The organism is Cellulomonas sp. NS3, from assembly GCF_024757985.1.
Classification (GTDB): domain Bacteria; phylum Actinomycetota; class Actinomycetes; order Actinomycetales; family Cellulomonadaceae; genus Cellulomonas_A.
Genome location: NZ_CP103289.1, coordinates 3,021,084 through 3,078,754 on the forward strand (window position 1 = coordinate 3,021,084; position 57,671 = coordinate 3,078,754).

Genomic DNA, 57,671 nt, shown 5'->3' on the forward strand with positions numbered 1-57,671 from the left:
ATGATCGTGAAGAAGATCTGCGCGTGGCTCGCGCCGTCGATCTTCGCGGCCTCGTCGAGCTCGCGCGGGATCGTGTTGAAGAACCCGTACATGAGGAACGCGTTCACGCCGAGCGCGCCGCCGAGGTACACCGCGATGAGCGCGAGCCGGCTGTTGAGGCCCAGCGCGGGGAACACGTCGCCGAGCGTGAGCAGCAGCAGGAAGATCGCGACGAAGGCCAGCATCTGCGGGAACATCTGGACCAGCAGGAGCGCCGTGAGCGACGCACGCCGGCCCTGGAACCGGAAACGGGAGAACGCGTACGCCGCCGCTGCTCCCATGAGCACGGTCCCGAGTGCCGTGGCCGTGCACACGACGAGCGAGTTGACGGCCCACAGCGGGAAGTCCGTGCGCGCCAGCTCGGCGTAGTTGGCGCCGCTGACGTCGCTGAAGAGCTTGTTCGAGCCCGTGAGCGTGCCGCCGGCGTTGAGCGACGCGGACACCACGTACAGCAGCGGGGTCACGCACACGACGACCATCACGACGCCGACGACGTGGCGCCAGCCGACCTCGCGCCACCACCGGACGCCCGTCACGGGCGCGTGCAGTTCGACGGACGCGCGGGCCATCACAGCTCCTCGAGGGTCTTGGTGCGCCGGAACGCGGCGTAGGAGATCGCGCCGACGATGACGAAGATCAGGATCGACACCGCGCTCGCGAGGCCGTACTGCTTGACCCCGCTCTCGAAGGCCACGGCGTAGACCATCGAGATGAGGATGTCGGTGTGCCCGACGAGGACCGGTGAGCTCTCGAAGTTCGGCCCGCCGCCCGTGAGCATGTAGATCAGCGTGAAGTTGTTGAAGTTGAACGCGAAGCTCGAGATCAGCAGCGGGGCGACCGAGATCATCAGCAGCGGCAGCGTCATCGAGCGGAACACCCGGAACGCGCCGGCGCCGTCCATGCGCGCCGACTCGATCACGTCGGACGGGATGGCCTGCAGCGCGCCCGTGCAGACGAGGAACATGTACGGGAAGCCGAGCCAGAGGTTGACCAGCAGGATCGAGAGCTTCGCGAGCCACGGGTCGGTGAGCCAGGGGACGTCGGCGCCGCCCAGCAGCACCTCGTTGATGAACCCGAACCGCGGGTTGAGCATCCCGCGCCACACGAGCGCCGCGAGGAAGCCCGGGAACGCGTACGGCAGGATCAGCAGCGAGCGGTAGAACCGGCGACCGCGCACCCGCGGGTCGTTGAACACGATCGCGAGGAACAGCCCGAGCCCGAAGGTCGTGACGACCGAGAGGATCGCGAACGCGAACGTCCACGCGAGGATCGTGAAGAACGGCCCGGACAGGCGCGAGTCGCTGAACATCGCGGTGTAGTTCTCGAACCCGACGCCCACCCGCCAGCCGGGGGTCAGGCGTGAGCCGTCCTCCGCGGTGAACGTGCCGTAGCGCGACGGGGTGTACACGGTCCCGGTCTCGAGGTCCGTGAACGTGTCGGCCGCCTCGTCGTACGCGACGCTCGGCGTGTACACGTACCCCGTCGAGCCGTCCTGCGTGCGCAGGCTGCCCTCCGACGCGTCGTCGGACACCGGCACGCGCAGCTCGGTGATCTCGCCCTGCCGCTGCGCGATCTGCGCGAGCCCCAGGACCTCGAAGCCCTCGACGTCCGTGATGCGGTCGCCGTCGGCCTGCGCGCCGTCGACGGTCTCGAGCGGCTGCTCGGGGGTCCCGACGCGGACGTCACCGTCCTCGTCGACGATCCCGAGCCCCAGCTCCTCGCCGCGCGAGAGCACCGTGACGGGGTAGGTCGGCGAGCCCTCGACGCGGCGCTCGGTCTGCACCTGGATGGCGCTGATCGCGTCGGCCTTGGTCGAGTTGTGGCCGTCGCCGTAGTTCGTGAACGACACGTACCCCGTGTAGGCCATGACGAAGAGCTGGTAGACGAGCAGGAACAGCAGGCCCGGCACCAGGTACTTGCCGGGCAGCATCCGCCGCGAGAAGTAGACCCAGTTCACCGCGACGAGCGCGAGGACCAGGAACACGACGATGCCCCACGACTGGACGGCGGCCGCGGCGAGGATGCCGTAGAGCCCGAGCGCGTCGACGAGGGCGACCAGCACGAGCTTGACGACGAAGCCCGGCTTGATGTCACGGGCGTGCGAGGTGACCGACCTGCGGCGGGGCTCGGGAGCCGGGGTCCGGGGTTCGGGCCCGGCCGTCGCGGGCTCCGTCTGCTGGGTGCTCATGCGTCCTCCATCGCGCGATCCTGCGCGCCCCGTCACCGCGGGCGGCCGGGTGCGGGGGTGGTCCTGGGCCGAGGGGGTCCCGGCGTGCGCCGCCGGAACCCCCTCGGGTGTGCTGACCTCGGGTCTGTGCGCCCGCGAGGTCAGCCGTCGATCGCGCCCTGGATGTTGGTGACCATCGCGGTCCACGCGCCGGCCGGGTCGGTCGCCTGGCCGCCGATGAGCTGGACCTCGGTCGTGCCCCAGAAGCTCCAGACCGAGCCCATCTCGGGCAGCGACGGCATCGGGGCGCCGGTCGCGCCGGCCTCGTTGAAGCCCGCGAGGACCTCGTCGTCGATCTTGTCGGCCGAGGCGGTCAGCGCCGGGACGCGGCCGCCGGTCGCGTACAGCTCGTCCTGGATCTCCTCGGTCGTGAGGTAGTTCGTGACGAAGTCGTTCGCGAGGACCGAGTTCTCGGTCTTGGCGCTGATGAACGCGCCCTGGACGCCGACGAACGGCTTGGCCTCCTCGCCGCCCGCGCTGGGGACGGGGAGCACGGTGATGTCCATGCCGGCCTCGACGAACGCCTCGGCGTACCAGGGGCCCGTCACGATGTACGGGGTCTGGCCGTCGAGGAACGCCTGCTTGGCCTTGTCGCCGTCGACCGCCGGGTCGAGGACCTTCTCGGCGCCGAGCTTGGCGAGGTACGCGGCGAACGCGGTGCCGGCCTCGCCGCCGAGCGCGAGCTCGGGGGTGTAGGAGCCGTCGGCCGCCTGCGCGAAGACGGGGGCGCCGAACGACGTCTGCAGCGGGTACAGGTGGTACGCGTCGCCCTGGTCGCCCTGCTGGATGACGACGGGGAACGGCGTGCCGGCCGTCCTGCCCTGCGCGACGAGCTCGTCGAACGTCGCGGGCGTCTCGGTGAGGAGCGCGTCGTTGCGCACGAGCGCGATGTTCTCGATCGCGTACGGCACGCCGTACTGCTTGCCGTCGTAGGCGAACGCGGTGATCGCGGACTCGGCGAAGTCGCCGGCCTTGTCGCCGAGCTCGACGGGGGCGACGACGCCGTTGTTGACGAACTCGCCGGTCCAGTCGTGCGCGCCGATGACGACGTCGGGGCCCTCGCCGGTGGGGACCTGGGTCACGAAGTCGGTGCGGATGTCGCCCGAGGCCTTCTGCACGAGGTCGAGCTGGACGCCCGTCTCCTCCTGGTAGGACTCGGCGACCGGCTTGAACGAGTCGATGCGGGTCTCGTCGACCCAGACCGTGAGGGTTCCGGTGAGCTCGGGGGCCGCCGAGCTCGCGTCGCCGGTGGGCTCGTCCGACGAGCCGCTGCAGGCCGAGAGCGTGAGCGTCACGCCGAGGGCCGCCGCAACGAGGGGGATGCTCCGTCGCATCTTCGTGTCTCCAAGGATCTGTGGGGCTGCCTCCGTCGGGGGTGTCCCGCCGACGCCGGCCTGGTGTGACGGACGCTAACCCGCTTGTCTTCGTTCTTGCAACTCGTTACGGTAACTTTCAGGCAACGCTTTCACACCACCGTTCCTCCAGGGCCCCAGCACCGGACTGTGCCCACGTGCCCCACATCCGGACGAGGAGGTCCCGTGTCCCTTACGCTGCCCCACGTGCGCACGCGACTGATGGACCTGGCCGAGCAGGCAGGCGTCAGCACCGCCACGGTCTCGCGCGTGCTCAACGGCAAGCAGGGGGTCTCCGCCCAGACCCGCCAGGCGGTGCTCGCGGCGCTCGACGTGCTCGGCTACGAGCGCCCCGAGAAGCTGCGCACGCGCTCCGCGGGGCTCGTCGGGCTCGTCGTCCCCGAGCTGTCCAACCCCGTGTTCCCCGCCTTCGCCCAGGTCATCGAGTCGATGCTCTCCGAGCGGGGCTACACCCCCCTGCTGTGCACGCAGTCCCCGGGCGGCACGACCGAGGACCAGTACGTCGAGATGCTCCTCGAGCACGAGGTCGACGGGATCCTCTTCGTCTCCGGCCTGCACGCCGACACGACGGCCAGCAAGGAGCGGTACCACCGCCTGCGCAGCCGCGGCGTTCCGATCGTGCTCGTCAACGGCCACGCCGAGGGCGTCGACGCGCCCTCGATCTCCAACGACGACCCGTCGTCGATGGAGCTGTCCGTGCGCCACCTCGTCTCGCTCGGGCACCGGCGCATCGGGCTCGCCATCGGCCCCGACCGGTTCGTCCCCGCACAGCGCAAGGTCGTCTCGTTCGCCGAGCAGCTCCGCCGCCAGCTCGGCGAGGAGGACGCCGCCGCGCACGTCGTGACGACCCTGTTCACGGTCGAGGGCGGGCAGGCCGCGGCCGGCGAGCTCATCGAGTCGGGCCACACCGCGATCATCTGCGGGTCCGACCTCATGGCCCTCGGCGCGATCCGGGCCGCCCGCCAGCGCGGCCTCGACGTCCCGACGGACCTCTCCGTCGTCGGCTACGACGACTCCCCGCTGATCGCGTTCACCGACCCGCCGCTCACGACCGTGCGCCAGCCCGTGCAGGCCATGGGGCACGCGGCGGTCAGCGCGCTGGTCGCCGAGATCAGCGGCACCAAGGCCCCCCGCAGCGAGCTCCTGTTCCACCCGGAGCTCATCGTGCGGGCATCGACGGGCGCAGCGCCCGCCGTACGCTGATCCTCAGCAGCACGACCCTGCGCCGCCGGTAGCGACCGGCGCCGGCGCGTCCCCACGGACGCGACCTCGCGCACCTGCACCGGGCGCAGCAGCCCATCCCCAGCCAGAGACGAGGCACAGCCCTGTGACGACCACAGACCCGCGCACCCGCACGCTCGACACGACCCTCGTGCACACCGAGGGCTCCCCCACCGAGGAGTGGTGGCGCCACGCCGTCATCTACCAGGTGTACCCGCGCTCGTTCGCGGACGGCTCCGGCGACGGCATCGGCGACCTGCCCGGCATCACCTCGCGGCTCGAGCACCTGGCGACCCTCGGGGTCGACGCCGTCTGGCTCTCGCCGTTCTACCGCTCCCCGCAGGCCGACGCGGGCTACGACGTGGCCGACTACCGCGACGTCGACCCGCTGTTCGGCACGCTCGCCGACTTCGACGTGCTGCTCGAGCGCGCGCACGGCCTCGGCATGCGGGTGATCGTCGACCTCGTGCCGAACCACACCTCGGACGAGCACGTCTGGTTCCAGGCCGCCCTGGCCGCCGGCCCGGGCAGCGCCGAGCGCGAGCGCTACCTGTTCCGCGAGGGCCGGGGGGTCGACGGCGACGAGCCGCCGAACAACTGGCAGTCGATCTTCGGCGGCCCCGCGTGGACCCGCACGACCGACGCCGACGGCACGCCCGCCCAGTGGTACCTGCACATGTTCGACACCCGCCAGCCGGACCTGAACTGGGAGCACCCCGAGGTCCGCAGCGAGTTCGAGGACGTCCTGCGGTTCTGGCTCGACCGGGGCGTCGACGGCTTCCGCATCGACGTCGCGCACGGCATGGTCAAGGCCCCGGGGCTGCCCGACTGGGACGGCGAGGTCACGATGGTCGACGGCGCGAGCCCGGCCGACGACGGCTCGACGGGCGCCGGCAACCAGGGCCCGATGTTCGACCAGGAGGGGGTCCACGACATCTACCGCGCGTGGCACCGCATCCTCGCCGAGTACGACGGTGACCGTGCGCTCGTCGCCGAGGCGTGGGTCGAGCCGCTGACCCGCCTCGCGCGCTACGTCCGCCCCGACGAGATGCACCAGGCGTTCAACTTCTCTTTCCTCACGACCCCGTGGGACGCCGCCGCGCTGCGCTCCGTGGTCACGGCCTCGCTCGTCGCGAGCGACGGCGTCGGCGCGCCCACGACCTGGGTGCTCTCCAACCACGACGTCGTGCGCCACGCGTCGCGGCTCGGCCTGAGCACGCCCGGCGCGCGCCCCAACGGGATCGGCGTCGGCGACGAGCAGCCCGACGAGGAGCTCGGCCTGCGCCGCGCCCGCGCCGCGTCGCTGCTCATGCTCGGGCTCCCCGGCTCGGCGTACCTGTACCAGGGCGAGGAGCTCGGGCTGCCCGAGCACACGTCGCTCGACGACGACCTGCGCCAGGACCCGGCCTGGTGGCGCTCGGGCCACACCGAGCGCGGCCGTGACGGCTGCCGCGTGCCGCTCCCCTGGTCGGCCGGCGAGCCCGGGCTCGGCTTCTCGCCGACCGGCGCGACCTGGCTCCCCCAGCCGGAGTCGTGGACGCGCTTCGCGCTCGACGCGCAGCAGGGCGTCGAGGGCTCGACGTACGAGACCTACCGGGCCGCGCTGCGCGTCCGCCGCGAGCAGGGCCTCGGCTCGGGCTCGCTCGCGTGGGTCGACGCCCCCGACGTGCTCGGCGGCGAGGTGCTCGCGTTCCTCAACCGCGACGTGCTCGTGCTGACGGTCTTCGGCGGCGCGCCGGTCGCGCTGCCCGAGGGCGCCGAGGTGCTGCTCGCGAGCGGGGAGCTCGCGGCCGAGGACGGGCGTGTCGTCGTCCCGGCCGACACGACCGTGTGGGCCCGCCTGGCCTGACCGCTCCTGCGCGACGACGGCGCCGGCCCCGAGGTTCGCCCGGGACCGGCGCCGTTCTCGTGCGCGGGCTCAGCCCTGCGCGCGCGCCCCGACGTGCAGCGCCACCGCGCTCCCGGCGGGCACGCGTACGACGGCCTCGCCCTCCTCGACCCGCACCGGTTCTCCCGTGCACCGCGGCGCGTCCGCGCCCGCCGCGACCGTCGGGCCCGCGAGCACGTCGCAGTACGCGCCGTCCGGCAGCGTCGTCGGCACGCGCGCCTCGAGGGTCGCGTCGCCGCCGTTGACGACGACGGTCCCCCGCTCACCGCGGCTGAGCGCGATCGCGTCGCCGTCCTCCCACCGTGCCCCGACCGGGTCGTCCCCGACCGCGGAGCGCCAACCGACCATGCCCTCGACCGCGCGCCACCGGTGCTGGCACACCCACTCGCCGTCCGCGTACGCCCGGTCGCCACCCGCGTCGTCGGGGCACGCGGCGTCGAGCACCGCACCGCCGGGGTCCTGCTCCGGCCCGGCGTCGCGGTCGCTGAACGCGTAGCCCGAGTACACGACCGGGCGTCCGTACCCCGTCGCGAGCATGAGCACGTTCGCGAGCACGTGCTCGGCGCCGTCCGCGTAGCCCAGCGTGCTGCCGCCCCGCTCGGTGTCGTGGTTCTCGACGAAGATCCACGCCTTCTCGGACGGCAGGTACGACGACCCCGAGCCGAGCTCGGTGACCAGGCGCAGCGAGCCGCCGCGGATCATCCCGGTGACCTCACGGCCCCAGGCGAACTCGAGCACGTCCCCGGACCCGGAGTACTGCTCGGGCACCACGGGCTCGCCACCGCCGCGGATCACCTCGGAGACGATGCGCGTGCCCTCGGGCAGCCGCTCGACGAGCGCGGCGACGTCCTCGGCCGGCACGTGCTTCGCGGCGTCGATGCGGAAGCCGTCGACGCCGAGGCTCAGCACGTCCTCGAGGTAGGCGACGAGGCGGTCCTGCACCGCGGGGCGCCCGGTGGCGAGGTCCGCGAGGTTCACGAGCTCGCAGTGCTGGACCTCGTAGGCGTCGCGGTAGTCGGCGATGTCGTCGGCGGGCGGGACGCCGCAGTGGTGGAAGTCCCCGGCGGCGTCGGACCAGGTGCCCGGGTAGTCGTAGTGGGAGTACGCCGACCCGGCCCAGCCGGTCCCGGGCTCGTCCTGACCGGTCATGTGGTTGACGACCGCGTCGACCACGACGTCGACGCCCGCCTCGTGGCAGGTCTCGACCATCGCGGCCAGCTCCGCGCGCGTGCCGAGCCGCGACTCGAGCAGGTAGGACACGGGCTGGTAGGCGGTCCACCACGCGTCGCCGCGGACGTGCTCCTGCGGCGGCGACGTGAGCACCCAGCCGTAGCCGGCGGGTCCGAGGCGGTCGGTGCACTCGCGCGCGATCGCGTCCCAGGTCCACTGGAAGAGCTGCACGCCGACGTCGCGTGCGCCGGCGGGCTCGAGGGCGTCGTCCTCCGCAGGCGTGCACGCGGCGGCCCCGGCGGCGAGCCCGAGGGCGAGGAGCACGGCGGCCGCGCGTCGGCGCCGCCCTCGGGTGGGTCGGGTGCTGCGCTGCACGGGGCTCCTGCCGTCGTCGGAACGGCTGCAAGCGTACAGAAACTTGCAACCGGCGACGGCGGCGCGGCGCGGCTGCCGCCGGCTCAGCCGCCCGAGACGCTCAGCTCGGCCTCGTGCAGAGCGCGCCGGAAGTCGTCGCTCAGCTCGCGCGACGCGAGCCAGCCCTCGGGCAGCGTCGGGCGCTTCGGGGAACCCGCGCGCCCCCGCTGCCCCTCGGCCGCCTCCCCGGGGTACGGCTGGTCGAGGTCGAGCGCCCCGAGCCGGTCGTCGAGCTCCGCGAGCGTCGACACCAGGCCGAGCTTCGCGCGCAGCTCACCGCCCACGACGTACCCCTTGAGGTACCAGGCCATGTGCTTGCGCATCTCGCGCAGCGCCTTCGACTCGTCCCCGAAGTGCTCGATCATGAGCTCCGCGTGCCTGCGCACGACCGCGGCGACCTCGCCGAGCCCCGGCCGGCGACGCTCGCCCGACCCGGCGAACGCCGCCGCGAGGTCTGCGAACAGCCACGGCCGGCCCTGGCAGCCGCGCCCGACGACGACGCCGTCGCACCCCGTCTGCGCGACCATCGCGAGCGCGTCCTCGGCCGACCAGATGTCGCCGTTGCCGAGCACCGGGATGTCCGTCACCGTCTCCTTGAGCCGCGCGATCGACTCCCAGTCGGCGGTGCCCGAGTAGTAGTCGGCCGCGGTCCGGGCGTGCAGCGCGACCGCCGCGACACCGACCTCCTGCGCGACGAGGCCCGCCTCCAGGTACGTCAGGTGGTCGTCGTCGATGCCCTTGCGCATCTTGACGGTCACGGGTACGCCGTACGGGCTCGCGGCGTCGACCGCGGCGCTGATGATCGAGCGGAACAGGTCCCGCTTCCAGGGCAGCACCGCTCCCCCGCCGCGCCGGGTGACCTTGGGCACCGGGCAGCCGAAGTTGAGGTCGACGTGGTCCGCGCGGTCCTCGGACGCGATGAGGCGCACCGCCGCCCCGACGGTCGCGGGGTCGACGCCGTAGACCTGGACCGAGCGCGGCTTCTCGTCGGGCTCGTGCGAGATGATCCGCATCGACTCCTCGCCCCGCTCGACGAGCGCGCGCGACGTGACCATCTCGGCGACGTAGAGCCCGGCGCCGGACTCGCGGCACAGCCGCCGGAACGCCGCGTTCGTCACGCCCGCCATCGGGGCGAGCACGACGGGGGTGTCGATCGTCAGGGGCCCGATGCGCAGCGGTGGGAGGACGCGCGTGCCCGCTCCGGGCGCGGCGGCGGCCGGGGCTCCGCCCGGCGTCGGGGCGGGCACGGTGGGGGTCACGATCGCAGGCGTCACCCCTCGATTGTCCCCCACGCGGCGCGGGTCCCCCGGGGCCGTCGTGCTGCAGCCCGGAGGAGCCCTGCGCCGGGCCGCCGGGCGGAGGCGCCACGGCGCACCGACGTGACGCAGCCGCGCACGTCCGCACGTCGCGGGAGCACCCGGGTGACGTCCGGACTCAACCTTCGGGGTGGGTCGTGCGTCTTCTACGGTGTGACCACCATGACGAGCGGCACCCTCGCCTTCCCCGGTGACCCCCCGGACCTGCCCCCCGAGGAGGTCGTCCTCGTCGAGCGCGTCGCCCGCCGCGGTGCCGCACAGCGCGCGCAGACCCGCGAGGTCGACGCCGCGGGCCGCGACGCGGAGTTCGCCGCGTTCATGTCCGAGCACGGCGACGACCTGCTGCGCACCGCGTGGCTGCTGTGCGGCGACGCGCACCGGGCCGAGGAGCTCACGCAGCAGGCGCTCGTGCGCACGTACGCCGCCTGGGCCCGCGTCCGCACCGGCGACCCGCTCGCCTACACCCGCCGTGTGCTCGCGAACCTCCGCGTCGACTCGTGGCGGCGGCGACGTCGCGAGGTGCTCACCGCGCCCGAGGACCTGCCCGACGGCAGCGCGTCCCGCAGCGGCTCGACCCCGGCGGCCGGCCGCGACCACCAGGTCGCCGCCGCCGACCGCGACCTGCTCGTGCGCGCCCTGGCGACCCTGTCCCCGCGCCAGCGCCGCATCGTCGTCCTGCGCCACCTCGTCGGGATGCCCGAGGCCGAGGTCGCCGCCGACCTCGGCGTGAGCGTCGGCACCGTGAAGTCCACGGCGTCCCGCGCGCTCGCCTCGCTGCGCGGTGTGCTCGCCGCCGACCCCTCCGCCCCCATCGCTCGTGCGAGGAGCCCCCGATGACCCGCACCCCGCCCCCGACCCGGCTCCTCGACCCCCGCGAGGACGAGGTCGTGGCCCGCCTGCACCGCTACGCGACCGCGGGCGCACCGCCCATGCAGCTCGCGGCGGACGACGTGATCCGCGCGGCGCACCGCCGCACGGCCACCCGGCGCGTGCGCGGCGCGGCCGTCAGCACGCTCACCGTCGTCGCCCTCGCGCTGGGCGGGACGTACGTCGCGGGCCTCGAGCACACCGCCGACGACACCCCCGCGGTCCCGGGCGACCTCCGCGTCGTGACGGTCGCCCAGGGGGTGACGGCCGCGTCGTTCCCGGCACGCGTGCGCGGCGAGGCCGACGCCGTCGACCTCGGGCTCGGCTTCCCCGACGTGCCCGTCGGCGCCGCCCTCACGCTGAGCGAGGACGCCGGGACGCTGTTCGTCGACCTCCCGCTCGACGCCGGGGCGAACCTGGCCGGCGCGAGCGTGCACACCGTGCGCCTCGACCCCTGGACCGACGAGGACTCCACCACCGGCACGACGTTCCGGATGGTCGCGAGCACCGACGGCCGCGAGATGCTGGTCCTCGGCACGGTGCCGCAGTGGGTCGAGGACCCGGTCGTCGAGCTCGTCGGCGAGCAGCAGCCCGGATTCGTGCCCGTGGCCGGCGGCACCGCGGTCGACCGGGTCGAGGTCCCGACGTTCGACGCGCCGGGCGACGGCACCGGCCGGGTGTACGCGGTGCGGCTCGCGTCGGAGTCCGCCGCGTCGCAGTCCTGGCTGCGCATCGACGACCTGCGGCTCGTGCCGGTCGTGACGGGGGCGGGCGGCACCCGGGTGCTCGGTGGGGAGTGCCGCGGCGCCGAGCCGCGGTGCGTGCTCGACACCGTCCAGGGGCTCGTCGAGGACGTGGAGGCCGCGACCGTCGAGGTCGCGTCCGGGATCGTCGCGACCTCGCGGCTCGGGGTCGACCTCGACCGCGACGAGCGCACCGCTGCGCTGCCGGCGCTCGACCTCGGACTCGACCTGCCCGACCCGGCGGCGCCCGGCCGGCTCGCGGTCGTGCGGGACCCGAACGCGCCGCCGCCGGCCACGACGAACGTCCCGGCGTCGATCGGCGTGGACGGCGCCCGCCCGCTGCCCGACACCGCCTGGCGGACCGCGCTCGGCGGCGCGCGCGAGAACGCGCTGGTGGACGTCGTCAGCACCGTCACGGCATACGCCGCACAGGGTGACGCGTGGGTCCTGACCGGGACCGTGCCGGGGTCGGTGGCTCCGGACGCGCTCGCGCGGATCGAGCTCGCCGCCCCCGTCGTGCGCGCGGACGGGACCCGGGGGACCACGATCGACGTGCCGACGTTCGACCCGATGTCGGGCGACGGCAGGCGCGCCTACGTCGTCGTCGTGGGACCCGACGCCGGCCTGCCCGACCCGACGAGCGGCCGGTCCCCGCTCGCGCCGGCGCCGACCACGTTCGTCGAGCGCGCGCGCTGACGTCACCCTGCGCGCCCCGCGCCGGACCGGGCGCCGTCGGGCACGGTGCTGCACAATCGCACCGTGCCCGACTCCCCAGACGCCCCGGCGCCCGCCCGGGAGCCCGCCACGGCCCCGCCCGCCGTGGACCACCGCTCCGACCAGCCGCCGGTCCGGCGCACCGCCGCGACCCGCACCCGGCTGCTGCTCGTCGCCGTGCTCGTGCCGCTCGGCCTCGCGGCGCTGCTCGGCATGGTGCTCACGTGGCCCGGCGAGCCGCAGCCGACCAACGGCGAGCTCGTCGACGTCGAGGTGGAGTACCCGACGGCCCGCGTCACGGGCACGTCGGTCGAGTCGTGCGAGGGGACGAGCGAGGACCGGCTCGCCGACGGGTCCGTGCCGGCGCAGGTCGAGTGCCTGCGGGTGTTCGCGACCGTCACGAGCGGCTCCGAGAAGGGTCGCGACATCGAGCTCTGGGCGACCGCGACGCTCCAGCCGGAGGACGTCCGCGAGGGCGCCGGGCTCGTCGTCCAGCGCTACCCGGCCACCGAGACGGACGGCGAGCTGTGGGCGTGGCACGACTTCGAGCGCACCGTGCCGCTCGGGACGCTCGCCCTCGTGTTCGCGGTCGTCACCGTGCTCGTCGCCGGCATGCGCGGCCTGCGCGCACTGATCGGGCTCGTCCTCGCGTTCGCCGTGATCGGCACCTACATCCTGCCGGGCCTGGTCGCGGGCGAGGACCCGCTGCTCATCGGGCTGTGCGGCTCGACCGTCATCATGATCGCGGTCCTGTACCTCGCGCACGGGTTCTCCGAGCGCACCTCGACCGCGCTGCTCGGCACGCTCGCGGGGCTCGGGCTGACGGCGGCGCTCGGCGTGCTCGGCGCCCGCGCGGCGCACCTCTCGGGCGTGACGTCCGAGGACTCGTACCGCCTCGCCGGGCTGCTCGGCGACCAGGGGGCGACCGCGCTGCGCGGCCTGTTCCTGTGCGGGGTCGTGCTCGCCGGCCTCGGCGTGCTCAACGACGTGACGATCACGCAGGCGTCGGCGGTGTGGGAGCTGCGCGCGACCTCCCCCGACGCCGACCGCGGCGAGCTGTTCAGCCACGCGATGCGCATCGGCCGCGACCACATCGCCTCCACCGTCTACACGATCGCGTTCGCGTACACCGGCGCCGCCCTGCCCGTGCTCCTGCTGCTCGAGATCTACCACCTCCCGCTCGGTCAGACGCTCACCAGCGGGGCGTTCGCCGAGGAGATCGTGCGCACGCTCGTCGGGTCCATCGCGCTCGTGCTGGCGATCCCGCTCACGACCGCGCTGGCCGTGCTCGTCGTCACGGCGTCCCCGCCGCCCCGGCACGCCCTGGACGGTCACCGGGGTCACTCGCACGTGCACGCGCACTGACGTCGCCCTCCGGCGCGTCGTCGCCGTCCGGCCGCGCTCCGGTGCGGTCCGGTCCGAGGCCGGTCGCCGTGCGCGACGGACCACCGACGACGAGCGCCGCCACGGCCGTCGTCGCCGGGATCGCCAGGACCAGCCCGATCGAGCCGACGAGCGTGCGCACCACCTCCTCGGCGATCTCCCCGCTCGTCAGCGTGCCGAGGAGCGCCCGGTCGGACAGGCTCACGAGGAGCACGAGCGGCAGCGCCGCGCCGACGTACGCGAACGCCACGGTGTAGACCGTCGAGGCGATGTGGTCGCGCCCGATCCGCATCCCGCGCGCGTACAGCTCGCGCCGGCTCGCGTGCGGTGCGCTCGCGCGCAGCTCCCACACCGCGGACGCCTGCGTGATCGTCACGTCGTTGAGCACACCGAGACCCGCGACGACGATCCCGCACAGCAGGACGCCGCGCAGGCTCACGTCGGGCGCGTACTGCTGCAGGTCCAGCGCGTTCTCGTCGACGAGCCCGGTCAGGTGCGCGCTGTCGCTCGCCCACCCCGCGAGCAGAGCCGTCGCGGCGAGCCCGCCGAACGTCCCGAGCAGGGCGGCCGTGGTCCGGGCGGTCACCCCGTGCGCGAGGTACAGCAGCACGAACATGAGCGCGGACGCCGTGACGAGCGCGACCGCGACGGGTGGGCGCCCCTCGAGCAGCGCGGGCAGCGTGAACCACGCGATCCCGCCGAACGACACGACGAGCCCGACGAGCGCCGCGAGACCGCGCCAGCGCGCGACCACGAGCACGAGCACGGCGAACACGGCCGCGAGCAGCCCGATCGGGGCGTCGCGCACGAAGTCGACGAAGACGTACGGGCTGCCCTCGTCCGCCGCGGCCTCGATGCGCAGGACCGTCAGCGTGTCGCCCGGCTCGACCTCGGGCACGTACTCGGGCGGGACGAGCACGGGCGTGCTGCTGCCGTCGGCGAGCTCGCCCACGACCTGCGTCTCGGCGGCCGCCTCCGGCGCACGGTCCACCGAGGTCACGAGCACGCGCTCGAACGACGTGCCGGGGGCGGTCGTGCGCAGCACGGGCAGCGCGTCACGGTCCGGCCACAGCGCCCAGGCACCGAGCACCGTCACGAGCAGCGCGGGGACGACGAGCGCCGCGAGCACCAGACGCACGCGCCGGCTCGCCCGCGGCTCCGGGCCGCCGTGCACGTGGCCGCTCACCGTGCCCCGGCCGTCCGGCAGGTCGGCGCGGGGCACGGCGCGCGCAGCGGGCCCGTCGCCGGGCTCGCGGCCGGCGCCGGCCCCGGGCCCAGCGACGTCACGTCCGGTCAGGCGCCGACGAGCCGCGTCGCGAGGTACGCGGTGACCTGGTCGAGCGCGACGCGCTGCTGCGACATGTCGTCGCGGTGACGGATCGTGACGGCCTGGTCGTCGAGCGTGTCGAAGTCGACCGTGATGCAGAACGGCGTGCCGATCTCGTCCTGGCGGCGGTAGCGGCGGCCGATCGCGCCCGCGTCGTCGAACTCGACGTTCCACGACCGGCGCAGCTCGGCGGCGAGGTCGCGGGCCTTGGGCGAGAGCTGCTCGTTGCGGCTGAGCGGCAGCACCGCGGCCTTGACGGGCGCGAGCCGCGGGTCGAGCCGGAGCACCGTGCGCTTGTCGACGCCGCCCTTGGTGTTGGGCGCCTCGTCCTCGACGTAGGACTCGACGAGGAACGCCATGAGCGAGCGCGTGAGGCCCGCGGCCGGCTCGATGACGTACGGCACGAAGCGCTCGTTCTTGGCCTGGTCGAAGTACGACAGGTCCTGGCCCGAGTGCTCGCTGTGCGTCGACAGGTCGAAGTCGGTGCGGTTCGCGATGCCCTCGAGCTCGCCCCACTCGGAGCCCTGGAAGCCGAAGCGGTACTCGATGTCGACGGTGCGCTTCGAGTAGTGCGACAGCTTCTCCTTCGGGTGCTCGTAGTGGCGCAGGTTCTCGCGGCTGATGCCGAGGTCGGTGTACCAGTCGGTGCGCGTGTCGATCCAGTACTGGTGCCACGTCTCGTCGGTGCCGGGCTCGACGAAGAACTCCATCTCCATCTGCTCGAACTCGCGCGTGCGGAAGATGAAGTTGCCGGGCGTGATCTCGTTGCGGAACGACTTGCCGATCTGGCCGATGCCGAACGGCGGCTTCTTGCGGCTCGTCGTCACGACGTTCGCGAAGTTCACGAAGATGCCCTGCGCGGTCTCGGGGCGCAGGTAGTGCAGCCCGGACTCGTCCTCGATCGGGCCGACGTACGTCTTGAGCATCATGTTGAAGTCGCGGGGCTCGGTCCACCGGCCGCGCGTGCCGCAGTTGGGGCACGCGATGTCGGCGAGGCCGTTCTCGGGCGCGCGGCCCTTCTTCTCCTCGAACTCCTCGAGCATGTGGTCCTCGCGGAACCGCTTGTGGCAGCTCAGGCACTCGGTGAGCGGGTCGGTGAAGACGCCGACGTGGCCCGAGGCGACCCAGACCTGGCGCGGCAGGATGACCGACGAGTCGAGCCCGACGATGTCCTCGCGCGCGGTGACCATGGTCCGCCACCACTGCTTCTTGATGTTCTCCTTCAGCTCGACCCCGAGCGGGCCGTAGTCCCAGGCCGAGCGCGTGCCTCCGTAGATCTCACCGCTCGGGAACACGAAGCCCCGGCGCTTGGCGAGGGAGACGACGTTGTCGAGACGGGACGGTGCAGCCACTGCGATCACTCCAGGGGACGAGGGCCCGCGACTGGGTGGCGCGGGGATGACAGCACAGGCTACCGGGGTGGCACCGACCTGCACGGGGCGGCCGCGCCCGGGTGCGGCGTTTTGACAACGGTTTTCATGCTCGTGAGAATCGTCCTCATGCATCTTCCTCGGATCCCGGCGCGCCCGGAGCACGGACGTCGGATCCGCGGTGCCTGCGCGGGCGTCGTGCTCGCCGCTGCCGGCGCGCTCGCCCTGGGCGGGTGCGCGACCACGCCGGCCGACGACGGACGCCTGTCCGTGCTCGCCTCGTTCTACCCGCTGCAGGCCGTCGCCGCGGGCGTGGGCGGCGACCGCGTGAGCGTCGACTCGCTGACCCCGCCGGGTGCGGAGCCGCACGACCTCGAGCTCTCCCCCGCGCAGGTCGCCCGGCTCGGGGCGGCCGACCTCGTGGTGTACCTGGCGGACTTCCAGGCCGCGGTGGACGACGCCGTCCAGGCGAGCCCGCCCGAGCGCGCGCTCGACGCGGCCGGCGTCGTCGACCTCCTCGACGCCGAGCCGGAGGGCGACGCGGCGCACGAGGGCGAGACGCACGAGGGCGAGGCACACGAGGGCGAGACCGCCGAGGAGCACGCCGAGCACGGGGAGCACGACCCGCACTTCTGGCTCGACCCCAGCCGCATGCCGGCGCTCGTCGAGGCGGTCGCCGACGAGCTCAGCGAGCTCGACCCCGAGGGCGCCGACGAGTACGCCGCGAACGCCGCCGCGCTGAGCGCGCGCTTCACCGAGCTCGACGCGGCCTACGAGACGGGGCTGGCCACGTGCAGCAGCCGCGTGCTCGTCACCTCCCACGCCGCGTTCGGCTACCTCGCGGACCGGTACGACCTCGAGCAGGTCGCGGTCGCGGGCATCGACCCCGAGGGCGAGCCGTCGCCCGCCCGCCTCGCGGAGATCGGCGAGGTCATCCGCAGCGAGGGCGTAACCACGGTGTTCTTCGAGACCCTCGTGAGCCCGAAGGTCGCGGAGGCGCTCGCCGCCGACGTCGGCGCCACGACGGCCGTGCTCGACCCGCTCGAGGGCCTCGCCGACGACTCGCAGGACTACTTCAGCATCGCCGAGGCCAACCTCGACGCGCTGAAGGTGGCATTGTCCTGCTCGTGAGCACCCCCGTGATCGACGCCCGCGGCGTCGACGTGACCCTCGGCGGGCACCAGATCCTGCGCGGCATCGACCTGGGGGTGCACCCCGGGGAGGTGGTGGCCCTGCTGGGCGCGAACGGCTCCGGGAAGTCGACCCTCGTGCGTGCGCTGCTCGGCATCGTCCCCGTGAGCGCCGGCGAGGTCCGGCTGTTCGGCGAGCCGCCGGGCTCCCGTGGTGCTCACGACCGCGTCGGCTACGTCCCGCAGCGGCTGCCCGCGAGCGCCGGCGTGCCCGCGAGCGCCGTCGAGGTCGTCCTGTCCGGGATGCTGCACGGCCGCCGGCTGCGTCCCCCGCGCGGCGCGCACGCCCGGGCCCTCGCGGCTCTCGACGGGGTCGGCCTGGCCGACCGGGCGCGACGTCCGGTGCACGAGCTCTCGGGCGGGCAGCAGCAGCGCGTCCTCATCGCCCGCGCGCTCGTGCGCGACCCGGACCTGCTGGTGCTCGACGAGCCGACCTCCGGCATCGACGTGCCGACGCAGCAGACGTTCGTCGACACGGTCGAGCGCCTGCGCGGCGGTGGCGCGACGGTCGTGGTGATCCTGCACGAGCTCGGGGCGTTCGCCCCGCTCATCGGGCGTGCGGTCGTGCTGCGGCACGGGCGCGTGGTGCACGACGGCGCGCCGCCCCGGCCCCGCGACGAGCACGCCGGCGCGCACCACGACCACCTGCACGCCCACCCGGACCCCGAGCCGCCCGTCACCGGTCCGTCGCTCTCCGTGGAGGTGACCCCGTGAGCCTGTGGGACCAGCTCGTCGCGATGGTGTCCTCCCCGCTCATGCTGCGGGCGCTGCTGGCGGCGGTCGTCGTCGGCGCCGCTGCGCCGGTGGTCGGCACGTTCCTCGTCCAGCGTCGGCTCGCGCTCATGGGCGACGGCATCGGGCACGTCGCCCTGACCGGTGTCGCGCTCGGCTGGCTCGTCGGCAACGCGGCGTCGGTCGTGCCGCAGGACTCGCTCGCGCTGCCGGGTGCGGTCGTCACGGCCATCGCCGGGTCCATCGCGATCGAGCTCGTGCGCGAGCGCGGCCGCACGAGCGGCGACCTCGCGCTCGCGCTCATGTTCTACGGGGGCATCGCGGGCGGCGTGCTGCTGATCAAGGTCGCGGGCGGCACCAACGCCAACCTCATCAGCTACCTGTTCGGGTCGATCTCGACCGTCTCGAACGCCGACCTCGTGTGGACCGTGGGCCTCGCGGTCGTGGTGCTCGTGATCGGGCTCGGCCTGCGCGCCGCGCTGTTCTCGGTGAGCCACGACGAGGAGTTCGCGCGCGCGAGCGGGCTCCCGGTGCGCGTGCTCAACATCCTCGTCGCGACGATCGCGGCGCTGACCGTGACCGTCGCGATGCGCGTCGTCGGGCTGCTGCTCGTGAGCGCGCTGATGATCGTCCCCGTCGCGATCGCGCAGCTGTTCGCGCGGTCGTTCGGCCGCACGATGGCCCTGGCGTCGGCGACGGGGGTCGCCGTGAGCGTCGTCGGGCTCTCCTTCACGTACTGGCAGGACTACCCGCCGGGCGCGACGATCGTGGTCCTCGCCGTCCTGGTGTACGCGGCCGCGGCGGTCACCCGGCCGCTGCTGCGCCGCAGCGCCCCGGTGCACGACCCGCACCCGGACGTGCTCGACGACCTCGAGCTCGACGGCGCGGAGAACGGCGCCGGGCGCGCGCCGGAGTCGTGCTGACGGGTCGTCGGTAAGGCTCGCCTCACCTCGCCGATAGACTCGGCTGGTGCTCGAGCAGACCGACGTCGCGGAGGCCTACGGCCTCGGCGGCAAGCCCTTCTGGCTCGTCGTCGTGCTGCTCGTCGTCATCGTGGCCGCCCGGTCGCACGGCACGTACTGGCTCGCGCGCGGCGTAGCGCACGGCGCGAGCGGGCTGGGTGCCCGGCGCGCGTCGCACCGACCGTCGCGCCTCGCCGCGGCCCGCGAGCGGCTGCTGAGCTGGAGCGCCGGCCCGTCCGGTCGCCGCGCGACCGAGGCGCTGCGTCGCGTGGGTCCGTTCGCCGTGACCCTCGCCTACCTCACGGTGGGCGCGCAGACCGCCGTCTTCGCCGCCGCGGGGCTCGCGCGGATGAGCTACCCGCGCTTCGTGCTCGCGTCGGTCCCGGGCTGCATCGCGTGGGCGTTCGTGTGGGCGACCGTCGGGCTCGGCGCCCTCTGGGGCGCGGTCGCGCTCGCCGCACGCTCGCCGTGGCTGCTCGCGGTCGTGGCCGTCGCCCTGACGGCGCTGGCGGTCGCGGCGCGGCGGCGCTCGGCCCGCCGCCGTGCCGCCGCGCGGACGCACCCGGGCGCCGGCCCCGGGGACGCGGCCCCGACGCCGGTCACGGCGGACGACGTCCGCTGAGGCCCGCCGTCAGCCCGCGTCCTGCGGCGGTGGCAGGGTCAGGCGCCGTCGCCCACGCAGAACTGGTTGCCGTCGGGGTCCGCGAGGACGACCCAGGCGTAGCCGTCGTGCTCGTGGCGCCCGACGAGCGTCGCGCCGGCCGCGAGCAGCCGCTCCGCCTCCGCCTCCCGGCCCGCCGACCCGCCGAAGTCGAGGTGCACGCGGTTCTTCCCGGGCGTGGGGTCCTCGACCTTCTGGAAGCCCAGCACCGGACCGCCCATCGGTCCGGGCGTGACCATGACGAACCAGCCGTCGGCGATGTCCCGCACCTCACCGCCCGTCTGCTCCGCCCACCAGGCGCTCAGCGCCCGGGCGTCGAGGGTGTCGAACGTGACCATCGCCGGTGTGAGCGTCATGCCCCGCACGCTAGGGGCCGCCACCGACACGCCTGCGACGACGGCGTCGCGCCGACGCGAGGGCTCCCAGGGGGCAGGAGGACGCGGGGCAGGACGAGGGGACGGCGCAGCGGACGGGCTCCCGCCCGCACGCGTCAGGCCCCGCCGCCCGCCCCACCCGCGGCGCCTGCCTGCGGACGGTCGACCGCCCCGCCGTAGCGCCGGTCGCGCTGCGCGTACGTCTCGACCGCGCGCCACAGGTGCCGGCGGTCGACGTCGGGCCACGGCTCGTCGAGGAACACGAGCTCCGCGTACGCGGCCTGCCAGATCATGAAGTTGGACGTGCGCTGCTCGCCGCTCGAACGCAGGAACAGGTCGACGTCGGGCAGGTCGGGCTCGTCGAGGTAGCGCGCGACCATCTTCTCGTCGACCTTGTCCGGCTTGATCCGCCCGGCGGCGACCTCGTGCGCGATGGCCTTCGCGGCGTCGGCGACCTCGGCCCGGCCCCCGTAGTTGACGCACATCGTCAGCGTCACGGTGTCGTTGCCCCGCGTGAGCTCCTCGGCGATCTCGAGCTCCTTGATCACCGAGCGCCACAGCCGCGGCCGGCGACCGGCCCACCGGACGCGCACGCCCCAGGAGTTCATGAGGTCACGGCGCCGCCGCAGCACGTCGCGGTTGAAGCCCATGAGGAAGCGGACCTCCTCGGGCGAGCGCGACCAGTTCTCGGTCGAGAACGCGTACGCCGAGACGTGCTGCACGCCGATCTCGATCGCCCCGGCCACGACGTCGAGCAGCGAGGCCTCCCCCGCGGCGTGCCCCGCCGTCCGCGGCAGCCCGCGGGCGTTCGCCCACCGGCCGTTGCCGTCCATGACGACGGCCACGTGCTTCGGCACGAACTCGAGCGGGATCGCGGGCGGGCGGGCACCGCTCGGGTGCGGCGGCGGCGGGACGGGCATCAGATCCTCTCGACCATGGGCAGCGAGCGCAGCGTGCGCTCGAGGTGGAACTGGCAGTACGCGGCGACGACGCCGTTGCCCTCGCGCCGGTGCCGCTCGGCGCTGGCCTCGACGGTCGGCCAGTCGCCGGCGAGGAGCGACGCGAGCAGCTCGAACGTCTCGGGCGCGGGCGAGGTGGCCCCGGGCGGGCGGCACGCGCGGCACACCGCGCCGCCCTGCGCGACGGCGAACGACGTGTGCGGGCCGGGTGCACCGCAGCGGGCGCAGTCGGTGAAGCTCGGCGCCCAGCCCGCGATCGCGAGCGCGCGCAGCAGGTAGGAGTCGAGCACCAGGCCGGGGGCGTGGTCGCGCGACGCGAGCGAGCGGACCGCGCCCACGAGCAGCCAGTACTGCTGCAGCGCCGGCTCGTGCTCGGCCTCGACGAGCCGCTCGGCCGTCTCGAGCATGACCGTGCCGGCGGTGTAGAGCGCGTAGTCCTCGCACACCGGGCGGCCGTACGCCCCGAGCGTCTCGACCTGCGTGACGATGTCGAGGTTGCGGCCGGAACTCAGCTGGAGGTCGACGTGCATGAACGGCTCGAGGCGCGACCCGAACCGCGACGTCGTGCGCCGCACGCCCTTGCCGACCGCGCGCACCTTGCCGTGCTGGCGGGTCAGCAGGGTCACGATGCGGTCGGCCTCGCCCAGCTTGTGGGTGCGCAGGACGATGCCCTCGTCGCGGTAGAGGCTCACGTGCCCATCCTCCCCCGTGCCACCCACGCCGGGCGCACGTGACGGGCCGCGGTCACGCGATCGGCACGCGCCCGCCACGCGACCGGCACCGGTGCGGACCACAGGACGGGGCAGCCGGGCCGGCTGGTCCAGGTCCGGGGCGAGCGGGCCTCGGACGTGCCGGCGCCCCCGCACGCGTGCGAGGGCGCCGGCACCGCAGGTCGCCCGGTGCTCAGCGCTGCCGGCGGTTGACGGCCGAGACGATCGCCTTGAGGGACGCCGTCGTGATCGACGGGTCGATCCCGACGCCCCACAGCGTCTGCCCGTCGACTGCGCACTCGACGTACGCCGCGGCGGTCGCGTCGCCGCCGCCCGAGAGCGCGTGCTCGGCGTAGTCGAGCACCGCGACGTCGACGTCGATCGAGCGCAGCGCCGCCACGAACGCCGCGATCGGACCGTTGCCCGAGCCCTCGAGCGTGCGGACCTCGCCGCGGTCCGCGAGGTCGACCGACAGCGTGTCGGGCCCGTCGCCGCCGCCGACCGTGCGGATCCCGCGCAGCGCGAACCGGCCCCACGGCGCGAGCTCGCCGCCGGGCTCGACCGGCAGGTACTCGTCGTTGAAGATGCGCCACAGCTCGTCGGCCGTGACCTCGGAGCCGTGCTCGTCGGTGTACGCCTGCACGACGTGCGAGAACTCGATCTGCAGCCGGCGCGGCAGGTCCAGGTCGCGCTCGGACTTCATCAGGTAGGAGATGCCGCCCTTCCCGGACTGGGAGTTCACGCGGATGATCGCGTCGTAGGAGCGGCCGACGTCCTTCGGGTCGATCGGCAGGTACGGGACGGCCCACACGAGGTCGTCGACCCCGCGGCCCCCGCGCTCGGCGGTGACCGCCATCGCGTCCAGGCCCTTCTTGATCGCGTCCTGGTGCGAGCCGGAGAACGCGGTGAACACCAGGTCGCCGCCGTACGGGTGCCGCTCGGCGACGGGCAGCTGGTTGCAGTGCTCGACGGTGCGGCGGACGTGGTCGATGTCCGACAGGTCGATCTCGGGGTCGACCCCCTGGCTGAACAGGTTCAGGCCGAGCGTGACCAGGCAGACGTTGCCGGTGCGCTCGCCGTTGCCGAACAGGCAGCCCTCGATGCGGTCGGCGCCGGCGAGGTAGCCCAGCTCGGCCGCCGCGACGCCCGTGCCCCGGTCGTTGTGCGGGTGCAGCGACAGCACCACATTCTCGCGGTGGCGCAGGTGCCGCCCCATCCACTCGATCGAGTCGGCGTAGACGTTCGGGGTCGCCATCTCGACGGTCGCGGGCAGGTTGATGATGACCTTGCGCTCGGGGGTCGGCTCGAACACGTCCAGCACGGCGTTGCAGATCCGCACCGCGAACTCGAGCTCGGTGCCGGTGTACGACTCGGGGCTGTACTCGTAGAACACCTCGGTGTCCGGGACGAGCTCCTCGTACTTCTTGCACAGGCGCGCACCCGAGACGGCGATGTCGACGATGCCGTCCTCGTCCGAGCGGAACACGACCTCCCGCTGCAGCACCGACGTCGAGTTGTACAGGTGCACGATCGCCTGCTTGGCGCCGGCGATCGCCTCGTACGTGCGCTCGATCAGGTGCTCGCGCGCCTGCGTGAGGACCTGGATCACGACGTCGTCGGGGATGCGGTCCTCCTCGATGAGCATCCGCACGAAGTCGAAGTCGGTCTGCGACGCCGACGGGAAGCCGACCTCGATCTCCTTGAAGCCCATGTGCACGAGCAGCTCGAACATCTCCAGCTTGCGCTGCGGGTTCATCGGCTCGATCAGGGCCTGGTTGCCGTCGCGCAGGTCGACCGCGCACCAGCGCGGGGCCTTCTCGATGCGGCGGTCCGGCCACGTGCGGTCCGGGAGGTCGACACGGATCTGCTCGTGGAACGGGCGGTAGCGGTGCACCGGCATGCCGGAGGGCTGCTGGGGGGCGTTCAGGAAGCTCATCGGGGGGTCCTTCGCTCGGGTCGGTGGGTAGCAGCCGGCACACCGAACACCGCGGCGAGGTTCCGGCCTAGAAGGCCTCGCCGCGGCGACGAAGGAGGAGGAGCGCACGCGAGAGCATGCCGTCACTGTACCCCGGCGCGTGCAGCGGGGTCAGCCGCTGTCACCGCAGCGCGACCACGAGCCGCGGACCGATCCCGACGAGGTGCGTCCCGAGCTGCTCGACGCGGGTCACGCCGGGCGGCAGCAGCACCTCCCAGGCGGTCCTGCCGTCCCGGACGCCCAGCGCCTCGAGCACCGTCCCGCGCCCCGGCTCGACGCGCGCGACGATGACGTGCGTGCCGTCGGTGAACGGCTGGTCCGACGACGTGAGCGTGACCTGCCGTCGCCACAGCTGCTCGCCGCGCCGCGCGTCCACGCCCACCTCGAAGCCCGCCCCGTGCAGGACCGCGACGCCGTCGAGCTCGAGCAGCACGCCGGCGGACGGCCCGGGCGACTGCCACAGCTCCTGCCCGGTGAGCCGGGAGACTGCCCTGACCCGGCCGCCGAACGGGCTGCCGGGCAGCGAGCTCCACGCGTAGAGCCGCTCCTCGGGCCGGTCGGAGACCCGGGGCTCGCTCAGCGTGCCGCGCGTGGTGAAGCGCTCGGCGCCGCCGGGGTCGTAGACGGTCGTGCGGATCATGAGCGCCGAGCCGGCCGTGCCGTACGCGCCGACGAGCACGGAGCCGTCGCGCAGGAGCCCCACGTGGTCGCGCGGGCGGTTGCCGCGGTCCACGACCTGCACCGCCCGTCCGGTGGCCTCCTCGAGCACGAGCGACGTGCCCCCGGTCGCGACCAGCAGCGCGCCGTCCCCCTCGCGCAGGACGACGCGCTGGGGCGGCACCGTGACCGGCGGGTCGAGCACCTGCGTGCGCCACACCGGGGTCCCGGTCCGGGCGTCGCTGCGCTCGACCGCGACCCCCGACTCGTCCGCGAGCGGCAGCACGAGGTCGCGCCCCACGACGACGGCACCGGCGACGGTGCCGCGGGCGTCACGCCGGGCGACGACCCGGCCGTCGAGCGCGTCGAGCACGACGACCGGCCCGGCGACCGGCTCCGTGCGGACCGCGGACCGCTCGGGCTCGGTCAGGCACACGACCGCTGCCGGCTCGCCGGGCGCGGGGTCGACCGCGAGGCAGCGGCGCAGCGTGCCGAGGGGGCCGCCCGGGAGCGTGGTGCGCCAGCGCACGGCACCCGTCACGAGGTCGAGCCCCTCGGCCGTGCCGTCGTCCACGTCGGCCGCGTAGACCACGACGGTGTCTCCCGCGAGCACGGTGCGGGGCGACCACGGCCCGCGCGTCGTCCAGGCGACGGCCGGCGGGCTGTCGAGCGGGCGGACCGCGCCCGCGAGCTCGACGGGTGCGGTCAGGACCCGCCGCTCGTGCGCGAGCGACCAGCGCGGGAGCCCGACGAGCACGGTCAGCGCGAGGGCCACCAGAGCGGTCGTCGCCGCGCAGGCCCGCACCACGTGACCCCGGCTCCAGCCGACGAGCGCGGCCCCGGTGGAGCGCAGGTCCGGCGCGGGCGCGAGCGCCGGCGCGTCGTCCTCGTCGAGGACGACGTCCTGCATCGACGGCCGCTCCGCGTGCGGGGCCATCCCTGCACGCTAGTCCTGACCGAGCGCGACGACCTCTGTGGCGGTGCGCCCGAGCAGCCGGCGGCCGGACCGCTCGACCGAGCGGACGTCGGGCGGCAGCGGCGCGGTCCACGCTGCGCGGCCGTCGACCGCGCCGACCGCGACGAGCACCGGCGAGCCGTCGGCGAGCAGGAGCGGCACGAGGAGGTGCTCGCCGTCGGTCTGCACGGCGCCGAGGGCGGTGGACGCGCGCACGCCGGTCCACCTCGTCGCGTCCGCCGACCACAGGACCCCGCCGGAGCCGGCGTCGCGGGCGGTCAGCGTGCCGGTGGCGTCGGACGTGACCACGCGGCCCTGGACCACGAGCGCCGAGTCGGCGGCGGTCCCGGCCGACCACCGTGCCGTGCCGGCGGCCGCGCGCAGGTCCACGCCGTCTCCGGCGGGCCGGGCCACGAGCCCGAGGTCCGGCACCGACCCGTCGTCCCCCGTGAGCGCGACCGGCACGTCCGGCCGGGCGACACCCGCCGGCCAGGTGCCGACCGGGTCGCCGTCCCCGTCGAGCACGCGGACCGCTCCCCCGTCGACGACGAGCAGCCCGCGCTCGACGCGGGTCACGGCCGGCTGCGGCCCGCGCGCGTCGGGCGCGCGGGCGTCGACGTCGGCCGTCCACACGTCGGCGCCGGTCCGGGCCACCTCGCGCGTCACGCGCACGCCACCGCCGGGCACGGTGCGCGTGAGCACGAGGTCGGGCCCGAGGGCGGTCAGCCCGACGTCGCTGCGGTCCGCCGGGTCGTCGCGCACGAGCGTGCCCGTCGCGGCGTCGAGCACGACGACCCGCACGTCGCCCCGCCGCCCGAGGCCGCCCCACGCCTCCTTGCCGACCGCCGGCACGGCGACGCACGCCACGCTCGACCCCTCGCCGGGCGCACCCCGGCCGCCGGCCGCGTCCCCGGCCGTCGCCGTACCGTCGTCGCCCGCGACCTCCCGGCCGGCGCCGGCCGTCAGCACGCACGTCAGCTCGCCCTGCGGGCCGACGGAGTCGACCTCCGCGTCCCACAGCGCTGCGCCGGTCGTCGCGTCGTAGGCGGCCACGCCTCCGACGCCCGCCCCGGTCACGCCCGCGGTGGCGACCAGACCGTCACCGGCGACGAGGCCGTCGAGCGCCGGACGGCGCCACCGCTCCAACCCCGCTCCGTCGGCGGACCCGGTCGCGTCGAGCACCGCGGGGGCGACCGCGAGCTCCGCGGCGCGGGCACGGTCGGCGCGGGCGTCCCGGACGGTCCCGACCGCGAGCGCCGCGGCCACGACGAGCCCGGCGGCGACGAGGCGGACGCGATGACGCCGCACGAACGCCGTGCCCGGGCGTGCGCCGTCGCGCGGCCGGCCCGGCGCGCCGGCGGCGTGCGCGGTGCGGTCGCCACCCGCGGGGTCGCCACCGGCGTGGTCGACACCCGGGCGGCCGCCGTCGTCGGCACCGGCGCGGTCGGCGCTCGTGCGCGCACCCGCGGCGTCGTCCCGCCGGGCGCCCGGGGACGACTCGACGAGCTCGACCTCGTGCATCGACCGGCGCCCGCCGCGCGACGGCCGCCTCACCACGCGGCCGCCCGGCGCTCGGCGCGGCGGACGCGCCCAGCCCGGCAGACGTGCGCAGCCCGGCGCACCTGCGCGGCCCGGCGCCCCGGCTCAGCCCAGCGCACGGTGCTCGTCCCCGGTCGTCAGCACGAGGTGCCCCGCGACGGCGCGCACGTGGCGCGTCTCCGGCGGGACGGGGACCGACCAGTACCGCACGCCGTCCGGCACCCCGCGCCCGACGAGGTGCGTCGACCCGCCCGGGCCGAGCCCCGGGCCCAGCACCAGGGCGCCGTCCGTCAGGGGCGGCCACGGCAGCGGCGCGCCGAGCTCCTCGTCCCACACCTCCGCCCCGGTGCGCGCGTCCACGACCCCGTAGCGGCTCGCGCCCGCGACGACGAGGCGGTGGTCGACGACGATCTCGGGGTCGAGCGCCGTGGTCGCACGCCACCGCTCCTCGCCCGTCGCGGCGTCGTAGCCCACCACCGCGTGGCCCGCGTCGAGCACGACGAGCCCGGGCTCGGACCCGTCGTCGACGGCGAGCGGCGCCGGGAGCCCGGGCACGTCCGCCGTGACGGCCCCCGCCGTGGCGTGCACCGCTCCGCCCTGGGCCGGCGACCACGTCCCGAAGCCCGCACGCAGGGGCACGACGCGCAGGAAGCTGAAGTCGGGTGCGGCCGTCAGCTCCGTGCCGTCGGCGACGTCGAGCACGCGGGTCGCAGACCCGGCGACCACGACGAGCCCGCGCGTGACCTCGACGGACGTGAGCGCCCGCACGCTCGTCCCGCGGATCGGCACGGGGCTGCGCCACCCCCACCGGACCGCTCCGGTCGCGCCGTCCCGCCGGGCGGCGACGACGTGCTCGTCGCCGTCGACCGACACGACGACGACGTCGTCCCCCACCCGCCCGGCCGCCACCAGCTCACCGAGCAGGGTCCACGTCCCGAGCGCGGACCCGTCCCGCGCGGACAGGGCGACGACCCGGGTCTCGGGCAGGGCGACCTCGACCTCCGAGAACGCCGCGACGTCACCGGAGGCGACCGTGCCGTCCGGGTCGTCGGCGTACAGCGGGTCCGGGTCGGTCGCGAGGCAGACCACCACGGCGCCGACGTCGACGCCCGGGTCGGGGCAGCGCACCGGTCCCGACTCCATCGCCGCCCCGGCCGCCGGCGCCACGTCGGCCGTCCATCGCGCCTCACCGGTGCGCACGTCGTGCGCGGTCGCGTGCCAGGCGTCCGTGCGGGGCTGCACCACGACGAGCAGCCCGCGCGCGACGAGGAGCTGGTCCCCGGGCGCCGCAGGCGCGGTCCACAGCACCTCGGGCGGCCCGTCGAGCGGACGCACCACGCCGGGCACCGCCGCGAGGCGTTCCGCGCGCTCGCGGTCCCGCTGCGTCCCCACCGCGCCGACCGCGGCCACCGCGACGACGAGGGCGACAGGCACGGGCCACCAGCGGCGCAGGAGGTGCCGCACGTCCGGTGCGGGCGGCGGGGCGGCCCCCGCGCCGTCGTCTGCGACGAGCACGTCGTCCGGGGGCCGGACCTCCGTGGGTGGCTGCGGGTGCCGTCGCCGCGCGCCCGTGTCCGGGAGGTCCTCCTCGAGGATCTCGACGGGCTGCATCCTCGCAGCGGGCCGCACGGGCGCCATGAGGCCGACTCTAGGCCAGCCGGCGCTCCACCGGCGGGGGGACCACGCGCAGCCCGCAGTCGCCGAACGACACCGTCGACCCGAGCGGGACGCGCACCCGCTGCTCGACCCCGCACACGATCTGCTGGCCGTCGGCGAGCGTCACGAGGGTCCCGTTCGTCGAGCCGCGGTCGGCGACCCACAGGCCGCGGTCGTCGACGCCGAGCTGCAGGTGCGTCTTGGACACCGAGCGGCCCGGGTCGACGACCCGCACGAGCTGCTCGGCGCCGGTCCCGACGGGGTTGCGGCCGACGAGCACGGTGCCGTCGACCGTCACGGTCCGCCCGTCGCTCAGCTCGAGCGCGACGGCCCGCGGGTCGAGCGGCTCGGGCGGGGCCGGGCGCTCGTCGGCGCGCAGGGGCGAGCGCCGGGTCTCCTCGAGCGCGGGGTCGAGCGCGAACACCGCGGGCCGCAGCATCGGGATCGCGCGCGTGTCGACGTCGGGCGCGACGCCGGGCTCGCCGAGCGGCGGCAGCACGAGCGACGGTCCGGCGCCGCGGCGCTCGGCGAGCAGCGCACCCAGCCGGCGGCTCCCCACGTCCTGCGGGTCGGCGGTGCGGACGGCCTCCGCGGTCTCGGCCGCGGCGACCGGCGACCAGTCCTCGTGGGGCGTCGACCGGGGCGTCACCAGGTGCGGGCGCACCGGGCCGCCGGTGCGCACGCGCGACCCGCGCGCGCCGTCGCGTCGTCCGGTGAGCGGGACCTCGACCGTGCGCAGGTCGACGACCTCGCCGCCGGCGACACGGTCGTGCCAGCCCCGGTTGCGGCCCGTGCGGTCGAGCAGCGGGGACGCGAGCACGACGAGCGAGCCGACGAGCACGACGGAGCCGGCGGCGACGACGAGGCTGCGCAGCAGCACGCGCGTGAGGCCCAGCGGACGCCCGGTGCGGGCGTCGACCGTGCGCAGGTGCAGCACGCGCCGACCGAGCGTCCACCCGAGGGTCCCGTGGGTCCACCACTGCACGAGCGCCTGCACGAGCAGCAGGGCCCACGCGCCGATCAGGACGCCCGGGGAGGTCGGCGTCGCCGCCGGGCCGGACCCGAGGTCCCGCGCCGTCCGGAGCGCGACGGCGAGGACCACGCCGCCGCCCAGCACGAGGGCCACGGCCTGGTCGAGCAGGAACGCGGCGGCGCGACGTCCGAGCGACGCCGGTGCGGGGTGGCTCATGAGCGGGGTCCTTGCTCGTGGGTCGACGGGGTGTCCGGGGTCGCGCGCCGCCGGACGCGGCGCAGCGGCCGTCCGGGCGGTCCGCCGGCGCGCGGCACCCGCCGGGAGCGACGCAGCGACGCGAGCGACACCCGGGCCCGCACGCGGCGGCCCCACGGCAGCGCGCCGTGCATCTCGGTGACCGCCTGCTCGACCCGCCGCCAGTACGCGGCCGCCTCGGCGAGGGTCGGCGCGCCGGGACCGAACACCGCGGCGTCCGCCTCGGCCGCCAGCCGGCCCACGACGGAGCCGGCCCGCTGCGCGGACCACGCGGCCCCCGCACCCGCGACCCCCGACAGCGCGCGCGTGAGCTCGTCCGCGGTCTCGCGCCGCGTCGCGAGCGGCGACGGCGGGTGGCGCAGGTCGCGCGCGGCGTCGAGCACCTCGTCCCAGCCGCCGGCCACACGCACCACGGCGTCCGGGTGGTCCCGGCGCCGGCGCCGGCGCCGGGCCTTGAGCACGAGGACGAGGACGAGCGGGCCGAGCAGCACGACCAGCGGGATCGCGACGACACCGGCCACACGCGCGACGCGCAGCCACACCGGACCGCCCTGGTCGCCGGAGTCCGGGTCCTCGGCCTGCGGCTGCTCGGTGTCGTCCTCGGGCGGGGTGACGGGCTCGGGCGGCGGGGGCGGCGGCTGGACGACCTGCGGCTCGGGGTCGGACGGCTTGGTCGTCGACTCCTCCTGCGGCGTCTGCGAGCGCGGCGGGGTCGGGTCGAACGGGACCCAGCCGTGGCCCGTGAAGGCCACCTCGACCCACGCCTCGACGTCGTCGCCCGTGACGGTCATCGACTCGGCGCCGCGCTCCTCCTCGCCGGGCACGAAGCCCAGCACGACGCGCGACGGCAGACCCATCTCCCGGGCCATGAGGGCCATCGCCGACGCGTACTGCTCGCCGTCGCCGACCATGAGCTCCGAGCCGAGCAGCGTCGTCAGCCGGTCGGCGCCGTGGCCGGACAGCGACGGCGTGTCCCCCGCCTCGGTCAGTCCGTGGCTGAAGAAGCCTCCCTCGGCGAGCGCCTTCTCGAGGCTCCGCGCGATCTGCACGGGCGACCCGGCGTCGCGGGCGACGTCCGCCGCGGTCGCGCGGATCACGTCGGGCACCCCGGTCTCGTCGGGGACGACGACCGGCGCGGGCGGCGCCTCGCCGACCGTCGCGTCGTCGGGCACCGGCGGCACCACGGCGTCGACCGTGTACCGCAGGCCGCGCTCGACCCCGCCGGTCAGCACGGCGGCGCCCGTCGCGTCGTTGTAGCGCAGGTCGCCCGCGACGACCGGGTCCTCGAAGCGCACGGCGGTCGCCTGGCCCACGGTCGGCAGCCACACGCCCGAGAGCGTCTCGACCTCGATGGTGACCTCGGCGCGCTCGCCGCGGGTCGTGGTCTCGATGGTCTCGCCGACGCGCCGGAACTCCCCCGAGCCCTGCGCGGAGCCGTCACCCGCGACGTTCCACACGACGCCGTCGAACTGGTCCATCGTCGCGAGGCGCACGCGCGCGCCGGCCGGCAGGCCGCTCACCGTGAACAGCGGGTCGTCCTTGGCCTTGACGAGCTTGCGGAACCCCGAGAGCGGGCTCGGGTACGCCCGCGGGTCGAACGGCGGGACGAGCTCGTCGCGCAGCACGTACCGCGGCGTCGAGCCGGTCACGAGGGGCCCACCGAGGGCGCCGCACCCTGCGACGACGGCGACCAGCACGCCGAGCGCGACGAACCGGCGCGGCCGCACCCCGCCCGCGCGCCACGCGGCCCACCCGACGAGCACCGCGGCGAGGCCGAGGCCGGTCGCGACGGGCGCGACCACCTGACGCGTCCCGAGCAGCACGGCGCCGACGAGCGCGACGCCCGGGACGACGGCCGCCAGCGCCGCGCGGCCCGGGGCGCGCACGCGCAGCGCGGTCGCGGTCGCCGTCGCCGACCCGACGAGCGCGAGCAGGAACGGCACCGCGAGCAGCGCGTCGCTGGTCCCGACCGGCGGCTGGAGCGTGAGGACCTGCTTCCAGGACGCCGTCGCGCCGACTGCGAGCTCGGTGAGCGTGCGCAGGGTCGGGACGACGCCGGCGACGGTCGTGCTCGGGGCCGCGAGCGCACCGCCCGCGAGGAAGTACGCGAGCACGACGAGCGCCACCACGACGATCGCGGACCAGCGCCGGAGCGCCCCGACGACGCCGATCGCGGTGCCCAGCAGGAGCCCGCCCACGAGCGCGGGGACGGCCGCCCGCGCGCCGTAGACCGGCACGAGCGGCACGAGCGCGACCGCGAGCGCGCCGACGAGCAGCACGACGTCGACGACCGCGGGCCACCCTCCGCGGGGCGGGGCGCCGCGGGGTGCCCGGGGCGGGGACCCGGCACCGGCCATCAGCTCACCACCCGGCGCAGGACGCGCGGCAGGTCGTCGAGGGTGCCCAGGGTCGCGAGGCTCAGCGACCCCTGCGTGCGCACCTGCACCTCCTCGCCGGCCGTGCAGCGCATGACGACCGTGCGGGTCCCCACGGGTACGTGCCGCGCGCCGGCGCGCAGGTCGCCCGCGGACGGGACCGAGCCGGTCACGAGCACCGCGACGGACGCCTCGGGGGCGTCGCGCGCGACGCGCCGCCCGAGCGCGGACATCCCGGTGCCGCCGATCGTGAGCTGCACGCCCGCGCAGTCGTCGAGCAGGAGCGGCGGGGTCTCCACGCGCAGGCGGCCCGCACCGACGAGCACGGCGAGGTCGCGCTCCTCGCGCAGCGTCTGGACGCCGAGCGACGCGACGGTCGAGACGGCGAGCTCGAACTCGTCGTCGTCGGCGTAGTCGCGCGGGTCGGTCGAGAGCGCGAGCGCGGTCTGCGTGCGCCGGGTGTCCTCGAACTGCTTGACCATGAGCGCGCCGCGGCGGGCGGTCGTGCGCCAGTGGATGTAGCGGCGGTCGTCGCCCGCGACGTAGTCGCGCAGGGCGTGGAACGACAGGTCGCTGTCGGACAGGTCCCGCGTCGACTGCCCCTCGAGGTCGCGCAGGAGCCCCGCGCTCGCACCCGCGAGCGACACGAGCTCGGGGTGCACGTAGAGCTCGACGGGCTCCGTCCAGCGCACGCGCCGCCGGGCGAGGCCCAGCGGGTCGCCCCGCACCGAGCGCACCGGGCCGACGACGACGACCGCACGCCGCGACGTCGGGATCGCGAAGATGTCGTCGTGCTCGACGCCCGGGCCCAGCGAGGGCAGCGCGAGGTCGGCGGCACCCGCACCGACGGGCAGCTCGATGCGCGCCGGGAGCGATCGCCGACGGGCGACGTTGCGCACCGCGAGCCGCCCGACCGCGCGCTCGCCGACGCGCACGCGCCGGTCCGCGAGGTCGAGCTCGACCGCGAACCGCTCCCGCCCGACCGTCATGAGCAGCGCGACCACGACGAGCCCCGCGAGTGCGGCTCCACCCACGGCGAGCTCGAGCCAGCCGAGCACCCGCCCCAGCACGAGGCCGACGACCGCGGCGACCGCGGCCGCCCAGCCGGCACCGGAGACGCGCAGGGCCACCGTCAGGCCGCCCGCTGCGCCGGAGGTGGCGTGGACGCGACGATCCGCTCGATGACCTGCACCGAGGTCACGCCTGCGAACTCGGCCTCGGTGTCGAGCACGAGGCGGTGCGCGAGGATCGGCACGGCGAGCGCCTTGATGTCGTCGGGCACCACGAACCCGCGCCCGTCGGACGCGGCCCAGACCTTCGAGCAGCGCACGAGCGCGAGCCCGCCGCGCACGGACGCCCCGAGCGCGGTCTGCGCGTCCTCGCGCGTGGCCTCGAGCAGGCGCGCGACGTAGTCGAGCACCGCGGCGTCGATGTGCACGGTGCCCGCGAGGTCGGCCATGTCGGCGACGGCCTTGGTCGTGATCTTGGGCTGCAGGCCCGTCGTGCGGTCCTTGGCGCCCGCGAGGATCTCCACGGTCGACGCGCGGTCCGGGTACCCGAGCGAGGTCTTGATCAGGAAACGGTCGAGCTGGGCCTCGGGGAGCCGGTAGGTCCCGGCCTGCTCGATCGGGTTCTGCGTCGCGATGACCATGAAGGGACGCCCGACCGGGTGCGTCACGCCGTCGACGGTGACCTGCCCCTCCTCCATGACCTCGAGCAGCGCGGACTGCGTCTTGGGCGACGCGCGGTTGATCTCGTCCGCGAGGAGCACCGAGGTGAAGACCGGGCCGGGGTGGAACTCGAAGCGCCCGGTGCCCTGGTCGTAGATCGTCACGCCCGTGACGTCGCTCGGCAGGAGGTCGGGCGTGAACTGGATGCGGTGGTGCGTACCCTGGACGGTCGCCGCGATCGCCTTCGCGAGGGACGTCTTGCCGGTGCCCGGGGCGTCCTCGAGCAGCAGGTGCCCGTCGGAGAGCATCGCGGTCAGCGCGAGGCGCACGGCGTGCTCCTTGCCGAGGACGGCGCGGCCCACGTTGGCCACGAGCGCGCCGAAGGTCTCGGCGAACCACGTCGTCTGTTCGGGGGTCATCGGGGCTCGGGTCTCCTTGGTGGTGGCCGTGGCGGGCGTGGTGGCCCTCGCGGCCAGGGCGGCGGTGGCCGTGGCGGTCGGGCGGGTCGTCGGGCTGGCGAGGGGCGAGGGCGGCTCGGGGGCCGGCTGCGGCGGGCGGGCGGGCTCGGCGGGTCCGTAGCGGGCGTCGGGGGTCATCCGCCGCCCCCGGCCGCGGGTGCGGGACCGGTCACGGTGGCCGCTCGCTCGGACCACGCGCCCCAGCCGACGGAGTTGCGCGCGCGGACCCGCACGACGACGTCCCCGCCACCCGGCACGTCGACCACGACCGGCTCGGTGGGGAGTGCCGCGTTGGCGTCGCGGTCGACGCGGTTCCCCCCGCGGAGCACCTCCCACTCGTACTGCTGGACGTCGCGGCCGTTGGGCTCGGCTGCGCTCCAGCGGAACGCGAGCTTCTCCGCGGACGGGCTCGTCGCGGAGTCGATCCGCGGCGCGCCCGGGGCGCTCGGCTCCCCGGCCCGGGCGGTCGAGGCAGCCTCGGCGCTCCAGCCGACGGCGTTGGCCACCTGGTAGCGCACGGTGACCTCTCCCTCCTGCGTGAGCGTGGCGGGCGGCGCGCCGTTGACCCATCCCCCGCCGTTGACGCGGTAGCGGCGCGCCGTGATCCCGGTGCCGCCGTCGGCCGCGTCCGAGGCGGCCACCGTGACCTGGTCGACCCCGCCCGTCGCGACGGACAGGTTCGGCGTCTGCGGGACGGTCCGGACGGTGACCGACGGGAACGAGACCGCCTCGCTCCAGATGCCGCGCGAGCTCCGTGCGCGGATGGCGAACGAGTAGCCCGACCCGCCCGGCAGGCCCGTCACGGTGTGGCTCGTGGTGCCTCCGCCCACCGAGATCGGCGCCGGGCCGCCGGTGATCTCGTAGTCGGTGATGACGAAGCCCCGGCCGCCGGCGCTCGCCGGTGGCTGCCACGTGAGCCGGACCGAGGCATCGCCCCACGAGCCACCGTCGACGGCTGTCGCCACGGGCGCGCCGGGCGGCTGCGGACCGCTCCAGACCTCCGCGGTGACGGTCCCCCACGCCGACGCGCCGGCCTTGTTGAGCGCGCGCACGCCGATCGAGTAGACACGGCCCCGCTCGGCGCCGGGGATCCGGTACGCCAGCTCGCCGCCCACCGCGACCGGGGCACCGCCGTCGACCGCGACCTCGTAGCCACGCACCGGGTCCCCGTTGTTCGCGGGCGGCGCCCACGTCACGACGATCTCGGGCTCGCTCGACCAGCCGGTCTCGCCGGAGGTCGCGGTCGGCGCCGGCGCGTCGGGCGCCTTCGCCGGGACGATCGTCGCCGACGACGGCCCCCACCCGCTCGGCTCGGGTGCCCGGTTCTGCGCGCGCACCCGCACCGTGTACGCCGTGCCGTTCTGCAGGCCGGTGAACCGCTGCGTGAGCGTCGACGTCGTGACCGAGGCGGGACCGTTCACCGGCGCCGGGGTGATCTCGAGCGTGTAGCTCGTGATCGGCGACCCGGTGCTGCGCGGGGCCTCCCAGCGGACCGTGAGCTCGCGGTCCCCGGTCGCGACCTCGACGGGCGCGCCCGGCGGGTCCGGCACGGCGTCCGGGCGGGCCGGCGCCGACGCGGGGCTCGGGTCGGACCAGTCGACGGCGTTCTGCGCCGCGACCGTGAAGGTGTACTCGGTGTCGTTGGTGAGGTTGTCGATCGTGCACGTCGTGCTCGCGCACGCCCGGACGGCACCGCCCGGGTTGGCGACGACCCGGTAGCCGGTGATGGGCGCGCCGCGGTCCCCGGGGGCGTCCCACGCGAGGACGACCGTCCGGTCGCGCACCTCGACGACGCGCGGGGCGCGGGGCGCCTCGGGCTTGCCGCGCACGGAGACGGTGATGCGGCCCTCGACCTCGCGGTCGGGGTCACCCGTGGCGTCGCGCACCCGGAAGCGCGTGACCATGGTGCCCTGGAAGTCGGGGCCCGGACGCACCGAGACGGTGCTCGACGTCGCGCTCGCGGTGCCCGCCACCGGGGTCTCGACGCTCGCGCCCACGACCGTGAGCTCACCGTCCGGGAACGGGTTGAACGCGCCCTCGAGCACGTTCACGACCGTCTCCCGGCCCTGCACGCCGTCCGTGATCGTGCGGTCGAGCACGCGGGCGAGCGACCGCGTGCTCGCGGTCACGCGGAGGTCGACCTGCGCGTCCATCGAGCCCGAGCGGCCGTAGCCGATCTTCACCGCGAGCGAGCCGAGCGTGCCCTTGGGGGTCGTGCGCGCCGCGGAGACCCGCAGCGTGCTGCCCTCGAGGGTCGCGGTGAAGCCCGCCGGGACGGCCGAGGTGAGCTGGTAGGTGTACGGCGTCGTCGTGGTCGTCTCGCCCTCGGGGCCCCGCGTGAGCGCCCGGAGGTCCACCGCGAGCGGCGCCTCGCCGGGGCCCATGTCGAGCGTCGTCGGCTCGAACATGGGCGGGTGGTCGTCGAGCGCGTAGACCGTGATCGAGAGCGTGATGACCGACGTCCGGCCGTCCGCGTCCCCGGCGCTCGTCCGGTCGGTGACCGGGACCGTGATCGACGCCGGCCCGGCGTACCCCGCGGCCGACTGGAAGCGCAGCGTCGTGGCGTCCTTGACGAGCGCCGTGCCGTCGGACTTGGTCGCGGTCACGGCCGCCGGGTCGGCGACGCTCGCGGTGCGGCCGGGCGCGACCTGCACCTGCTCGTCGAGCGGGATCTCGAGCGGCTCGCCCGAGGCGACACGGAGCTCGGGCGCCTTGGGCCGCGGCGTCGGCGGGAAGAACCCGAGGGCCGGGACCGTGATGAACGCGTACGACGAGACCCGGTCCGCCTGCGGGGAGACGTTGGTCAGCAGGTAGGGCACCGTCTGGGCGTGGTCGACGAGCGTCACGACCACGTTGCCCTGCGGCGTCACGGTCGCGACCTCGGACGCCGAGCGGGGCACCGAGACCTCGAGGTCGCTCAGCGGGCCGCTCGGGTTCTGCGCGACCTCGAGGACGTCGACCTCGACGCTCTCGCGGCCGATCGTGTCGATCGGGGGCACGACGACGTCCTGCGCGATCGGCGGCAGGACCGTCGCGTCGCCCGCGACCGTCACGGTCAGCACGGCGGTCGCGCGCCCGCCGCGGATGTTGGTCGCGGTGTAGACGATCTGCAGCACCACGGGCTCGTCAGGCGCCTGCACGAGGATCCGGCGGCCCTCGACGCGCGCGTCGACCCCCTCGGCCGTCTCGAGCTCGGTCTCGAGGCTCAGCTCGCCGCCGTTGGGGTCGACGTCGTTCGCGAGCACGCGCACCTCGACGCGCTCGCCCGGGCGGACCTGCACGGCGTCGTCGCGGGCCACGACCGGCACGGTCGTCGTCGGCCGCGGGCTGATCCCGACGCGGATCGTCGCGACCGCGCGCTGGCCGACCCAGTCCTCGACCGCGTAGGTGAAGGTGTCCGTCCCGAGCTCGCCCGGCAGCGCCTCGTACTCGAGCCAGTCGGCCCCGACGTCGACGATGCGGCCCTTGGTCGGCGCGAGCGCGGCCCCGAGGAGCGTGACGCCGTCGCCGTCGTCGTCGATGCCGACGAGCGGCACGGGGATCCGGATCGTCTCGCTCTCGAAGACGCGGGCGGTCAGGTCGCGCGGGCGCGGCGGCGCCTTCGTGGTCGCGTCCGACTCGTGCACGCGCACGGTGAGCGTCGCCGCGGTCGTGTTGCCGAGGGCGTCCCGGACGGCGAACGTCGCGTGCGCGGTGAGCGCGGACTCGGGCGCCTGGTAGCGCAGCACGTCCCCCGACACGAAGAGCAGGCCCTGGCCCTCACCGAGCGGCTCGGCGAGCTCGGGGACGAGCGTGAGGCGGTCGCCGTCGGGGTCGTAGGCGTCCTCGAGCACCGGCACGGTCACGACGCCGCCCGTGCGCACGGAGACCTCGACGTTCTCCACGACGGGCGGCTGGTTCGTCGCGGACGGCGGCACGGGGTGCACCGCGATCTCGCTCGTCGCGGTCGTCGTGCCGTTCGAGACGACGTACCGGACGGACACCGGGGCCTCGAGCGTGCGCGTCGCCGAGATCTGCACGAGCTGGTGGCCGATCACGGCGATACGGAGCCCGGAGTCCGCCGGAGCCTCGACCGACTGCACGACGAGCACGCCGCCCGCCGGGTCGGTGTCGTTCGCGAGCGGGTCGACCGTGACCTCGCCTCCCGCGGGCAGGTACGCACGGTCGCGCACGGCCACCGGCGGCTGGACCTCGGACGGCCACTCGCGCACGTCGACGCGCGCGAGCCCGGTCGCCTGCTGCGGCGGCGCGGCGACCACGAACGGCACGTAGTACGTCCCGGGCCGCGCGGCGCTCACCGTGAACGTGCCGGCCGCGAGGTCGGTCGTGATGGTCAGGCCCGCGACCTCCTCGACGCCCGCGAGCCGCACGGGCTCGGCCGACGAGCTGCGCACCGCGGCGAGCGGCTGCACGAGCGCGGGCAGGTCGACGTAGGTCACGACGTGCACCGGGTCGACCTGCGGCGCGAGGGAGCCGGCCGCGCGGACATCGACCTCGAGCACGCCCTCGGCCGTCTCGACGCCGTCGGTCACCGTGAGACGCACCTGCGTGCGCCCGAGGGCCCCGCCCTCCGCGCGGAACGTCACGGAGCCGTCCTGCCGGAAGCTCACGCCGCCGCCGTCGGAGGCCGCACCGACGAGCACGAGGTCGTCGCCGTCGGGGTCCGTGAAGTCGGCGAGCGCGTTGTAGGTGGCCTGGGCGCCCTGCTCGACGCGCATCGACCCCGTCCGGACCTGCACCGGCGCGTCGTTCACGCCGTCCTCGCGCACCGTCAGCGTCACGCTCGCGGTCGAGGGTGCGCTCGTCCCGCGCCCGTCGGTGATCGTGTAGGTGAACGTCGCGCTCCCGGTGGCGTCGGGCGCGACGGTCAGCTGCAGCGAGCGCCCGCCGTAGATCGCCTCGAGGCGCCCGAACTCCTCGGGCACCGGGTCGAACTCGCTCACCGCGAGGATGCCGCAGTCCGACGAGGAGTCGTTGTCGATGACGGGCAGGATCGTCGCGCGGCCCGGACGGACCCCGAAGTCGTCGTCCTGGGCGGTCGGCGGCGCGGACTGCGTACCGCACTCCGCGACGAGGTCCTGCGTGGTCTCGGTGCCCTCGGCGTCCTCCTGCTCCTCCTCGAGCTCCTCCTCGGGGACGATGTCCTCCCAGTTGGGCTCGCGCAGCGCGGTGTCCTCGAGCGGCATCCACACGCGCCCGCGCAGCGTGTCGTTCAGGACGACGGCCCCGCGGTTGACCCGGAACGTCAGCTCGTCCTGCGACGACATGTCCTCGAGGTCCTCGACCTGCGGCCGGGAGCCGCCGTCGCACACGCGCAGGTAGCTGCCCGTCGCGGACGCCCACGCGGCGTGCGCGCAGTCCCGCACGCGCACGGGCGCGGCCGGACGGCCCGTGCCGCCGGTGAGGCGCTCGACCGGGTCGCCGCCGCCGAGCGGGACCTCCAGCAGCGCCGTGCGGCTCGCGACGAGCGCGTCGTCCGCGGCGGGCCCCGGCTGCTGCAGCACGAGGTCGTCGCCCTCGAGCTCGACCTCCCCGCGCAGGGTCACGAGGGTCGACCCGTCGAGCCCCACGGGCTCGTCACCGACCGCGGTGAGCGTCTCGACGCCCGTCCCGAACGAGCCGACGGGCTCGACGACCGGTGCGCCGGCCTCGAGCCGCACGCGCGTGACGTCGCCGGTCGCGCCGTCGACCCCGAGCGCGACCCCGTCGCGGGTCACGACGACACGGCCGCCGTCCCCGAGCTCGAGGTCCGGCTGGTCGGACGAGACGCGCAGCGCGTCGAGGGTCTCGAACGGGCGCACCCAGGCGTTGCCGCCGGAGTCGAGGACCGCGACGGTCCCGCCGCCCATCCATGCGGACGCCCCGCCCGGGACGGGCACCTGCGCGACGAGGGTCACGCTCGCCGGGTCGACCACCGAGACGCTGCCGGGCTCGACGAGGAGCACGTCGCCCGCGTCCTGGAGCACGTCGAACTCGTTGCCGGCCGTGACCAGGCCCGAGTTGAGCTCCTCGACCTGCGTGTTGAAACGGCCGAGCTTGAGCTGGCTCGTCGCGGTGAGCCACACGCCGCCGTCGTTGAGGTCGACGCGCGCGAGCGGGTAGCCGGGGTTGACGAGCGCGAGCACCGCGAGGACGACGGGCACGGTCACGACGGCCGCGGCGGAGACGGTGCGCCGACGCACGGAGGCGAGCCTCATGGCGCGCACCCCTCGGCGGAACGCGCGGACGCCCCGCCGTCGGACCGCACGATCGACACCTCGACGCACACGGGGCTCCCGGTCGCCGCGGCAGCGGGCACCGTGACGGTCGGCTCCTCGACGAGCTCGAGGACGGGCTCGCCGGTCGCGGCTCGCACGCCCCACAAATAGTGGTCGCCGTCGACGGGCTCCGGGTTGGTCCAGGTGAACACCACGGCCCCGTCGGCCTGCCGCACGCCGGTGAGGTCCGCGGGAGCCGGGACCGCCGCCGCGACGCCGCTCGCGGGCGGCTCGAAGCCGGTCGGGTCCTGGGTGGCGGGCGGCGCCGCGGAGTCGCCGAGCGTCAGGGCGACGACCACGACGAGAGCCCCGAGCACGACGGCGCCGGAGACCAGCCCCGCGACGAGGCGACCGCGTCCGGCCGGCTCCGGGTCGGGCTGCGGGATGAGGATCTCGCGCGCGGCCGTCTCGGTGCCGAGCTCGTCGGCGAGCGCGCGCCGGCCGGTCGTCGCGGCGCCGGGCGACGGCGGGGTCGACGTGGGCGAGCCGGCGGCGGCGCGCAGCCGGTGCGCGACCGTCGCGGGGGGCACCGCGGGCACGGCGTCGGGCGAGACGCTCGTGACGGGTCGCAGGCGGGTCCCGTCGTCCTCCGCCGTGCGCAGTGCGCGGCGGGTGGGACGGACCGGCGGAGCACCCGACGGGTCGATGCTGACCACGGGGCGCAGGCGCGTCCGGTCGTCGCCGTCCTCCTCGCCGGGCCCGTCGGCGTCCCGCGAGACGCCCGCGGCCGGCACGCGCGCCTCGTCGGTGAGGTCCAGCGGGGTCACCGCGAACCCGAGCTCGGCCTCGACCTGCTGCAGCGAGCGCGCGAACGCGACCGCGCTCGGGTGCCGGCCCGCGGGCGAGCGGCTCATCGCGCGCGCGAGCACCGCGTCCAGGGTCGCGGGCACGTCCTGGCGGCCCGTCGGGGGCACGGGCGAGCGCTCGATGCGGCCCACGAGGTCGGCCGCACCGTTCGCGCCGCCGGGGACCTCGAACGGCGTGCGGCCCGCGAGCAGCGAGTAGACGGTCGCCGCGAGCGAGTACACGTCGGAGCGCGCGTCGCCGGTCGGCCGCTCGGCGAGCAGCTCGGGCGGCGACCACGGGATCGACATCCCGATCGCCACCCCGGCGCCGGCCCCGGTGGTCGCCGCGATGCCGAAGTCGGTCAGCGCGGGCCACCCGAAGTCGGTGGTCAGGACGTTCGCGGGCTTGATGTCGCGGTGCAGGATCCCGGCACGGTGCGCGGTCTCGACCGCCGAGCCGAGGCGCACGCCGATACGCAGCGCCTCCGCGACGGAGATCCGCTCGACGCGGTAGCGCTCCGCGAGCGCCGGCCCGGAGCAGTACTCCATGACGAGGTACGGGCGCCCGTCGGGCGCGATGTCCGCGTGGAAGATCGTGACGATCGACGGGTGGTGCGAGAGCTGGGCCATGAGGTTGGCCTCGGTCTGGAACCGCGCGCGCAGGTCGTCGTCGAGCGAGCCCGCGAGCAGCACCTTGACCGCGACGGAGCGCCGCGGCATGTCCTGCTCGTAGAGGAAGACGTCAGCGAACCCACCGAGGCCGAGCACCCGGACGAACCGGTGCCCGGCGATCCTCGGTGGGGCAGAGGCGACGCGGCGTGCGGTCACGCACCCCGCTCCACGGTGAACGTCACGCCGTCCCCGAGGTCGACGACCTCGCCGGCGGCGACGACCGTCGCCTCGCCGGGGTGCAGACGCCGGGCACGCTCGCCCGGCCGGGACACCAGGATGCCGTTGGTCGAGTTGAGGTCGGTCACGAGCACGTCGTCGCCCTCGGCGCGGACCTCGGCGTGCGTGCGCGAGATGTCCTGCTGCGGGCTGGGGACCGTCACGAGGCGCGGGAGCTCGCGGTTCGTGACGCGGGAGACCTGCGGGGCGCGGCCGAGCAGCACCGAGCGGTCGAGCGCGACGACGAGGCCCGTCGACAGCACGAGCTTGGCGGTCGGGTCGACCTCGGGCGCGACGACGCGGAACGGTCCGGGGACCTCGTCGCCGGCCCACGAGGGCAGCTGGTCGCGGATCGCGACGAGGTCGCTCGACAGGATCGTGAGCCCGTCGTGGTCGTCGTCGAGGTCGGGGTCGGTCTGCGCGGCGGCCTCGCCCTGGAGCACGGCCTCCGCGGCGGCCACGACGTCCGCGCCGTAGGTGTCGTCGTCGTCGAGGTCCTCGTCGTCCGGGACGAGCGCGGGGGTCACGACGGCGTGCTCGGCGGGACGCTCGCTCGCGGGCAGGACCGGCGTCGGCGTCGACCACGTGCGGGCGAGGTCGCCCTGCGGGTCGCGGGCCGGCTCGGGGTCGAGCTGCTCGTGGGAGGGCGCCGGGGCGTCGACGGCCTGGAACGCGGGCATGGGCAGCTCGGCGACGTGCACGGGGAGCACCGGCACCGACGGCACCGACGTCGCGCTCGGCAGCGACCCGGCGGCGCCCGACGCGAGCGGCAGCTCGGCCGAGTGCGTCGAGGGCTCGGGCCGGGAGCCCGCGACGGGCTCGTCCGACGGCTCGACGTGCACCGGCTCGGCGTGGACCGGCTCGGCCTGCACCGGCCCGGCGTGGACCGGCGTCGCGAGGTCGACGGCACCATGGGGCGCGGCGCCGGCCGTCACCGGTGCGTCGTCCGGCACCGGTGCGGCCGCCGGGGTCTCGACGCCGGTGCCCGTCGCGGTCCCGTCGGTCGCGCTCGCGCCGGCGGCCACCGCCGCAGCACCGGCCTCGCCCGTCGTCTCGACCGGCACGGACGCCGGGGCAGCCTCGGCGTCAGCCGCGTCGTCGCGCACGGCGAGCGGGACCCGCACCGCGGACGCGCGCACGACGCCGCTCACGACCGGCAGCGCCTCGACGGCGGTCCACGCGCCGGCACCGGCGACGCGCACGGTCACCACGTCGGCGCCCTCGGCGACCCGCTCGGACCACGTCGTGACCTCGCCCGCGGCGAGCACGGAGGCCCCGTCGGGCCCGCTGACCTCGACCTCGACCGGGCCGCGCAGCGCGGCGTGCACCCGCCCGCCGGTGAGGTCGACGAGCGCGAACGGCTGGAGCCGCGCGATGCCGCCGGTCAGCAGCACCTCGAGCTGGTCCGCGAGGCCGCCGTCGGCGGGCACGGCGTCCCACACGGCCCGCACCACGGAGGGCGGCGTGGTCGGCGCGAGCAGCGCCACGACCCCGCCTGCGACGACCGCGTGCCAGTCTCCGGGGGTGTACTCGGGCACGATCACGGCTGGACCTCCGTCGTCCTGGTTCGCGGCACGGTCGCACCGTCGAGCATCTCGTCCCACGCGCTCGGCGCGAGCTCCGCGCCCGCCCGCGGCACGGTCACGTGCACGTCCTCGTCCCCCACCGCGGTCGCCACGTCGACGACGACGGCGCTCACGTTGTCGTGGCCGCCGGCCTCGACCGCGCGCTGCACGAGCTGCTGCGCGGCCTGCTGCGGGTCGCTGTGCTCGGCGAGGATGCCCGCGATCGCGGCGTCGTCGAGCTCACGGGTCAGGCCGTCCGAGCACACGAGGACCCGGTCGTGGGGCCCCGCGGGGATCAGCCAGTAGTCGGGCTCCGGGCTCGGGCCGGTGCCGAGGGCGCGCGTGAGCACGTGCCGCTCGGGGTGGGTACCGGCCTGCGAGGAGCTGAGCTCACCCGAGTCGAGCATCTCCTGGACCACCGAGTGGTCCACGCTGATCTGCTCGAGGACGCCCTCGCTCACGCGGTACACGCGCGAGTCGCCCACGTTGAACACGAGCCAGTAGGAGCCGTCGTCGTGCTCCGCGACGGCGACGCCCGCAACGGTCGTCCCGCCCGCACGCCCCTCGAACGTGTCCCGGATGCGCTCGGCGGTGCGGGTGAAGCACGCGTGGACGTCGTCCGCGGAGGCGACCGTGCGCCCCGCGAGGTGCGCGAACTCCTCGACCGCGAGCCTGCTGGCGACGTCACCGGCGTCGTGGCCGCCCATGCCGTCCGCGACGAGGAAGACCGGGGGGTACGCGAGCAGGGCGTCCTCGTTGACGGACCGCACGAGACCGCGGTCGGTCGCCGAACCCCACGACGTGCGCACTCTCACCCCCGCTGCTCCTCGGGCGCGCCGCAGCCGCACCCACATGCTTGGTTATCGGCCACATCGTGCCCTACATGAGCAAGACAAGTGTAAGGATCCGCGGACGTCTCAGATGCCCAGCTGGTACACGCCCCAGTAGGCGAGCACGACGAGGATCACGGCCGCGCCCACCACCGACGTCCAGAGCTCGACGACCGCGACCCGGCCGGTCGCCACGCGGTCCCCGGCCTCGCGCAGCCGGCGTCCGCGGTCGAGCAGGGCGACCCCCGCGACGACCGCCGCGATGCCGAGCACGCGCACCCCGATCCACCCGCCCTGCACCACCCACGCGTTGCGCTCGTAGCCGAGCGCGAGCCGCGCGACCGCGACCAGGTACCAGACGAGGGCCGCGACGGTCGCGACGACGAGCAGGCGCAGCGCGTCCGCCCTCCCCCGGATGCCCGCACCGAGACCGTCCGGCCGCTCGGGCTGGCCGCGGCGGCGGCGCACCGTCCGGGTCAGCACCGTGCCCAGGTGCGCGAACGGGCCGACCGCGAGCAGCGCGACCCCGCCCCCGACCGTCGCGAGCACGACGTCGCCGTCGCCGAGCCACCGCGGGGTCGGCACCGGCGCCGCCCAGTAGTCCTGGACCGGCTGGGCCCCGGCGATGCGCGGGCTCGCGCCCGACGTCTCGGGCAGCCCGCGGACCCAGCCCGTGAGGTCGCGCAGGAACTCCTCGACGACGACGCCGCCCACGCGGATGCCGTGGCTCGCGCCCTCGTAGTACCGCACGGTGTAGTCGGCGCTGCCCGCGATCGCGGTGTCGCGGATGATCTGCTCCGCGCCCTGCACGAGCGGCATCGACGCGTCGCCGGTGCCGTAGACGACGAGCACGGGCTGGCGCATCTGACGCTGGTACGGCGCGACGTCGAAGTCGGCGTACTCGAAGCCGCCGCCGGGGAGCGACATGCCGACGGCACGCGGGATGGCGCGGAACACCCCGCTCGGGACCCCGGTGTTGCGCAGGTAGGAGTCGGTCGCGAACGCAGCCTGCTGGCGCGGGGGCACGACCGGCGCCGAGACGAGCGCGACGAACGCGAGCGACGGGTCCTGCGCGGCCATGACCGGCGCGATCCAGGCGCCCTCGCTCTCGCCGTACAGCCCGACGCGCGCGGGGTCGACGTCGGCCCAGCCGCGCAGCACCTCGACCGACCGGGCGTAGTCCGCCGCCATCGCGACGTAGTCCCGGTGCCGGGCCGTGTAGGTGTCGAGCCGCTTGTCGGGGACCATCGCGACGACGCCGGACTCCGCGAGCGCGTACGCCTGCTCCTCGAACGCCGTCGAGAACTTCCCCGTGCCGGCCCCGTGCACGAACACGACCCCGGCGCGCTCGCCCGGCGCGCCGACCGGCTCGCTGATCTGCGCCTGCACCACCGCGCCGTCGAGCTGGACGCTCACGACGGTCGTGCGCACCTCGTACCGGGCGGGCTCCGGCGCGGCGCCGATCGCGGTCGACCGGCTCTGCACCTCGAGCGGGTCGGTGAGCGGGACGGGGTCCCACTGCGGACCCATGACGGCGCCGAGGACGGCCAGCAGGATGATCCCCACGACCGTCCCCGCGGCGACCCGGTTCGGCATCCGGCGATTATCGCGCAGCCCCTCATCAGCACCGGGAGCCATCCCGGGACGCAGGGCGGTCGTCGTCAGAAGCCCATCCGCCCGAGCTGCTTGGGGTCGCGCTGCCAGTCCTTGGCGACCTTGACGTGCAGGTCGAGGAACACGCGCGTGCCGAGCAGCGCCTCGATGCCGCGGCGCGCCTCGGTGCCGACCTCGCGCAGCCGCGAGCCGCCGCGCCCGATGATGATGGCCTTCTGGCTGTCGCGCTCGACGAACAGGTGCACGCGCACGTCGAGCATCGCGGGCCCCTGGGCGCCGTCGGCCTGCGGGCGCGGGACGATCTCGTCGACGACGACGGCGAGCGAGTGCGGGAGCTCGTCGCGCACGCCCTCGAGGGCGGCCTCACGGACCAGCTCGGCGACCATGACGTTCTCCGGCTCGTCGGTCAGCTCGCCCTCGGGGTAGAGCGCCGGGCCCTCGTCGAGGTGGCCGATCAGCACCTTCTCGAGCTCGGCGACCTGGTAGCCCGACTCGGCGGAGACCGGGATGATGTCGGCCCACTCGCCGAGTGCCGAGACGGCGAGCAGGTGCTCCGCGAGGCGCGCCTTGCCGACGAGGTCCGCCTTGGTGGCGATGGCGACGACCGGCGTCCCGCGGCCGTCGCGCGCGAGCTCGCTCAGCTGCTCGGCGATGTACCGGTCCCCCGGGCCGACCTTCTGGTCCGAGGGCAGGCAGAAGCCCACGACGTCGACCTCGGTCAGCGTGTCCTTGACCAGGTCGTTGAGGCGCTCGCCGAGCAGGGTGCGCGGGCGGTGCAGGCCCGGGGTGTCGACGAGCACGAGCTGCGCGTCGGGGCGGTGCACGATGCCGCGGATCGTGTGGCGCGTCGTCTGCGGGCGGCCCGAGGTGATCGCGACCTTCTGGCCGACGAGCGCGTTCGTGAGCGTCGACTTCCCGGCGTTGGGCCGGCCCACGAGGCAGGCGAATCCGGATCGGAAGGTCATCGGGTGGCTCCAGGGGTGGCTTGGGTGGACGCGTCGTCGACAGCGTCCTCGGGGATGTCGTCGGGCGCGTCGTCGGCGCTCGTCGCGCTGCGGCTCACGAGCAGCGTCGCGACCTGCTTGCGCCGGCCCTGCGTGCGCTCGGCGACGAGGTGCAGACCGTGGATGTCGCCGGCCGAGCCGGGGAGCGGGACCTTGCCGAGCGCCTTCGCGAGCAGGCCGCCCGCCGAGTCGACGTCGTCGTCCTCGACGTGGAGCTCGAGCAGCTCGCCGAGCTCGTCCTTGCCGAGCCGGGCCGGCACGCGGAAGGTGCCGTCCCCGAGGTCCTCGACGACGGGGCCGCTCGGGTCGTGCTCGTCGGTCAGCTCGCCGACGATCTCCTCGAGGGCGTCCTCGATCGTCACGAGGCCCGCGACGCCGCCGTACTCGTCGACCACGATCGCCATGTGCGACGACCCGGCCTGCATCTCGCGCAGCAGGTCGTCCGCCGGCTTCGACTCCGGGACGAACACCGCGGGGCGCGCGATCGACGCCGCGGGCGCGTCGGCGGAGGCCGGGTCGTCGTGCTGGCGGCGCACGAGGTCCTTGAGGTAGAGCACGCCCCGGACGTCGTCGACGGACTCCCCCACGACGGGCACGCGCGAGTAGCCGGAGCGCAGCAGCAGCGAGAGGACCTTGCGCAGCGGCGTCCCCGCCTCGGTCGTCACCATGTCGGTGCGCGGGACCATGACCTCGCGGGTGAGCGTGTCGCCGAGCTCGAGCACCGAGCGGAACATGTCCCGCTCGTCCTCCTCGATGCCCTCCGACTCGCTCACGCGCTGCACCATCTCCCGCAGCTCGTCCTCGTCGAGCTCCGCGGTGCGGCCCGCGCCGGGCGACGCGCGCGCGACCCAGCCGACGAGCGCGTGCGTCGCGGCGAGCAGCGGCGCGAGCCCGACGAGCACCGTGACCGGGTGCTGGCGGCCGAAGGTGCGCGGGCTGACCCGCACGAGCAGGTACGCCACGACCGCGCACAGCGCACCCGCGACGAGCAGCACGACCCACCACGCGAGCGGGCGGCTCGCGACGACGAGCGTCAGGCACACGGTCGCCGTCATCTCGGCGAGCAGCCGCACGAACGCGGCCGACGACGCGACCTCGCCGGGGTGCTCCGTGAGCCGGTGGACCCGGGCCGCCCCGGGGCGCCGCTCGGCGAACAGCTCGGTCACCGCGGCGCGCGTCACGCGCACGACCGCGACCTCGCCCGCACTGAGCGCCGCCGCGAGCGCGATCCCGACGACCGCGAGCACGACGAGCAGACCGACGGGGATGTCGGTCATCGCCCAGCCAGGAACGTGAGCAGGAGCTGGCGCTGGAGCGCGAACATCTCCTTCTCCTCCTCCGGTTCCGCGTGGTCGTACCCGAGCAGGTGCAGGATCCCGTGGGTCGTCAGGAGCAGGAGCTCCTCGGCCGTCGAGTGCCCGGCGACGCGCGCCTGCTGGGCGGCGACCTCGGGGCACAGCACGACGTCGCCGAGCAGGCCGGCCGGCGTGGGCTCGCCCTCGCGCCCCGGGCGCAGCTCGTCCATCGGGAACGACAGCACGTCGGTCGGCCCGGGCTCGTCCATGTAGCGCACGTGCAGGTCCGTCATGACCTGGGTGCCGACCAGCAGGATCGACAGCTCGGTCTGCGGGTGCACGTGCATCGCGTCGAGCACGTACCGCGCGAGCGCCGCGAACTCGGCCTCGTCGACCTCGGCGCCCGACTCGTTGTTGACCTCGATGCTCACGTGCGGTCCCACCGCGCGTAGGCGTCGATGATGTCGCTCACGAGGCGGTGGCGGACCACGTCCGAGGACGACAGCCGGCAGAACGCCACGTCGTCGACGTCCGCGAGGATCGACTCGACGACGCGCAGGCCCGACGTCGTCGCCGACGGCAGGTCGACCTGCGTGACGTCGCCGGTGACGACGACCCGGGAGCCGAAGCCGAGCCGCGTGAGGAACATCTTCATCTGCTCGGTCGAGGTGTTCTGGGCCTCGTCGAGGATGATGAACGAGTCGTTGAGCGTGCGCCCGCGCATGTAGGCGAGCGGCGCCACCTCGATCGTCCCGGCCTCCATGAGCCGCGGGATCGAGTCGGGGTCGACCATGTCGTGCAGCGCGTCGTAGAGCGGGCGCAGGTACGGGTCGATCTTGTCGTTGAGCGTGCCGGGCAGGAACCCGAGCCGCTCGCCGGCCTCGACCGCGGGCCGCGTGAGCACGATGCGGTTGACCTCGCGCGCCTGGAGCGCCTGGACGGCCTTCGCCATCGCGAGGTACGTCTTGCCGGTGCCGGCGGGGCCGATCCCGAACGTCACGGTGTGCCGGTCGATCGCGTCGACGTACTCCTTCTGCCCCGTCGTCTTGGGGCGGATGGTCTTGCCGCGGCTCGACAGGATGTTGAACGTCAGGACGTCGGCCGGGCGCGCCCCGGCGTCCGCGGCGAGCATCGCGACCGAGCGGGTCACGACGTCCGGCGTCAGCGGCGTGCCGCTCGCGGCCATCTCGACGAGCTCGTCGACGAGGCGCGCCACGAGAGCGACGTCGCCCGCCGGTCCGGCCAGGGTGATCTCGTTGCCGCGCGCGTGGATGTCGACGTCCCGGAACCCGGCCTCGACGGCCCGCAGCACCTCGTCGCGCCGGCCGAGCAGCTCGGCCATCGAGATCTCCGGGGGGATCGTGATCCTGTGCTCGAGGTGGGCGGTCACGCCTGCGCCCCCGCGCCGTGCGGATGTGCTGTCGGTCATGTGCTCGGCTCGCGCCTCGCGCTCCTTCGGTGCGGACCCTCTCCGTTCCCGGCGCCGTCCCCGGCCCCGGGACCCCGACGCTGCTGCCGGGACGAGTCGAGTCTACCGAGCGACGCGGCCCGTCCGCCCGTGCTCGCCGCACGCACGTGCGGCGAGATCACGGGTCCGTGGCGCGTCCTGCGCCCGGTGCCGTCGGACCCCGGGCAGACTCGGGACGTGCGCCGGGCGGCGCACCAGGACGACGAGGGGGACGCGATGCGGGCGCGAGCCGGACGACAGGGACGCGCCGCGGCGCGCACGGTGCTGGTGCGCGCGACGGCGGTCGCGCTCGGGGCGGGCCTGCTCGCCGGCTGTGCGGGCACGAGCGGCGAGGAGCCCACCACGAGCCCGAGCCCTGAGCCGTCGGCCACCTCGCCGTCGGCGTCCGCGACGCCCGAGCCCACGGCGTCGCCGTCGGGCAGCCCCGTCGCCGGGGACACACCCACGAACGGGCCGGTCGCGATCACCGCGCCGACCTCGGGCGCGACGGTCGCCGGGCCGCAGGTCGACGTCACGGGGACCGGCACCGCGTTCGAGGGAACGCTGCTGTGGGAGGCGGTGTCGGTCGACACCGGCGAGGTCGGCGCGCAGGACTTCACGAACGCCGGGGCGAACGGCGAGGTGGGCCCGTTCGCGTTCACCGCGACCCTGCCCGCCGGGACGTGGACGCTGCACGTCTGGGAGCCGGGCATGGGCGAGGGCGACGGCGCGGCGGCGCGGCGCAACGAGGCGACGGTGACGTTCACGGTGTCGTGACGGCCGCGCGCTGCGGAGCGCGGTCCGTGCCGGGCGCGTCCGGCCGGTGCGCGCGCGGGCTGACGCCGCGGGTGCGCTTGAAGGCGGTGCTGAGCGCGAAGCCGTTGCTGTAGCCGACCCGCCGGGCCACGGAGTCGACCGTCGCGGAGGGCTCCCGCAGCAGGTCGGCGGCGAGCGCCAGCCGCCAGTCCCGCAGGTAGGTCATGGGGGCGCTCCCGACCAGCTCGGTGAAGGTCCGGGCCAGCGTGGCCCGTGCGCTGCCGGTCTCGGCGGCCAGGGCCGCCACCGTCCACGACCGCGCGGGGTCGTCGTGCAGCAGCCGCAGCGCCCGCCCCACCAGCGGGTCGCCGAGCGCCCGGTACCACGCCGGGGCCTTCGCCTCCGGCTGGTCCAGCCACACCCGGAGCACGCACACGAGCAGGAGGTCGAGCAGCCGGTCGAGCAGCACGTCCTGCCCGGGCGCCTGCGCGGTCATCTCCCGGCCCAGGAGGGTCACGAGGGTCGGGTCCCACCGGTCGCGCGTGACCACGAGGACGGGGGGCAGCGCGTTCAGCAGGCGCTGGCCGACCGCCCCGACCTCCTCGTACACGCCGAGCAGCAGGGACATCGACCCACCGGGGGCAGTGCCCCAGGCGCGTGTCCCGAGCGTCATCTCCGCGCGCAGGTCCCGGCCGTCCGGCGTCGCGCAGCGCTGCCCGGGGTGCACGAGGACCTGCGGGGCGGTCGCCGGGTCGTCGGCGAGGAGGTAGGGGTCCGCGCCGCGGACGACGGCGACGTCGCCGGGTCCCACCCGCGCCGGCGCACCGTCCTGCGGGACGACCCAGCCACCCCCGCTCACCATGGCGACCAGGCTCAGCGCCGAGCGGTCCTGGACGCGGATCGACCACGGCGGGTCGAGCACGATGCGGAGCATGAAGGCGCCGCGGGCCCGCGGGTTGTCGAGGAGCGCGGTCAGGGCGTCCACAGGCCGATCGTAGACGCGCTGACATGGATGCGAGCGGGTCGGCCATTCCGCGGCCCGGGGCGCGGGTCTTGGCTGGGTGCATGACCACCTTGGCGGAGCAGCAGACGACACTCGTGATCGGCGGCACCGGGAAGACCGGTCGCCGCGTGGCTCGACGGCTCGGGGCGCTCGGCGTACCGACGCGGCTCGGGACCCGCACCGGTGCGCCGCCGTTCGACTGGCAGGCACGGGACACCTGGGGGCCGGCCCTGACGGGGGTGCGGTCGGCCTACCTGTGCTACTCCCCCGACGTCGCAGCACCCGGTGCGGCCGACACGATCGGCGACCTCGCCGCGCTCGCCGTCCGACGCGGCGTCCGGCGGCTCGTGCTGCTGTCCGGGCGCGGCGACGCCGAGGCCCGACGCGCGGAGCTCGCCGTGCAGCGCTCCGGCGCGGCGTGGACCGTCGTGCGGTCGAGCTGGTTCGCCCAGAACTTCAGCGAGGGGATGTTCGGGCCCGCGGTGCTCCGGGGCGAGGTCGCCCTGCCGGTCGACGGCGTCCCCGAGCCCTTCGTCGACGTCGGCGACGTCGCGGAGGTGGCGGCCGCCGCACTGACCGGGGACGGGCACGACGGCCAGGTCTACGAGGTGACCGGCCCGCGCCTCCTGACGTTCGCCGACGCGGTCGGCGAGGTGGCCCGGGCGAGCGGCCGCGACGTCCGCTTCCGCACCGTCACCCTGACCGAGCTCGAGGCGGGACTCGCGGCGCAGGGGGTCCCCGCCCCCGCGATCGACCTCACGCGGCACCTGTTCACCGACGTGCTCGACGGGCGCAACGCCTCGCTGGCTGACGGCGTCCAGCGGGCCCTGGGGCGCGAGCCGCGCGACTTCGCCGACTACGCCCGCGCCGCAGCGGCGGCCGGCGCGTGGGACGCCGCGCCGGCGGGACGGGTGGCGTGACCGTGGACGCGCACGGGATCGCGCTCGTCGTGGCCACGCTCTGCACGGGCCTCGTCGCCGGGCTCTTCTGGACGTTCGCGCACGCCGTGATGCCCGGGCTGGGCCGGAGCACCGACACGGTGTTCGTGGCCGGTTTCCAGGCGATCGACCGGGCGATCAGCAACCCCTGGCAGGCCCTCGGCTTCCTCGGCGCGCCGCTCGCGACGGCGCTGACCGCCGGGCTGCGCCTGCGAGCGGGCGGCGGGCCGGAGCTGGGCTGGACGCTCGCCGCGCTCGGGCTCTACGGGGCCATGGTGGCGGTCACCTTCCGCGTCCACCTGCCGCTGAACCGACGGATCCAGGCCGCCGGCGACCCCGCGCAGCTGGCCGACGTCGCGGGCGTCCGCAGGGCCTTCGAGCAGCGCTGGATCCGCTGGAACGTCGTCCGCGCCGCCCTGTCGACGGCTGCCTTCGGCTGCCTCGTCTGGTCCCTGGTGCTGCACGGGTCCGCCTGACGCCGCCGGCCCGCGCGGCGGTCAGGACCAGCGACCGAGGCGCTCCGCGAGCAGGGCGAGCGCGACCGGGCCCGCGGTCGACGTCCGGAGCACGTGCGGTCCGAGCCGCACCGTGCGCGCCCCCGCCTCCTGGAGCGTGTCGACCTCGCGCTGCGAGATCCCGCCCTCGGGGCCGACGACGACGAGCACCTCGACGGGGCCGGCGTTCGCGGCGCGACCCTCGGGTGCGCCGACGGCGTCCGGTCCGGCGCCGGTAGCAGCGGCAGCGGGCAGGCCGGACGCCGGGAGCGCGACGGACGCGAGCGGCGTGCTCGCCTCCTCGTGCAGCACGAGCGTGAGCCCCCCGCGCCGGGCCGTCTCCTGCACCCGCTCGACCAGGCCGCGCCCGTCGAGCGCCGTCCCGACCTCCGGGACCCACGCGCGCCGCGACTGCTTCGCCGCCGCCCGGACCGTGCCCAGCCAGCGCAGGCGGCTCTTGGCCGCGCGGTCGCCCCGCCACACCACGACCGACCGCTCGGCCTGCCAGGGCACCACCGCGTCGACACCGACCTCGGTGGCCGCCTCGATCGCGAGCTCGTCCCGGTCGCCCTTCGCGAGCGCCTGCACGAGCACGAGCGCGACACCCGGCGCCGGCTCCTCGACGCGCGCCTGCACGCGCAGCTCCACGCCGCCCGGGTGCGCACCCTCGACGACGCACTCGAGGCGCACGCCCCGGCCGTCGACGACGTCGACCCGCTCCCCGGGCGAACGCCGCTGGACGACACCCGCGTGACGCCCCTCGGCGCCGTCGAGCAGGTGCAGGGCACCCGCCTCGACGCCCGCGAGGCCCCCGGGCTCCGCGAGGAAGACCGGCGCGCTCACCGGCTCAGCGCCCCGCGAGCTTGTCGCGCAGCTTGGCGAAGACCCCGGCGCTCGCCGCCGAGAGCCGCCCCTCGGGGCGCTCCTCGCCGCGCAGCACCGCGAGCCGGCGCACGAGCTCGGCCTGCTCGTCGTCGAGCGACGTCGGGACCTGGACCTCGACGTGGACGTGCAGGTCGCCGCGGCCGCCGACGTGCAGACGCCCGACGCCGAGCCCCTTGAGCGTCACGACCTGGCCCGGCTGCGTGCCCGGGCGCAGGTCGATCTCGCGCGGGCCGTCGAGCGTGTCGAGCACGAGCACCGTGCCGAGCGCGGCCGCGGTCATCGGGACCGGCAGGGTGCAGTGCAGGTCGTCGCCGTTGCGCATGAACGTCTCGTGCTTGCGCTCGCGGACCTCGAGGTAGACGTCACCGGCGGGGCCGCCGGCCGGGCCGACCTCGCCCTGGCCCGTGAGCTTGATGCGCGTCCCGGTGTCGACGCCCGCAGGGACGTCGACGCTCAGGGTCCGGCGCGAGCGCACCCGGCCCTCGCCCGAGCACTCGGTGCACGGCTCGGGGATCACGGTCCCGAAGCCGTGGCACGCGGCACACGGCTGCGAGGTCATGACCTGGCCCAGGAACGAGCGCGCGACCCGCTGCACGCTGCCCCGCCCGCCGCAGACCTCGCACGTGCGCGGCGAGGTCCCCGGGCGGCAGCACGTTCCCGAGCAGGTGGGGCACACGACGGCGGTGTCGACCTGCACGTCGCGGTGCACGCCGAACGTCGTCTCCGCGAGGTCCAGGTCGAGGCGCACGAGCGCGTCCTGCCCGCGGCGCGCGCGCGGGATCGGGCCGCGCTGGGCCCCGGCGCCGGCCGCGGCGCCGAAGAAGGTCTCGAAGATGTCCTGGAAGCCGAAGCCGCCGCCCATGCCGCCGCCGGGCGACGCGGGGTCCGCGCCCAGGTCGTACATGCGGCGCTTCTCCGGGTTGGAGAGCACCTCGTACGCGCGGGAGACGTCCTTGAAGCGCTCGTCCGAGGCCCCCTCCGTCCCGGCGACGTCCGGGTGGTGCTCGCGCGCGAGGCGCCGGTAGGCCTTCTTGATCTGCTCCGGGCTCGCGTCGCGCGGCACGCCGAGGATCTCGTAGTAGTCGCTCACTGAACTCTCTCTGTGCTGGGGGGAACGCAGGGGGGAGGCGTCATCCGGCGAGGATCCGGGACAGGTACCGCGCGACCGCGCGGACCGAGGCCATCGTCGCCGGGTAGTCCATGCGCAGCGGCCCGATCGAACCGATCCGGGCCACCGCCGTGCTGTCGTCGCGTGCCCCGCTGTAGCCGCTCGTGACGAAGCTCGTCTCGAGCAGGCCCTCGTGCTGGGTCTCGCGCCCGATGCGCACCGCGACCCCGCCCGAGTCCTCGGCCATCTCGCTGAGGAGCCGCAGCAGCACGACCTGCTCGTCGAGCGCCTCGAGGACCGGGCCGATCGTGTGCGTGAAGTCCGAGCCGGTGCCACGCGCGAGGTTCGCCGTCCCGGCGAGCACGATGCGCTCCTCGATCTCCTGCCGCAGCGTCTCCTCGACGACCGCGACGACCGAGCGCACGAGCGGCACGTCGTGCGGGGCGAACGCGTCGGGGAGCGCGGCGAGCACCCCGTCGAGCTCGGGCAGGCGCCGGCCGACGGCCGCGACGTTGAGCCGCGCCCGCAGCTGGGCGACGACGCCCTCCTCGACGTCGGCGGTGAGCTCGAGCGTGCGCTGCTCGACGCGGCCGTTGTCCGTGATGATGACGACGAGCAGGCGGCGGTCGCCCACCGGCACGAGCTCGAGGTGGCGCAGCGCGGAGCGCCGCAGCGACGGGTACTGCACGACCGCGACCTGCTGCGTGAGCTGCGCGAGCAGCCGCACGGACCGGTCGACGACGTCGTCGAGGTCGACGGCGTCCTCGAGGAACGACTGGATCGCGCGCTTCTCGGGCGCGGAGAGCGGCTTGACGGTCGAGAGCCGGTCGACGAACAGCCGGTAGCCCTTGTCGGTCGGGACGCGGCCCGCGGACGTGTGCGGCTGGGCGATGTAGCCGCCCTCCTCGAGGGCCGCCATGTCGTTGCGGATCGTCGCGGGCGAGACGCCGAGCGAGTGCCGCTCGACGAGCGCGCGCGAGCCGACCGGCTCCTTGGTCTGCACGTAGTCCTCGACGATCGCGCGCAGCACGTCGAGCTTGCGGTCCTCGCTCATCGCACCTCCTGGCCGTCGGACCTGTGGCGTGCCCGGAGCGCGTCGGCCACCAGGCGACCGCCCGCGGGGCGGGCCGGACCGGCGCAGGCGTGGCACTCAGGCATCGAGAGTGCCAATTCTACCTGGCGGACGGCGCTGCCTCGCGGCGGGACGGGCGCACGTGACGCGCGCCACGACCCGGGCGCCCGGCGGCTCGCGGTGCGCCGGTCTGCGCTCCGGGGGAACGCCGACACGCGTGGGTGCGCTCTCCCGGCTCGGCAGAGGCGTCCGGTCAGGCGGCGGGCACCCGCTGCACGAGGTGGTCGACGAGGTCGCCGACGTCGACGGTGCCCAGCACGATGCCGCTCGCCTCGACGCACACGACCGGCGCCCCGCGCCAGATGACCGCGCGAGCCGTCGCCCGCCGCAGCACCTCGAGCGGCGCCGCGGACGGCGTCACCACCAGCGCCGGCGCGAGGTGCGTCCCGCCGGACGGGTCGCGCACGACGACGCTCGCGGGACGGTTGCGCGCGTCGAGCACGACGGCGCCGGGGGCCGCACCGGTCGCGTGGCGGGCCATCGTCGCGGGCAGCACCTGCGCGACGCGGACGAGGCCGACGACGTGCTCCCCGCGGTCGGTGCTCGCGGCGGTCGCGCGCACGAACGCCGTCATCTCGTCGTCCATCCCGGTCCAGCCCGACGCGGGGCGACCGAGCGCGTAGCCCTGGACGAGCGGGACCCCGAGGTGGATGAGGGCCGCGAGCTCCTCGCGCGTCTCGACGCCCTCGGCGACGAGCCAGGCGTCCATCTCGCCCGCGAGGTCGCCCAGCATCCGCACCGTGGCGCGCTGCACCGGGTCGGCGTGCACGCCCGTGATGAGCGCGCGGTCGAGCTTGACGATGTCCGGCCGCACGCGCAGGAGCTGGGTGAGCCCGGAGTGCCCGGTCCCGGCGTCGTCGATCGCGACGAGCCCGCCGAGCGCCCGCACCTCTGCGAGCACGTCGCCGAGCGCGTCGTCGTCGTGCGCCGCGACGTGCTCCGTCAGCTCGACCACGACGCCGTCGAGCCGGCCGCGCTCGAACAGCGCACCGCGCACGACCGGCTCGGCCATGAGGTGCGGCTCGACGTTGATCGAGCAGAAGCCGTCGACGACGCCCCGCTCGCGCAGCGCGTGCATCGAGCGCAGCACGATCGCGGTGAGCAGCGCGTCGACCCCGCGGCGCCGCGCGGCCGCGAACCACACGTCCGGGCTCGCCGCCGGCGGACCGTCGAAGCGCGAGAGCAGCTCGTACCCGCCGACCCGCGCGTGCGTCACGTCGATGATCGGCTGCGCGACGAGGCGCACACCCTCCCCTGCGAGCACCCGGTCGAGCGCGTCGTCCCACACCGGGTCGTCGAGCTCGTCCGTCGCGCGCGTCACGACCGCCGTCATGCCTCCCCCTCGCCCGTAAGTCACAGCCGCCTTGTCCATCGGTTGTCCAGCTCCGCGACATGAGCCCCGGGACCCGACGTGTTTTCCCTGGTCACGCACCAGCCCGTCTCCCACCCGGACGGGCCACCCGCCCGTCACCCGGACGCGCCGTCACCGCACGGCGCGGTGCCCGTCCGTGGACCCC

Annotated in this window: 44 protein-coding genes (1 of these 44 only partly in view); 12 read left to right on the forward strand and 32 right to left on the reverse strand. The window is 75.4% G+C overall.

The window, feature by feature from the left end:
• From NXY84_RS13835 to NXY84_RS13845, 3 genes are all read right to left on the reverse strand, one after another.
• Positions 1 to 608: the 5' portion of a sugar ABC transporter permease gene (locus tag NXY84_RS13835; protein WP_258723660.1), read on the reverse strand. The gene continues 274 nt to the left of window position 1, outside the view; only the first 608 of its 882 coding nucleotides appear in the window; its start codon is at positions 606 to 608; the stop codon falls past the left edge of the window.
• Complete coding sequence (locus tag NXY84_RS13840) at positions 608 to 2,227, reverse strand: ABC transporter permease subunit (protein ID WP_258723661.1); 1,620 nt, start codon at positions 2,225 to 2,227, stop codon at positions 608 to 610. Before NXY84_RS13840 ends, NXY84_RS13835 begins: the two co-directional genes overlap by 1 nt.
• A 140-nt stretch (positions 2,228 to 2,367) precedes the next feature.
• On the reverse strand, positions 2,368 to 3,600 hold the full coding sequence (locus NXY84_RS13845) for a sugar ABC transporter substrate-binding protein (protein ID WP_258723663.1): 1,233 nt from the start codon (positions 3,598 to 3,600) through the stop codon (positions 2,368 to 2,370).
• Positions 3,601 to 3,825: 225 nt separating this feature from the next.
• Here NXY84_RS13845 and NXY84_RS13850 point away from each other — a divergent pair, with 225 nt between their 5' ends.
• Both NXY84_RS13850 and NXY84_RS13855 read left to right on the forward strand, forming a co-directional pair.
• The gene (locus NXY84_RS13850) at positions 3,826 to 4,842 is read left to right on the forward strand and encodes a LacI family DNA-binding transcriptional regulator (RefSeq protein ID WP_396126228.1); all 1,017 of its coding nucleotides are present in this window, start codon (positions 3,826 to 3,828) and stop codon (positions 4,840 to 4,842) included.
• A 124-nt stretch (positions 4,843 to 4,966) separates the two neighbouring features.
• Positions 4,967 to 6,709 (forward strand): glycoside hydrolase family 13 protein, encoded by a 1,743-nt coding sequence (locus tag NXY84_RS13855; RefSeq protein WP_396126229.1) that lies wholly within the window; start codon positions 4,967 to 4,969, stop codon positions 6,707 to 6,709.
• A 69-nt stretch (positions 6,710 to 6,778) separates the two neighbouring features.
• On the opposite strand, the gene NXY84_RS13860 is transcribed toward NXY84_RS13855, so the two are convergent.
• Positions 6,779 to 8,293 (reverse strand): alpha-amylase, encoded by a 1,515-nt coding sequence (locus NXY84_RS13860; RefSeq protein WP_258723664.1) that lies wholly within the window; start codon positions 8,291 to 8,293, stop codon positions 6,779 to 6,781.
• A gap of 83 nt (positions 8,294 to 8,376) precedes the next feature.
• Entirely contained in the window at positions 8,377 to 9,591 is a 1,215-nt protein-coding gene (gene dusB / locus NXY84_RS13865) for a tRNA dihydrouridine synthase DusB (RefSeq protein WP_396126401.1), read from the reverse strand.
• A gap of 219 nt (positions 9,592 to 9,810) precedes the next feature.
• On the opposite strand from dusB, the gene NXY84_RS13870 reads away from it, so the two are divergent.
• The 3 genes from NXY84_RS13870 (at position 9,811) to NXY84_RS13880 (ending at position 13,337) form a co-directional block, all read left to right on the forward strand.
• Positions 9,811 to 10,485 (forward strand): SigE family RNA polymerase sigma factor, encoded by a 675-nt coding sequence (locus NXY84_RS13870; protein WP_258723665.1) that lies wholly within the window; start codon positions 9,811 to 9,813, stop codon positions 10,483 to 10,485.
• Positions 10,482 to 11,954, forward strand: coding sequence for a hypothetical protein (locus NXY84_RS13875; RefSeq protein WP_258723666.1), 1,473 nt, complete (start codon positions 10,482 to 10,484; stop codon positions 11,952 to 11,954). Before NXY84_RS13870 ends, NXY84_RS13875 begins: the two co-directional genes overlap by 4 nt.
• A 63-nt stretch (positions 11,955 to 12,017) precedes the next feature.
• Positions 12,018 to 13,337 (forward strand): YibE/F family protein, encoded by a 1,320-nt coding sequence (locus NXY84_RS13880; protein WP_258723667.1) that lies wholly within the window; start codon positions 12,018 to 12,020, stop codon positions 13,335 to 13,337.
• Here NXY84_RS13880 and NXY84_RS13885 read toward each other — a convergent pair.
• Positions 13,267 to 14,577: a YibE/F family protein gene (locus NXY84_RS13885; RefSeq protein WP_258723668.1), complete on the reverse strand. Its 1,311-nt coding sequence runs from the start codon at positions 14,575 to 14,577 to the stop codon at positions 13,267 to 13,269. The genes NXY84_RS13880 and NXY84_RS13885 overlap by 71 nt on opposite strands.
• A 71-nt stretch (positions 14,578 to 14,648) precedes the next feature.
• Positions 14,649 to 16,034: a glycine--tRNA ligase gene (locus NXY84_RS13890; RefSeq protein ID WP_258723669.1), complete on the reverse strand. Its 1,386-nt coding sequence runs from the start codon at positions 16,032 to 16,034 to the stop codon at positions 14,649 to 14,651.
• Positions 16,035 to 16,181: 147 nt separating this feature from the next.
• Between NXY84_RS13890 and NXY84_RS13895 the strand changes: the two genes are divergently transcribed.
• The 4 genes from NXY84_RS13895 to NXY84_RS13910 are packed head-to-tail and all read left to right on the forward strand — an operon-like array spanning position 16,182 to position 19,558.
• Positions 16,182 to 17,183: a metal ABC transporter substrate-binding protein gene (locus NXY84_RS13895; RefSeq protein WP_258723670.1), complete on the forward strand. Its 1,002-nt coding sequence runs from the start codon at positions 16,182 to 16,184 to the stop codon at positions 17,181 to 17,183.
• Positions 17,180 to 17,956, forward strand: a complete 777-nt coding sequence (locus NXY84_RS13900; protein ID WP_258723671.1) for a metal ABC transporter ATP-binding protein — start codon at positions 17,180 to 17,182, stop codon at positions 17,954 to 17,956. Before NXY84_RS13895 ends, NXY84_RS13900 begins: the two co-directional genes overlap by 4 nt.
• The gene (locus NXY84_RS13905; RefSeq protein ID WP_258723672.1) at positions 17,953 to 18,897 is read left to right on the forward strand and encodes a metal ABC transporter permease; all 945 of its coding nucleotides are present in this window, start codon (positions 17,953 to 17,955) and stop codon (positions 18,895 to 18,897) included. Before NXY84_RS13900 ends, NXY84_RS13905 begins: the two co-directional genes overlap by 4 nt.
• 46 nt (positions 18,898 to 18,943) lie before the next feature.
• Positions 18,944 to 19,558, forward strand: coding sequence for a DedA family protein (locus tag NXY84_RS13910; RefSeq protein ID WP_258723673.1), 615 nt, complete (start codon positions 18,944 to 18,946; stop codon positions 19,556 to 19,558).
• A 38-nt stretch (positions 19,559 to 19,596) separates the two neighbouring features.
• On the opposite strand, the gene NXY84_RS13915 is transcribed toward NXY84_RS13910, so the two are convergent.
• The 20 genes from NXY84_RS13915 to NXY84_RS14010 form a co-directional block, all read right to left on the reverse strand.
• Positions 19,597 to 19,953, reverse strand: a complete 357-nt coding sequence (locus NXY84_RS13915; RefSeq protein ID WP_258723674.1) for a VOC family protein — start codon at positions 19,951 to 19,953, stop codon at positions 19,597 to 19,599.
• A 134-nt stretch (positions 19,954 to 20,087) separates the two neighbouring features.
• The gene (locus NXY84_RS13920) at positions 20,088 to 20,891 is read right to left on the reverse strand and encodes an isoprenyl transferase (RefSeq protein ID WP_258723675.1); all 804 of its coding nucleotides are present in this window, start codon (positions 20,889 to 20,891) and stop codon (positions 20,088 to 20,090) included.
• Positions 20,891 to 21,622 carry a DNA repair protein RecO gene (gene recO / locus NXY84_RS13925; protein ID WP_258723676.1) on the reverse strand — a complete coding sequence of 244 codons (732 nt, stop codon included), beginning with the start codon at positions 21,620 to 21,622 and terminating at the stop codon, positions 20,891 to 20,893. The genes NXY84_RS13920 and recO overlap by 1 nt, the downstream gene beginning before the upstream one ends.
• Positions 21,623 to 21,833: 211 nt before the next feature.
• On the reverse strand, positions 21,834 to 23,576 hold the full coding sequence (leuA, locus tag NXY84_RS13930) for a 2-isopropylmalate synthase (RefSeq protein ID WP_258723677.1): 1,743 nt from the start codon (positions 23,574 to 23,576) through the stop codon (positions 21,834 to 21,836).
• Between the two features lie 160 nt (positions 23,577 to 23,736).
• Positions 23,737 to 25,209 carry a PQQ-binding-like beta-propeller repeat protein gene (locus NXY84_RS13935; RefSeq protein WP_258723678.1) on the reverse strand — a complete coding sequence of 491 codons (1,473 nt, stop codon included), beginning with the start codon at positions 25,207 to 25,209 and terminating at the stop codon, positions 23,737 to 23,739.
• Between the two features lie 9 nt (positions 25,210 to 25,218).
• Positions 25,219 to 26,748: a PQQ-binding-like beta-propeller repeat protein gene (locus NXY84_RS13940; RefSeq protein ID WP_258723679.1), complete on the reverse strand. Its 1,530-nt coding sequence runs from the start codon at positions 26,746 to 26,748 to the stop codon at positions 25,219 to 25,221.
• A 123-nt stretch (positions 26,749 to 26,871) separates the two neighbouring features.
• Positions 26,872 to 28,404, reverse strand: a complete 1,533-nt coding sequence (locus NXY84_RS13945) for a PQQ-binding-like beta-propeller repeat protein (RefSeq protein ID WP_258723680.1) — start codon at positions 28,402 to 28,404, stop codon at positions 26,872 to 26,874.
• A 10-nt stretch (positions 28,405 to 28,414) separates the two neighbouring features.
• Positions 28,415 to 29,611 (reverse strand): RDD family protein, encoded by a 1,197-nt coding sequence (locus NXY84_RS13950; protein ID WP_258723681.1) that lies wholly within the window; start codon positions 29,609 to 29,611, stop codon positions 28,415 to 28,417.
• A complete protein-coding gene (locus NXY84_RS13955) occupies positions 29,608 to 32,007 on the reverse strand; it encodes a transglutaminaseTgpA domain-containing protein (protein ID WP_258723682.1) in 2,400 nt (799 codons plus the stop codon). Before NXY84_RS13955 ends, NXY84_RS13950 begins: the two co-directional genes overlap by 4 nt.
• On the reverse strand, positions 32,007 to 33,155 hold the full coding sequence (locus NXY84_RS13960) for a DUF58 domain-containing protein (RefSeq protein ID WP_258723683.1): 1,149 nt from the start codon (positions 33,153 to 33,155) through the stop codon (positions 32,007 to 32,009). Before NXY84_RS13960 ends, NXY84_RS13955 begins: the two co-directional genes overlap by 1 nt.
• 2 nt (positions 33,156 to 33,157) lie before the next feature.
• Positions 33,158 to 34,114, reverse strand: a complete 957-nt coding sequence (locus NXY84_RS13965; RefSeq protein WP_258723684.1) for an AAA family ATPase — start codon at positions 34,112 to 34,114, stop codon at positions 33,158 to 33,160.
• 173 nt (positions 34,115 to 34,287) lie between these two features.
• Entirely contained in the window at positions 34,288 to 40,350 is a 6,063-nt protein-coding gene (locus NXY84_RS13970; protein ID WP_258723685.1) for an Ig-like domain-containing protein, read from the reverse strand.
• The gene (locus NXY84_RS13975; RefSeq protein ID WP_258723686.1) at positions 40,347 to 42,023 is read right to left on the reverse strand and encodes a serine/threonine protein kinase; all 1,677 of its coding nucleotides are present in this window, start codon (positions 42,021 to 42,023) and stop codon (positions 40,347 to 40,349) included. Before NXY84_RS13975 ends, NXY84_RS13970 begins: the two co-directional genes overlap by 4 nt.
• Positions 42,020 to 43,627 carry an FHA domain-containing protein gene (locus NXY84_RS13980; protein ID WP_258723687.1) on the reverse strand — a complete coding sequence of 536 codons (1,608 nt, stop codon included), beginning with the start codon at positions 43,625 to 43,627 and terminating at the stop codon, positions 42,020 to 42,022. The genes NXY84_RS13975 and NXY84_RS13980 overlap by 4 nt, the downstream gene beginning before the upstream one ends.
• Positions 43,624 to 44,463, reverse strand: a complete 840-nt coding sequence (locus NXY84_RS13985; RefSeq protein ID WP_309484996.1) for a PP2C family protein-serine/threonine phosphatase — start codon at positions 44,461 to 44,463, stop codon at positions 43,624 to 43,626. The genes NXY84_RS13980 and NXY84_RS13985 overlap by 4 nt, the downstream gene beginning before the upstream one ends.
• A 102-nt stretch (positions 44,464 to 44,565) precedes the next feature.
• Positions 44,566 to 46,074: an alpha/beta hydrolase family protein gene (locus NXY84_RS13990; protein ID WP_258723688.1), complete on the reverse strand. Its 1,509-nt coding sequence runs from the start codon at positions 46,072 to 46,074 to the stop codon at positions 44,566 to 44,568.
• 65 nt (positions 46,075 to 46,139) lie between these two features.
• Positions 46,140 to 47,057 (reverse strand): GTPase Era, encoded by a 918-nt coding sequence (gene era / locus NXY84_RS13995; protein ID WP_258723689.1) that lies wholly within the window; start codon positions 47,055 to 47,057, stop codon positions 46,140 to 46,142.
• The gene (locus NXY84_RS14000) at positions 47,054 to 48,373 is read right to left on the reverse strand and encodes a hemolysin family protein (protein WP_258723690.1); all 1,320 of its coding nucleotides are present in this window, start codon (positions 48,371 to 48,373) and stop codon (positions 47,054 to 47,056) included. Before NXY84_RS14000 ends, era begins: the two co-directional genes overlap by 4 nt.
• On the reverse strand, positions 48,370 to 48,822 hold the full coding sequence (gene ybeY / locus NXY84_RS14005) for an rRNA maturation RNase YbeY (protein ID WP_258723691.1): 453 nt from the start codon (positions 48,820 to 48,822) through the stop codon (positions 48,370 to 48,372). The genes NXY84_RS14000 and ybeY overlap by 4 nt, the downstream gene beginning before the upstream one ends.
• Positions 48,819 to 49,820, reverse strand: coding sequence for a PhoH family protein (locus tag NXY84_RS14010; protein ID WP_258723692.1), 1,002 nt, complete (start codon positions 49,818 to 49,820; stop codon positions 48,819 to 48,821). The genes ybeY and NXY84_RS14010 overlap by 4 nt, the downstream gene beginning before the upstream one ends.
• A gap of 129 nt (positions 49,821 to 49,949) precedes the next feature.
• Between NXY84_RS14010 and NXY84_RS14015 the strand changes: the two genes are divergently transcribed.
• Positions 49,950 to 50,615 carry a Gmad2 immunoglobulin-like domain-containing protein gene (locus NXY84_RS14015; RefSeq protein WP_258723693.1) on the forward strand — a complete coding sequence of 222 codons (666 nt, stop codon included), beginning with the start codon at positions 49,950 to 49,952 and terminating at the stop codon, positions 50,613 to 50,615.
• On the opposite strand, the gene NXY84_RS14020 is transcribed toward NXY84_RS14015, so the two are convergent.
• Complete coding sequence (locus NXY84_RS14020; RefSeq protein WP_258723694.1) at positions 50,602 to 51,579, reverse strand: AraC family transcriptional regulator; 978 nt, start codon at positions 51,577 to 51,579, stop codon at positions 50,602 to 50,604. The two genes, NXY84_RS14015 and NXY84_RS14020, sit on opposite strands and share 14 nt — an antisense overlap.
• An 80-nt stretch (positions 51,580 to 51,659) precedes the next feature.
• Here NXY84_RS14020 and NXY84_RS14025 point away from each other — a divergent pair, with 80 nt between their 5' ends.
• Positions 51,660 to 52,517 carry an NmrA family transcriptional regulator gene (locus tag NXY84_RS14025; RefSeq protein ID WP_258723695.1) on the forward strand — a complete coding sequence of 286 codons (858 nt, stop codon included), beginning with the start codon at positions 51,660 to 51,662 and terminating at the stop codon, positions 52,515 to 52,517.
• The gene (locus NXY84_RS14030) at positions 52,514 to 53,011 is read left to right on the forward strand and encodes a DUF1772 domain-containing protein (protein ID WP_258723696.1); all 498 of its coding nucleotides are present in this window, start codon (positions 52,514 to 52,516) and stop codon (positions 53,009 to 53,011) included. Before NXY84_RS14025 ends, NXY84_RS14030 begins: the two co-directional genes overlap by 4 nt.
• 21 nt (positions 53,012 to 53,032) lie before the next feature.
• Here the strand turns inward: NXY84_RS14030 and NXY84_RS14035 are convergent, their stop codons facing one another.
• The 4 genes from NXY84_RS14035 to NXY84_RS14050 form a co-directional block, all read right to left on the reverse strand.
• Complete coding sequence (locus NXY84_RS14035; protein WP_258723697.1) at positions 53,033 to 53,872, reverse strand: 16S rRNA (uracil(1498)-N(3))-methyltransferase; 840 nt, start codon at positions 53,870 to 53,872, stop codon at positions 53,033 to 53,035.
• Between the two features lie 4 nt (positions 53,873 to 53,876).
• The gene (gene dnaJ, locus NXY84_RS14040; protein ID WP_258723698.1) at positions 53,877 to 55,004 is read right to left on the reverse strand and encodes a molecular chaperone DnaJ; all 1,128 of its coding nucleotides are present in this window, start codon (positions 55,002 to 55,004) and stop codon (positions 53,877 to 53,879) included.
• Between the two features lie 40 nt (positions 55,005 to 55,044).
• On the reverse strand, positions 55,045 to 56,076 hold the full coding sequence (hrcA, locus tag NXY84_RS14045) for a heat-inducible transcriptional repressor HrcA (protein ID WP_258723699.1): 1,032 nt from the start codon (positions 56,074 to 56,076) through the stop codon (positions 55,045 to 55,047).
• Between the two features lie 271 nt (positions 56,077 to 56,347).
• A complete protein-coding gene (locus NXY84_RS14050) occupies positions 56,348 to 57,487 on the reverse strand; it encodes an EAL domain-containing protein (RefSeq protein WP_258723700.1) in 1,140 nt (379 codons plus the stop codon).
• Positions 57,488 to 57,671 lie beyond the last annotated feature (184 nt).

Excerpts from the sequence above, each read along its gene's own strand:
- NXY84_RS13840 (WP_258723661.1), bottom strand. The coding sequence starts at position 2,227 with ATGAGCACCCAGCAGACGGAGCCCGCGACGGCCGGGCCCGAACCCCGG.
- NXY84_RS13845 (WP_258723663.1), bottom strand. The coding sequence starts at position 3,600 with ATGCGACGGAGCATCCCCCTCGTTGCGGCGGCCCTCGGCGTGACGCTC.
- NXY84_RS13870 (WP_258723665.1), top strand. The coding sequence starts at position 9,811 with ATGACGAGCGGCACCCTCGCCTTCCCCGGTGACCCCCCGGACCTGCCC.
- NXY84_RS13875 (WP_258723666.1), top strand. The coding sequence starts at position 10,482 with ATGACCCGCACCCCGCCCCCGACCCGGCTCCTCGACCCCCGCGAGGAC.
- NXY84_RS13895 (WP_258723670.1), top strand. The coding sequence starts at position 16,182 with ATGCATCTTCCTCGGATCCCGGCGCGCCCGGAGCACGGACGTCGGATC.
- NXY84_RS13915 (WP_258723674.1), bottom strand. The coding sequence starts at position 19,953 with ATGACGCTCACACCGGCGATGGTCACGTTCGACACCCTCGACGCCCGG.
- NXY84_RS13920 (WP_258723675.1), bottom strand. The coding sequence starts at position 20,891 with ATGCCCGTCCCGCCGCCGCCGCACCCGAGCGGTGCCCGCCCGCCCGCG.
- leuA (WP_258723677.1), bottom strand. The coding sequence starts at position 23,576 with ATGAGCTTCCTGAACGCCCCCCAGCAGCCCTCCGGCATGCCGGTGCAC.
- NXY84_RS13935 (WP_258723678.1), bottom strand. The coding sequence starts at position 25,209 with ATGGCCCCGCACGCGGAGCGGCCGTCGATGCAGGACGTCGTCCTCGAC.
- NXY84_RS13940 (WP_258723679.1), bottom strand. The coding sequence starts at position 26,748 with ATGCACGAGGTCGAGCTCGTCGAGTCGTCCCCGGGCGCCCGGCGGGAC.
- NXY84_RS13945 (WP_258723680.1), bottom strand. The coding sequence starts at position 28,404 with ATGGCGCCCGTGCGGCCCGCTGCGAGGATGCAGCCCGTCGAGATCCTC.
- NXY84_RS13950 (WP_258723681.1), bottom strand. The coding sequence starts at position 29,611 with ATGAGCCACCCCGCACCGGCGTCGCTCGGACGTCGCGCCGCCGCGTTC.
- NXY84_RS13955 (WP_258723682.1), bottom strand. The coding sequence starts at position 32,007 with ATGGCCGGTGCCGGGTCCCCGCCCCGGGCACCCCGCGGCGCCCCGCCC.
- NXY84_RS13965 (WP_258723684.1), bottom strand. The coding sequence starts at position 34,114 with ATGACCCCCGAACAGACGACGTGGTTCGCCGAGACCTTCGGCGCGCTC.
- NXY84_RS13970 (WP_258723685.1), bottom strand. The coding sequence starts at position 40,350 with ATGAGGCTCGCCTCCGTGCGTCGGCGCACCGTCTCCGCCGCGGCCGTC.
- NXY84_RS13990 (WP_258723688.1), bottom strand. The coding sequence starts at position 46,074 with ATGCCGAACCGGGTCGCCGCGGGGACGGTCGTGGGGATCATCCTGCTG.
- era (WP_258723689.1), bottom strand. The coding sequence starts at position 47,057 with ATGACCTTCCGATCCGGATTCGCCTGCCTCGTGGGCCGGCCCAACGCC.
- NXY84_RS14000 (WP_258723690.1), bottom strand. The coding sequence starts at position 48,373 with ATGACCGACATCCCCGTCGGTCTGCTCGTCGTGCTCGCGGTCGTCGGG.
- NXY84_RS14010 (WP_258723692.1), bottom strand. The coding sequence starts at position 49,820 with ATGACCGACAGCACATCCGCACGGCGCGGGGGCGCAGGCGTGACCGCC.
- NXY84_RS14025 (WP_258723695.1), top strand. The coding sequence starts at position 51,660 with ATGACCACCTTGGCGGAGCAGCAGACGACACTCGTGATCGGCGGCACC.
- hrcA (WP_258723699.1), bottom strand. The coding sequence starts at position 56,076 with ATGAGCGAGGACCGCAAGCTCGACGTGCTGCGCGCGATCGTCGAGGAC.
- NXY84_RS14050 (WP_258723700.1), bottom strand. The coding sequence starts at position 57,487 with ATGACGGCGGTCGTGACGCGCGCGACGGACGAGCTCGACGACCCGGTG.